This window comes from Inquilinus sp. CA228, from assembly GCF_052078665.1.
In the GTDB taxonomy this organism is placed as follows: Bacteria; Pseudomonadota; Alphaproteobacteria; order DSM-16000; family Inquilinaceae; genus Inquilinus.
Window position 1 is genome coordinate 1 of record NZ_JBQJIK010000063.1, and the last position, 50,219, is coordinate 50,219.

The window sequence follows — 50,219 nt, forward strand, 5'->3', positions numbered from 1 at the left end:
CCAGATGGCGCCGCCTCGTCCGCGACTACGAAAAGCGCATCGACGTCTCGCACGCGATGATCCTCGTCGCCATGGGCGGAATTCTCATCCGACGAAACACTCATCCCTGATTTTCAAAACAGACTCTCAGATCGCGCTCTTTCTCAGGCCCTTTCCAGTCGTCGTGGGAATGGATCGGTGATTATCTCGTTCAAAAGATAAGGTAGTTTAAATGAAAATCAGTAATGATTAAAGGTCTCATAAGAAATAGCTTTATATGGAGAAGAGTTAATATTCTGTATTCTTGAATATACCATCTATGGATCTCAAATTCGGCTTACTCGCAGGGATGATGGGGCGCAACAGCCTCTGGCCTCAGCATACCGACTGGTGGGTATGGCTTATTCTACCATTAGGAGAAAGATGATGTCCGAGCGTGATTTCGGAATCGTGTCCGTACGCCTTGCTTGCATCTGGACCTGGCTCCCGGGCCAGTCCAGGGGCTTCTGCACCTGGGTCGGGCGCCAGAACGAAAATGAGGCTCCGGGGTTCGTCGTGCGGTCCAAGGAAGAGGGCGAGACGCAAGTTCGTCACTGACGGGTATGGCGGTCAGCGTAGACAGGAAGATCCTATACGGAGTACGTCAGGTTTCATGCAGATACCGACAGCCTGGTGAGCTCGGCCTCTTGATATAGGCCGATCTCTCTTATTTTGTAAAATAAAGTCATAATGAGGTCGGATAGATCTTGGTTATAAGAGTTGATGATCGGAGTAATAAATCAAAATTTTTCTTGATACTACCCATATGCGCGTTGACATTGATATTGATGTTGCTCATTTAGATGCAAGAGCTGATGTTCAGTTCTAGTAAGAAGGAGTTTCGTAGTGACCTACAATAGCATTCCGGCGCCGGCCGCAGCACCGGCTCCGGCGTTGTGTGATCCTGTCGTCACGATTCCGGAGGCCGAGATCCCGGTGATCCAGGCGCCGGCGTCGGAGTTCGGCCTCGCCCCTGTGGCAGCGCCAGCCCCGGCGGCAGTGGCGGAGCCGATCATGGGTCTGCCGGAGTACGCGATGAGCGTCCAGGCCCCGGCGGCAGTGGCGGAGCCGATCATGGGTCTGCCGGAGTACGCGATGAGCATCCAGGCCCCGGCGGCAGTGGCGGAGCCGATCATGGGTCTGCCGGAGTACGCGATGAGCATCCAGGCCCCGGCGGCAGTGGCGGAGCCCATCCCCGTCGCCCCGGCTTCGGCAGCAGAGTTCGGCTGGGACGACTATGTGGCGTCGGAGTTCGGCTTCGCTTCGGTGGCGGCACCGGCGATCGACATCGAGATCGCTTTCGCCTCGGCGGTGCCGGAGGAAACCGATTTCGGTTCGATCGCGATCGGCGACTTCATGCTCTGACCTCGATCGTGGGGATTCCCGGTGTGAGGACGGCTGGTGCGGACGCCAAGTCTCTCTCTGATCGGGGCCGTTTTCAGCGGGTGAATTCATCGTCTCGCGAGATATGACGCCCCTCCCGCTTGCAGGAGGGGCGTCCCTTATCTCAGATGGAATGCACGCCATGCACGCCGATACGATCTCGTGGATCAATGGCCATTTTACCGATGAGCCGATCTTGATGCCGGTGAAAGGCCGTGTAATGCCCCACGGGGCGGGTGTCTTCGAAGGCATCCGTGTCTACGACGCCCGATCACCGTGCCGTCCAGCACGTTGAGCGCGGCGAACAGCGCGGTGGTGCCGTGCCTCTTGTAGTCGTGCGTCATGGTGCCGGCCCGGCCCTTCTTCAGGGGCAGGCCAGGCTGGGTGCGGTCGAGCGCCTGGATCCGGCTCTTCTCGTCGACCGACAGGACGTCGGCGGGAGGATCGGTCAGCGTCAAGGCGACGACCCGCTCCACCACAATCGCATCGAGCGGCGGGATGCCCGGAGGCCGGGTCTTGTCCCGTAGCAGCCCGTCGGCGCCCGCCTCGGCAAAGCGCTCCTGCCAGCGCCAGACGCGTGGCTCTGCTGTCGCCGGCTGTGCGGCCATCGCCCTCCTCGATCTTCTGGCCAATCTGACCAGCGTGGGGACGTTGGTGGCGTTCTCGGTCGTCTCGATCGGCGTCATGGTTCTGCGCCAGACGCAGCCAGAGCTGCCGCTGGGCTTCAAGGTCCCGTTCTATCCGGTTCTGCCCGTGCTCAGCTTGGCAATGTGCCTCTATCTGATGCTGTCTCTGCCGATCGACACCATTCTGCTCTTCGCGGTCTGGCTCGGGATCGCCGCCGTCATCCACTTCTCCCACGGCGTCAGACGCTCGCGGTTGGCGAGACGGGAGGAACTGCCAGCCGATCCGCCGTCATCCTCAGGCGCAGAAGCCGAGACTGTTCTGGCTGGTGAAGGAAACGGATGATGCGGCCGGCCTCGTTCTCGCTCGGAGCGTCCCTGGGCAACGAAACATCTTGGCCCCACGGCGGCGGCCGACGCTGGCATGAGAGACTGACGGCGGCCAAGGAATTCCCGTACCGGGCCCCGCTCCAAGCGGGAACAGGAGCCAGCGTGCGTCATTCAGCAACGCACGGGCTGGGACGCTGGATCCGGCCCGGCATCCCGAGGTGCATGTTCGTCCATCCCAGGAGGGGTGTCCTGAAGTAACAACTTGACGAGGTGGGAGATGATGGGGCGAGGTGTCATGGTATAATTCTGATAGATGAATATAGTTATACAGAATCGGGATCTCAATTATTTTGAATTCAGAGTAATATAACTGAAATTATCGGTATGTATAATCATTTTTCATTGAAATAATTCTTGAAACACTCCGATTGTGCCTCCATATTTCAGTCAACCGGGCGTTGCTTCATGCCTGTCTGCTTAACCTTATGGAGATTGGAATGGCGTCAAATCCGTTCGATACCGCGGCTGTCAAGGCCCCGTCCCTGGCGTCGCTGGGTGGGTTGGTGAGCTATCTGATGGATCATGTCCAGGAGCGGCTGGAGCGCAGGCGGCAACTGCGCCAGCTCGATGCCTTCGATGACCGCATGCTGGCCGACATCGGCCTAAGCCGCTGTGATGTCGAAAGCGCGAAGCACAGTTCCTTCGGGAGGTGAGGACGGCCTGAAATCGGTCCATTCATCTTCGTGCTGATAAGCCTGGCATGGCGAGTACTAGGCGGTCCTCGGGATTTGGGCTGATGATCAACTTTGAGGTGTTCGGCCTGAGTGCGGGAATTTTGGTTCCATCATCGGCTCCTGGCGCATGGCCGGATAGAGCCGTGGGCGATAGTCGCCAGTGGCCTTCCGAGATGGCGAAGTATGGCATCGAAGGTTGGCTGAGCTGATAGAGGTCGCGAGCCGCCACCGTGCAGTTTGCATTCCCCCTATGAAGATTGCCGGTGGTCTGTCAGCCTGCATGCTGCGCGGGTTGACTTGGGAGTGGGGCCGATCCGAGGCTGCGGAACGGCCCCATTCTTTTCAGAGGGTCACAAAGCCTCTGCCCGAGTTGAGTGCTGGGCTGGTTTCGACCCGAAATTACTTCTCAAGCGAGCTGATCGATGATAATGCCCGGGCGCGCTCCTTAGAAAACCAATCCGAAATTTCGCGATTTCCTTGAGGGGAGCCCGGAGCGACACCTCTCGGCATAGAGCTGGCCGAACACCGCCTCGAACCAGCTCGAGTTCGGCCGCCACATCACGAAGCGGGCAGCCGCTCCCCAAAAGCCTCTCACCGCCGCGGCCTTGTATTCTGCCGTAACCCGCCGATGGCTCATCCTCTCCGACATCTTCTCCTCCAGGAGCACATTCGACGATCAGGCCGCTCTAATCGCTCCTGTGCAATCCCAGAAGCGAAGGTCAGCATCCGCAGGAGGTTCGATCATGCACGCCAGATATACTTGCGTTTTGGCAGGACTATGCGTTCTGGCCCTGGCCACGCCGGCACAGGCCCGGCGGGTAATCGGCTACTTCACCCAATGGGGCATCTACGGCCGCAACTTTCAGGTCAAGGACATCGAGGCCGATGGCGCAGCCGGCCATCTGACTCACATCAACTACGCCTTCGGCAACGTGCGCAACAACCGTTGCGAGGTCGGGGTCACCCAATACGCGAACCCGGATACCGGTGAAGGCGGCGACGCGTACGCCGACTACACCAAGGCGTTCTCGGCCAAGGAAAGCGTGGACGGTCTCGCCGATCACTGGGACCAGCCGCTGCGCGGCAACTGGAACCAGTTGAAGAAGCTTAAGGCCAGGCATCCAGATCTGAAGGTGCTGATCTCGCTGGGCGGCTGGACTTGGTCGCGCGGCTTCTCCCAAGCGGCTCGCCCTGAGAACCGCAAGGCGTTCGTTGCCTCGTGCATCGACGCCTACATTCGCGGCAACCTGCCGGTCACCGACTACGCCGGCGGCGCCGGCGCGGCGCTCACCGTGTTTGATGGCATCGACATCGACTGGGAATACCCAGCGGCGTGCGGTTTGAGTTGCGGCACATCGGAGGACCGCGAGAACTTCACCGCCCTGCTTGCCGAGTTCCGCCGCCAGCTCGACGCGGTCCGGCCGGGACTGCTGCTGACCGCGGCAGTGGGCGCCGGCATCGACAAGATCCGCGTCACCGATCCGGGACAGTACGCGCCGTACCTGGATTACATCAATCTCATGACCTACGACTTCCACGGTGCCTGGGAGAGACAGACCAACCACCATTCGCCGTTGTTCGGTTCGCCCGGCGATCCCTCCGTCGGCGACCAGCGCCGGTACAACAGCCGCGACGCGGTGCAAGCCATCCTCGAGCGCGGCGTGCCGGCGTCCAAGCTGAACCTCGGAATCGGTTTCTACGGCCGCGGCTGGACCGGCGTGCACAACACTAACCGCGGCCTGTACCAAGTTGGCGGTCCTGCGCCCGGCACCTGGGAGAGCGGTATAGAGGACTACAAGGTCCTGCGTGGTCGTGTCGCCGGCAGCTACATCGACGCGCAGGCGCGCGCACACTGGAAATACGACGGTGTCACGTTCTGGAGCTACGATGACCCGGCGCTGGTCAGCGAAAAGATGCAGTACGTGAAGGCACAAGGCCTGGGTGGCGCGTTCTTCTGGGAGTTCAGCGGCGATTACCATGGCGAGCTGCTCCGCGCGATCGGGGATGGGCTCAGGTAGCGGCGCGGTAAGCCCAAGCCAAGGCAGGCAGCGATGAGACGTTGAGGGCACCGCAAGGAGGAAAGACATGACCATCAGCAAGATGCGGACGGCACTTCGCCGAGGCTGGATTGACGCCGAACTGGGCCGCGCTCTGGGTGTCCGGCCGGCTCGACGGTTTCAACCGGGGCTATGAGGCCGCCCTGGCAACCTGCCCTGGGCCTTCGGCCGAGGCGGCGAGCGCCGCGGCGAAGCGGGGCGGGCAAGGATGAGCGATCCGCCCCACAGCGCCGCAGGATCAGCGCACCCGATCAGCCTACATCTTCGACGCCTTCTGTACAAAGGAGGGCAAGGGCGCCGGCCTGGTCCTGCCCCGCTGCACCACCGGCGCGATGCAACTGCACTTGGCTGAGATCGCTCAGGCCGTGGCTCCCGGCGCCCACGCTGTCGTCCTGCTCGATCAGGCCGGCTGGCACATGACCGACAAGCTGGCCGTGCCGGCCAACATCACCCTGCTGCCGATCCCGGCCCGCTCGCCCGAGCTCAACGCCGCCGAGAACGTCTGGCAGTTCCTCCGGGACAACTGGTTGTCCGACCGGATCTTCAAATCCTACACCGACATCCTCGATCACAGCTCCTTCGCCTGGAACTCCCTTATGGCTCAGCCCTGGAAGATCATGTCCATCGGGCTCCGCCAATGGGCTCATCGGTCATGATTTCCGCAGATTGATATTAGCCGGTTCCTTCATTGGTGCTCTTGCTCAAAACAGGCTTGGCGCCTCGCTTTGCCCCCTTTTCCAGGAGGTTGCGCTCGAGCTGGCTGCGCAGATCGTCGTCGGCGAAATAGGACAGGTTCTGCTCGCGGATCTTGGCGCCCTCCTCGTCATACAGGAAGGGCAGGGTGCAGTAGCGCGTGCCCTTGGTCACCGGCAGCGCCTCGTGCAGCAGCGAGCAGGAGAACACCACCGCACCGCCGGTCGGCGCCTTGTAGCTGTGGCGGTCGTATTCCGGGAAGCGCAGCTCGCCGCCCTCGAACTCGTCGGCGTTCAGGTTGATGGTGACGGCGAAACGGCGATGCGCCGTGCCCTTGGTGGTGTTGTCGCGATGGGCGCGGAAATAGCCGCCCTCGCCGGAATCGTAGCAGGCGACGATGTAGCGCTCGATCCGGGTGGCGTTGAACTGGAAGACCTTCTTGATCTCTGGCACCAGGCGCTGCTCGATCCGGGCCTTCATGCCCTGGCGCAGTTCGTCGTCCTCGATGGTCGCGTCCTTGCGCCTCTTGTGCGCATGGTCGACCGCGGCGGCGGTGCGGCCGTCCGGCAGCGACTGCATGAAGCCGCTCTCTTTGCCGCCGACCTCCTTGTAGTAGTCGATCAGGGCGCGGCAGAAATGCGGCTCGAACAGATAGGGCACCACCAGCACCGGCGCGCCCGGCGTGGTCGTGCCCAGCCGGGTCAGGGGCGGCAGCCGGCTGACGAACTCGGCCAGCATCTTCGCATGCTCCGCCCCGTCCTCGATCGGGAAGCGGGCGAGCACGCGCAGGCCGGGCGACAGCACGTAGCTGACCTTGCGCTGGTCGGCGCCGTAGGAGGTGCTGATCTTGCTGTCGAAATCGTAGAAGTGGCGCAGCCCGGGGACGCGGGTCGGCAGCCGTCCCGGCTGGGCGTCGTTCTTGTCCTGGCTGACGCCGAAGAAGGCGGCGTGGCCGTCGTTGAACGGTCCGACCTCGGCCGCGATCGCCGACAACAGCCGCGCCGACTGCGCGTCTCCGGCCGAGCCGAAGAAGCTGAGGACGACGTAGCGCCCGGCCACCGTATCGAAGCGGAAATCCGGCCGCTGCGGCGTCGGGACCACGAAGAGCGGAGCGGGGTCGCCGGGCTCCAGCAGACGGGGCATGAGGTCTCCTTCAAGAACTGCATCTGGCAATTATAAATCAACCACAGCGCACCAGAGCCTAGCTGTCGACATTGTTTCGCCAGGCAGAGGAGCTCGATCCGACTGCAAAGCACAAAGATCAGATTCGAGATTCCGAGATTCAGGTGCATCAAAAGAGGGATGTAGTACAATTTTCGATAGAGATCAAATGCAAAAATTATTTGTTTGGCTTATGGATCCGATTGTTTTGTTTATAGAGGGGCGTGGATCATTGGCGAAGCGATCGAACTGCGGTTTTTCTCGGCTGCCGAGGTGATGGGAGTTGTGCGAGCCGAAGTACGGATCCAAGGCGTCGATACCTAGCCGGCCCTCCCCAATAGACCTCGCCTGGCGCAGGATCCACGAGATCCCGTTTAGCGGTTGAGGTGTGTCGAAACTGGTGGGCGTCGAACTGATCCGGACTGTGCGGCTGCAGGATGGAATGTCCCGCCAGCGAACGTCGATACCGGCTATGCACCCGCCGCGAAGGTCGGCGGCGATCCGGACAATGGGACAACTCCGCCCGCGAGCACGCTGGTGACGACGCAGCCTTCCACAAACTCCACGCCGCCGATCAACAACTCTGCGGGTACAAGCTCCTTGCGATACTCTCCCCGATCCATGGCGGGGCCCTTCGATCGGCGAGCCGTATCACACCCCGCACCGATCTGAGGCGGAGCCATTCTTGCGTGGCGATTGAAGTCGATTGGATAGCGATCCGTATTTCTTTGATTTCGGCCAGCCCGAGACCCACCGGTGGCGTCGGCATCCAGTACTGACGAAACGGAAGATCCATACCAATCTCGGCTTCTATCAGTGTGATCGCTGATGTATCTGTAACCCAATTGGGAAGGTGATAATATTCGCATTGCATAATATTATATTGATGCAAAAGTGCTATCGTTGGATAACGGAGAGACATGGTGATGTCCTCGCCTACCTCTTGTCTGCCTCAAGTGCACTTCATGTCGCCCAACAGAGGCGATGCAGCGGGCGATGACGCGAGATTGGTTGACGACCTCGGTCTTATCACCCAGGGCGGCGATACCGGTCCTTGCGAGGTGGTTGTTGATCGTATCGGTCCGCGGCAAGACGCTCTGCTTGCCCATGCTCAAACGATCGCCCGCGCCTACCGATCGAGGCACAGCATCTCCGCCTCCGAAAATCTCGCGCTCACCCTGTCAGTGCTGGAGGTTCTGGCCCGCTTGGAGACCGCATGGCCGCTGCTTCGGCTGGGAGCCCTCAAGCGCAAATCGGATACTCGTCGACCGGAATCCCGCCCGGTGCAGGCTGTCGCTCCCAGTTTCTCGGTCGGACCAAGCGATCCCATCTGCCTCGACGACGACCTTTCATGCCAAAGTCCTGCCCGGCCCATTCGTGCCTCCCACGACCAGTATCCGGAGAAATGTTGCCGATGCTGGGGGGTGGTGGACGTCTGCCAGGCAAGGCCGCTGCGATCGCCGCAGATCCGGCCGGACCCGCTTCGACAAACTACATTGCCGGTCGATCCGACAGTTGTCACTGGATTTGACCGTCGTGTCCGGCAGTTGATTGTGCGGGCCACCGCACTGGGAGTGCACGACTCTGACGTGGTCACGTTGTTGCTCGAAGGCATTGAGAAGGCTGAATTGGTAGTGGAGGAGGCCATGCAGCGTGAGAGTGGAATCGGCTGAATGCGGCTCGTTCAGGGATGACGCCAACGCGGTTGCGCGAGACATTCGATAGCCAAACGGAGTATGGACGCTGGCACGATGGTTCGGCGACCGATGGATTTTTTTTGCCGAGCGTCCGCAGCCGAGATCGAGCTGATCGGCGCAATCGGCATCTCGACAGGGGCATCCTGCGGCATGCGGCCACGCGTCCGGTCGCGGCAGTCCCAATCACTGGGATCCCGGATGGGCTGTCGCCGTCGCATCCGATCCGGGTCGGCGACCGTGGCGGACGGCGCGTTTGATGTCGCCGCGAATCAGGCCGATGTCGAGGAGAAGGCGGTCGCGCGCTTATCGAGATGTCGGATGGTTTGTACCAGGTCGAGATCCGCCATCGATGCCGGAATGAGATCGAGACGAATCGAGTTCGGTCAGGCCGAAGAGAAGTTACATGAATAACAAAGACAATATAATGTATAACTGTTGTTCATTGTTCGAATTCATATAACTCTCTATCTTCCGAAAAATAGAGAGTCTTGAAGACGATGCCGGAAGTCGCATATAAGTTCGATCTGCAAGTGAGCGCCGAGATGTGCGCTGGACCGGAGCGGCGATGCGGATTGTCAGCCAGAACTCGGATACAGACCTCGCCCGTCGTCATGCCGGGCAGAATGTCGAATTGGCGCTTCAAGAGTTGACTGCCAACTTGCTCCGTGTCATTCGGGGCGCGGGAGAGCCTCGGGAGATCGGATTACAGGCACTAGCCTTTGTCGAGGCCACGGAGACGTATCAGGATGTGGTGAGGCGGCCTCTATTTGTGAGCGAAGTCAAGCGTATGCTCAGCATCGAGCAAGACGAGCAGGCAATGCGACGAAAGAAGAGCGCCGATCGGATCGAGTTCCATGGAATGCAGGCGATCATCTGCGGCGCCCTGCAGATCGCCGCCTCCCGTATCCTTTGCCAGCCCCGGCAGGAAGCCAGCGGACGTCGTGAGATTGAGGACGGGTTGAGGCTGCTCGAAGACGCTCGTGCAGAAAGCCGACAGGAGACGGCGGCTGCCGGAAAGGCGGCCTTGCCACGCAGAACCGCCAGCCTGAGCCCACCCGTGGGGTTCCTGAAGCCCCGCAGGGCGAATAAGCAGGAATGAGCATGTTCTCCACCTCGGCCACCGCCACTCGACCTGCATCGCCTCTCCCTTGCGAGGACCGGCGGGCGGAAGACGTGCAAATCGTCCACCTCGATCCACAACGCATCGCATCTGCTGCTGGCGCAGCCGCCGTCCGACGGCCCGGAAGCAAGCAAGGTTCTGATCTCCGCCGGGGAGGACGAGTAGACCGAGGCCAAGGTTGCATCGGACCTATCGGGCTGAGGAGGTGCTTTTCCGAATTCACGCGAGCAAGACGTGATGCGCCGCCGACACGGGTATGGCGAACGACCTCTGCGGGACCGGCTCTTCGGCGCGAGAGCATATCGGACTCCTTGGCGCCGCTGGCAGAGGCCGCCTCCTCCAAGTGCAGTGGGCGACAGCATACCCGGCGATAAGGACGGCATCGTGGTTCGAGGTTGGAGGTGCATGATCTGATCCACCTGTCGATGATCGGCGTCGTTACCGGGAATGTCGCCATTGACAGGGTTTTCAACTGCATCGGCGCCGCGGCCCTTGCCGGCGTTTCCGTCGAGTTGCGCTATGAGACGGTGGCGACGGGCGCCATGCGGGTAAAGGGGCGCCGGTCGCGCCGAGGGCGATCTTGATGCTCTGATCGGCGCACGGTCCAATTGGCAACGGACGATCTCATCGTCCAAGGCTGACCCGGTGCGAGACGCTCGGCATATGCCTTCTCGAGGAGAGATTGCAGCAGAAGGTGTCCCAACACCTGCCGTCCTGGTGTAGCCCCGCTGCCAAGCAGCTGCTGCGGCGACGAATCTCATCATGTCAGCCATCAATCCGGATTGAGGCGATGGCACGATTGGAGAAAATAATCGCGCTCATGGTGTTGGCGCTTCTCCTGGTGATCTCGCCGACCATCTTTGCGAGAGAGCTTGGGCGGGATGTTGCACCGCGGCTGAGGTCGGGGGGTGGCGACGACATCATTGCGGGAAGGGGAGTGGGATGACCGCCATCAGGGATGGAGGGGGACCGCTCGACGACATCACCCGCCAAACCGCCTACACGTCCGCCTGCGTGTTTGGGCATCGGAAGATCTTGCCAACGGTGGTGGACCGGGATCGAGTCCATGCCTGGGATGACGATCTCTTTCGCAGCATGGGCAAGGCAGGTCTTCTTGGGCTGCCGCTGCCACGAGATGATGGCGGCCAGGCGACAACTGCCTTTGATACCGGCCTCGCCATGGAGGGCTTCGGGTACGGTGCCGGAGACGCCGGCCTCGCGCTCGCCTGGGCGGCGCACACTGTTTTGTGCGGCGTGCCCATCGCCCGTTTCGGACATCGCCTGCTCCGCCGGCGCTATCTTCCCGGCATGTGCGACGGGACGCGGATCGGTGCGTTCGCCGGCCCCGAACCCACATCCGGCACCGCTCCCACCCGGATCCGCACACGAGCGGCGCGACGAGGGAGAGGATGGTGCCTCGATGGCGAAAAGACCTGGGTCATCAATGGCCCTATCGCCCAGCATGTGCTGGTTCTGGCCGCCACCCAGCCGGACGCAGGTATCGAAGGGCTCTCCGCCTTTGTTGTCGAGTGCGATGCTCCAGGCGTTCGCAGGGAACCGGCCATTGTCACGGCCGGCATGCGCACGGCTCGCTTCGGCACCATCTCCTTCGACCACTGCATGCTCCAGAACTCGGCCTTGCTCGGGTCCGAGGGCGGCGGCATCGATGTCCTGCGACTGATCCAGCGCTGGGAGCGCGCCTTGCTGCTTGCTCCGTGGCTCGGTCTCATGCGGGCTGCGGCAGGGCATGCCATGAGGCATGTTCGTGACGGCAGCGAACTCGGTCGAGCACTCGGCTTGCTCCCCGCGACGCGATCTGCGATTGCCAATATCGCCATTTGCAACGAGGTCACAAGGCGCATGGTCTATCGCGCGACCATCGAGATCGACAAAGCAGAGGGAGATGGTCGCTCCGCTGCGCTCGCCCGCTTTGTCCTGCTCGACAATGTGCAGGATGTCTTGCGCATGGTCCGAGAGCTTCATGGTGCGCCGGGCCTCGTTCCGGACAGCGATGTCGAGCGTTGGTGCCGCGATGTCACGGTTCTGCCCGCACTCGGCGATCGCGGCGATCTACTTCGATCCGTCGTCGCCGACGCTTTGCTCGACCTCGACTAGGAGCCAGGCCCGGTGACGATCTCGTTGATGTTCGAGCGGCGGCTGTTCGCAATACCTCTGTTTCGAGCGCCAAGAGATGTCGGAAGGATCGTCAGTCATTCGCCGTGACCCCGCCCGAGCGATGAGGTGAGGTCTTTCGTGCTTCCTATCTGTGAGAATTGACTCGGCGTTCAATAAAAATATGGAATAAATTTCAAGTATTTGCGTAATTAAAGAATTTTATATCGACACTTTTATTTTATCGACATATCTTTGATATTCACCCGCGCTGCTGATCGGAGAGTCTTTTTCCCATTCGGCATCTGCAGGGGCGGCAGCTCTGTCTGAGTCCTCGGAGCCAACAGCGTGAGAAATCGGATCAAAACCTCTCTGGTCGTACTTGTGCTTGCGTTGAGCGTCGGAGCTGATGCTGCAGACAGGATCGCCGATCCGTCGACTGATCGTTTGGTTGTGCATTTTGGCAAGCCAACATATGTGCAATTGCATCGATACAAAAAAATGTTCGAAAAGCAGCCGTTTTCGGACGCGATATTGATGTACTATGATAACGGGATTTACAAAATCATATCGTCTGGTGAAGAGTATTACGGAGTTTTCGTCATCGACGGTCGTTTCGATGACGAGAGATACACGATCCACTACGCGTCTTTGCCGTCGACTGATTGGAGCAATGCAACTGCCTATCATGTTCTGACATTTGACAGCTCCAAGAAGCATTTCGAGCAGAGTGCCGTTGTGCCGATCGATGGCCGAGTTCCCCAGCAGTTTGGAGTATTCGAGACAAGCGAAAACATGATCGCAAATCCGATCTTCGTTCATTGGGAGAACAGTAAGCACTTCATGCCATGGTCTGTCGAATTAAAATAAAAGATGATGGTGAGCTGTTCTGGGTATCGGTGAAATTCGTGGATAAGATTGACCGCACTCTCGTGCCGGAAACTACAGTGGGCGCCCCAGGGCGTCGTCGACGGGATCCACGCCCCGCGCAGAGCAGGTCCGGCCGTGTCGACGCCGAGGCGAGAGGCCTAACGACTGCTTCCAGGCAATCGAGATCAGGATGGTACTGCTGCCCATCAGGACAAACACATCAGCAAACCCCAGGACGAGGAGACGGCGAGATGTACACAATCTTTGGCGACATCGGAACTAAACTCATCGCTAAACATGGTGGCGGCGATGGTCTCTCTGCAGAGTTCAAGCTTCTCGGGCGGCAATGGTATCTCCTGCCGGAGGTGTTTGCTCCGCCGCATACCGCCTCGACGGCGCTGTTCGCCGAGTGGCTGCCTTACCCGATAGGGGGACGCTTCCTTGAGGTCGGTTCAGGCGCGGGAGTTATCGCGGTCGTCGCGGCGCAACGCGGCTGCGCCTCGGTGACGGCGCTCGACATTGGGTTGTCCGCAGTCGCCAACACCGTGGCGAATGTTGTCCGGCACGGAGTCAGTGACCGGGTCCGCGTGCTGCACAGCGATTTGTTTGAAGCGCTTCACGAAAGCGAGCGCTTCGACATGATCTTCTGGAATTCCAACTTTGTCGAAGCGCCGGAGACGTTTGAGTACCGCCGCGACGTCGAGCGTGCGATTTGCGACCCCGGCTACGCAGCTCACGGCAGATATCTGCGCGAGGGAGGAAAATGGCTCACACCGAATGGCAGGCTTCTTCTCGGCTTCAGCAGCCTGGGCAATCAAGGACGCCTCCAAGAACTGGCCCGCCAGGCCGGGCTACAGGTCTCGGTGCTCAATCGGTTCGCAGGTCAGTCAGCGGGAATCTCCGTCGAATTCCAACTCCTTGAGCTGCGTCCGTCATAGGATCCGGGGTGAATTGATGCGGAATGCCCCGCATCCAGACTCGGGGAGAGCGTGGCGGTACCGATCGATTCAGCTTCGCCATCGAATGCGAGATCAACGGGCTGCCGACGGGAGTTCGTCTCCAGTCTCGGCCATAGGGGCGGCAGGGAACCCGCCTCATCGGCCACTACGACAGTGCGGTCGCCTATGGCCAGTGTCAGGTGCTGCTCATCTGGCAGCGCACGTTATGCCGAACGGCCGTTCGATCGTCCTTGAGTTCCCCCACGACCGGCACGGCGGGCTATACCGGGCTTGAGGGCGAGACCGATGTACACGGCTGGGAGTTGGTCAATGGCATGGTACTCTCGACGCTCCTCGGCGTCGGCACCGAGTTCACCTTCGGCGAGGAGGAGGGCGATCCCTCCATTCGCATATCGGGAGGCTATGGCTGGTGGTCGACATGGCTATATTTCCGGTTGTTTTCAATGAATCTCCGGAATGAATTGAAGTTTCTTTGGAATATTGGGTTTTGTTATTTGTGGTTTTATTGAAATTCTCCGGATCGTCGCCTACATGATCGTCCGCTCCGTGGCCATCCGAGCGCGGACCTGACTTGACCTCGGGCGTCCGCACGGCTCGTGCTCCGGCGCCACCTGTGTTGGAGAGACCCATGCGTGAGACGAAGATCCTGACCGCCGATCTGGCGGACCTGCTCTATGGCGGTGCCGACGGTGAGCGCCAGAGCGGCCTCCCCAATCCCCTCGATCCTTCCGCCGGCTTTGGCGGCTGCGCTCGCCCGGGTCATGTCGTCGGCACCCGCTGCAAGGCTGCATCCGATGGCAGTTCCTCCAATAATCGCATCGATCCCGACGAAAAGATGCGCGGCCTTGGGGAGCAGCATGGCACTGACGAGAATGATGATATCTTGGGGCGCTTCGGCGATGACGCCATCTGGGGCAATGGCGGCGAGGACAAACTGGACGGTGGCGTTGGTGACGACACATTGTATGGCGGCACTGGCAACGATCGTTTGAATGGAGGCAGTGGCCATGACGTGTTGTTTGGCGAAGCTGACGACGACAGGCTGTTGGGTGGCGAAGGCAGAGATGAGCTGTATGGCGGCGATGGCGACGACGTGCTCTACGCCGACTATGACGGCGGCGCTGTCAGTGATGACGCCGATCTCCTCTCCGGCGGCGACGGCAGTGATGAGCTGCACGGCAGTTACGGCGACAATGAACTCTATGGCGATGGCGGCGATGATGTGATCGAGGGCCTCGACGGGAACGATCACGGTGAGGGTGGCACGGGCAACGACAAGCTCTATGGCGGCAACGGCGATGACCAGCTCTTCGGCGACAATGGCCAGGACGAGTTGGATGGCGGCGACGGAGCCGATCGGTTGGAGGGCGGCAATGGCGACGACGTGCTCATCGGCGGCGCGGGGGCCGACCTGCTCGATGGCGGGTCGGATGTGGACACGGTGTCCTATGCGGGCAGCAACGCCGGCGTGACGGTTGATCTCCTGGGAGGGCAGTGCTCCGGCGGCTGGGCCGAGGGCGATGTGCTGATCGGGATCGAGAATGTGGTCGGCTCGAAGTATGACGACATCTTCTTCGCCAGCAGTGCGGCGAACCGGTTCGACGGTGGGGAAGGCTGGGATCAGGTTGACTACAGCTTGAGCAGCTCGGGCGTGACGGTTGATCTCCTGGGAGGGCAGTGCTCCGGCGGCTGGGCCGATTTCGATGTGCTGATCGGGATCGAGTGCGTGATCGGCTCGACCTATGATGACGTCTTCATCGCCAGCAGCGCGGTGACCCGGTTCGAGGGCGGGGAGGGCGCGGATACGGTGTCCTATGCCCATAGCACCGGCGGGGTGCAGGTGGATCTGGGGCGGTACAACCTCGGCTACGGCGGCTGGGCCGAGGGCGATGTGCTGATCGGGATCGAGAATGTGATCGGCTCGAAGTACGACGACGTCTTCATCGCCGGCAGCGCGGCGAACCGGTTCGAGGGCGGGGAGGGCGTGGACCGGGTCGACTACAGCTTGAGCGGCGCCGGGGTGACGGTCGATCTCGGGAGCGGCCGGTGCTCCGGCGGCTGGGCCGAGGGCGATGCGCTGGAGGGGATCGAGACGGTGTACGGCTCGGCCTATGCGGACCGGCTCACCGGTGACGGGGCGGCGAACATGCTGTGGGGCGACGAGGGGGCAGACCAGCTGGCGGGCGGCGGTGGCGATGACGCGCTCACGGGCGGAGCGGGTCAGGACGTGCTCTCCGGTGGCGCCGGGGCGGACTGCTTCACCTATGAGCTGGTGAGCGACAGCGCGGCCGGAAGCGGCGACCGGATCGTGGACTTCAGCCAGGAGGAGGGGGACAAGATCGACCTGCACTCGTTCGCGCTTGATCCCGGCAACGGCCAGAACGATGAGCTCAGCTTCATCGACAGGGGGGAGTTCAGCAACACCGCAGGGGAACTGCGCTACGAGCACCGGGGTGGCGACACCGTGATCCAGCTCGACGCCGATGGCAACGGCCAGGCCGATTTCGAGATCGTGCTCGCCGGCACATTCGAGCTTACGGCGGATGACTTCGTGCTCTGAGCCGAGAGTGGGGCCGGCCGCCGCCGGCCCCGGACCTTGTCAGCGTGCGGTGCTACCTGCCGACGTCGTTGAGGCCCACGCGATCACGCAGTCTCCGATGTCGAGATCCAGACAGATCCAGCGTCGGCCAGAGCGGCTCCTCGTCGGAAGTCGAGCCCCGCTCGTCCCCGGCCTCTCGGCTGCCCCTGTGCCCTTCAGATCTGACGGGCCTGGCGGCGGGCTTGGCTGTCGGAAAGCATAGATATAGAGTGGATCAGGTATATCGTTTGGTCATTAAGGTATAAAGGAAATGCATATGCATTTATGAATTACTATAGTCAAATATTTTTTTGGTGATTTTTGGGCGATAAGTGATATCAGCGGCACATCGACTTTGATGAATGGAGACGATGGGGCGATGGCCGGCAAGGGCTTGGACTACGACTACATCATTGTCGGCGCAGGGTCTGCAGGATGCGTCCTGGCCAACCGCCCGTCCGAGGACGGCAAGTCCTCCGTCTTGGTCCTCGAAGCAGGTCCGGCCGATAAGAGCCTGATGATCCATATGCCGGCGGCGGTCTATCGTGTCTGGAGTGATCCCAAGCTCAATTGGAATTATCAGAGCGAAGTCGAACGGGAGATGGCGAACCGCGCAATCCCGGTTCCTCAGGGCCGAGTGCTCGGAGGCAGTTCATCCATCAATTCTATGGTCTATCTCAGAGGGCATCCGACCGACTACGACCGCTGGGCGTTGGAACACGGTCTGCCGAGCTGGGATTACGCTCACTGTCTGCCGTACTTCCGGAAGTCCGAGCGGAGCGAGCGCGGCGAGAACGCCTGGCGCGGCGGATCTGGCCCGCTTGGGGTAAGCATCGGCAAGACGCCGAATGTTCTCTATGACGCATTCGTCGCGGCCGGCGCTGAGGCAGGAGTTGGCAGTTCGGACGACCTCAATGGATTTCGACCTGAAGGGCTGGCACGTTACGACAGTACGAAGTGGAACGGCCGCCGTTGCTCAGCCGCGGTCGCATATCTGCACCCCGTTGCGCACAGGGCCAATCTCCACATCATGACCGGCTCCCATGTCGAAAGGCTGATTCTAGAGGGGAACCGTGCCGTTGGCGTGGTCTTCCAAACGGACGGTGGCCCAACGACAATCCAGGCTTGCCAAGAAGTCATACTCTCGGGAGGCGCTATCAACTCGCCTCACCTCCTGATGGTATCGGGGATCGGGCCTGCAGACGTACTCAAGCGAGCGAATATTTCGGTGAAGCACGAGCTTCCGGGAATGGGTCAGAATCTGCAGGACCATATCGACTTCATGATGCAATGGCACTGCACCAAGCCCGTGTCGATCAACCATCTCGCCAATCCCCTGGTGAAGGCTGCGGTGGGAGCTCAGTGGTTGCTTACACAGGGTGGGCCGGTATCGTCCAACATTTGGGAAGCCGGAGGTGTCGTTCGGACCGAATCGGGATTGGTCGCCCCCAATATCCAATACCACTTCTGCCCTGTTTGTATTGACCACATCGGGTCGGAAATCAAACTCAAGCAAGGTTTCCAAATCAATGTAAGCCAGCTTCGTCAGGATTCCAGAGGACATCTGGAGCCGGTGGATGGGAATTCACGAACTCCACCTCGGATATTCTTCAACTTCCTTGCCAATGAACACGATCGCAAGGAGCTGGTTGAAGGCCTCAAGCTGACGCGTCACATCGTCAATCAGCCAGCGTTCAACGAATACCGAGGGGTGGAGCTTAAGCCCGGGCCGGATGTGAAGACGGAAATCCAGATGTTGGAGTATGTCCGGCGGAACGCCGCAACGGAGTTTCACCCAAGTTGCACGTGCCGGATGGGCTGTGACAAGATGGCCGTCGTTGACGAGACTCTCAAGGTCCGTGGAATAGAGAGTCTGCGCGTTGTAGACGCCTCGGTCATGCCGAATGTGATCAGCGCCAATCTGAATGCGACAGTCATGATGATCGCTGAGAAAGCTGCGGATGCCGTTCGCAACGTGGCGCCATTGCATCCGCAGCGGCCACGCTTCTTCTTCGATCAAGATTAAATCGAGCAAACATGAGATTTGTCGCGAACCGCCCACGCGACCTCTGGAGAATTCATGTTTCCAACACTACGGGGCGACAGACTCTACTACTGCGTCACAAGAGTGGAGGAATGTTCCTGGTCCAGCCTGGAGCGTTGCAGCAAGGACATCGGTGGAGGGTTCTGACGAGGGCGACGGTGAGGCGTCGGCGCAAGGTCGCGATCGAGTTGGGGATGTGCCGTTCGGGTCGGATCGGCGGCGCCTCTGGGTCGGTAACCATCGGGAACGGCAAGCGGCGGGAGTTTCGGGGCGGGACCTGGTCCTGAGGGGGGAATCGTCTCTCGCTCGGAGATCAGGAAGCCGTAGGCGGCGATGCAAAGCGTGGCGTGATGATGGAAGCCGCACCAACCTCGCCCTTCGTAATGTCCGAGCCCGAGTTCCTGCGATAGCCCCGCTCGATCCGCCAGCGCAGCTCGGTGAGATCGACCAGGTCGGCGAAGGGGATGTCTTGGGGCAGGGTCGAGAGCCAATACTTGGTCGGCTCCACCTCGTCTTCGGGCCATTCGACCAGCAGCCATTCCTCCGGGCGCGGCGCCTTGAGGCGCTCGTCGCGATGGGCGGCGCGCACCCGCACCCTGGCATAGCGTGACGTGAGCCAGTCGGCCGAGCCTTCGCGCCAGGTGATGGTCTCCCAGGCCGCGGCCGGCAGGCTGAGCGCCAGGGCCTTGACCTGGACCGGCTGATGCTCGGCGTCACGCCGCACCCGGCTGGTCGGGCGGCCCCGTCCGGTCCACGGCTTCGGCGGCAACGGCCCCTGACCCTGGGCCAGACCGTGGTGTTCGGCAGGATGCCTGCGGCGTAGCGAAGGCCAAGCGCCGTGATCTCGGTGCGCAGGCTCGTGTCGGCGCCGTAGCCTGCGTCCATCAGCACCACGCCGCGCGGAAGATCCGCCTCGCAGGCCGCCCGGATCTGCGCCAGCGCGATCGCGGGCTTGGTCGCAAACGCAAGGTTCCGCGGCACCCCAGCCTTGTCGCGCCGGACCGGGTCGGCCGCCCAGTCCTCCGGCAGATAGAGCCGCCAGGCCACAGGCAGGCTGGCGCTGTGGTTGGCCAGCGACACTGTCACCGCGACTTGGCAATTGTCCTGCTTGCCGAGTTGGCCGCAGTACTGGCGTGTCACCCCGACCGAATGCCGACCCTTCTTGGGAAACCCCGTGTCGTCGATGATCCAGGCCTCGATCGGCCCGTGCCGCTCGATCGAGGGCAAGACCAAGTCGCGGACCTTGGCCAGAAGCCTCTCGTCCGACCACGGTGCCTGACCCACGAAATGCAGCAGCGACTGGTGCTGCGCCGGCACCCGCGCCGGCGCCGTCACCGCCGCCAGCGGCTCCACACTCTTGCGCTCCGCCGGCATCAAGAGCCCCAGGCAGTAGTCCCGCAGCGGCCCCACACGATCCGCGTGACCGATCTCTCCCGACAACGCCGCGATATAGCCCGCAAACCGCGCTTCACTCCCCTTGCTCGCCGGCATCTCCATTACCCTTCAACTCGCTGCACACCTCCTCATAATCTACAGCCCCTGGTACTCTCACATCCTCTATCAACCATATCCTGTGACTTTCTGACTCAGTAAGATTAGGTATGCTTTCTATGCCCAGGGGCCGGAGGCTAGGCCGCCATTCGAGACGTGCGGCTCTCAACGAGCCGCAAGAATCGTTGGTTGCGTGTCCCCGCAACCAAATCAAAACATGTCCAAGCCGCCCCCAAAGGGCGGCTTTTCGCGTTCAAGGCTAGAGCCTTCCACGATGGCGCACCTGCGTCCCGGTCGCGCGATCAAACCAGCGTAGGCGCAAATCACGTCATTGAAGCGGTCAACGAACTTGACCTCTTGCGGTCTATCCGGGCTCGCCGTTGCGAACGAGATCCGAACCCTTCTCGGCGATCACAATGGTCGGCGCATTGATATTGTCACTGGTCTAGGCGGGCATGAACGCTGCAACGCGTTCCGCCGTCGCCTGCCACAGCGCCTTTTGTGCTTGCGGGTCTGCGCCCGGCGCTACGGGGATGAGCGGCCGCGTATCATTGACGGAAAAATAGCCGCCCGTCACGCCGGCGAAGTTGGGATCGCTGGCCAGGCGGACGATGATGCCCGCGCCGCGCTCTGGGTTGCCAATCTTGAACCAGGTCAGCAGCTTCTCGAGCGGCGTTGCGAACCACAGTTCGCGCCCGAGCCCCGTCACGTTGAATCCGGGACAGAGGCAGTTGACCGCCACGCCGGTCCCCACCAGCCCGCGCGCCAGTTCCATCGAGAACATGATATTCATCAATTTGGTCCGACCGTAGATCGCCGAGGAGCCTCGCGCGGAGAACGGGCGTTTGTCGGTGAGCGCGGCGAGCGGATCAAATCCGGCACCTTGCCGCGAGGCTTCCGATGCAACCGTGATGATGCGCGACGGCGCCGAGCTGATCACGGTCTCCCGCAGAATGTTCGTCAGTAGCCACGGCGCCAGGTAATTGACCGCAACCATCTCGGAATAGCTGTCCCCAGTGACGCGTGGTTTAAAGGCATGAAGTCCAGCGTTGTTGATCAGCACGTCGATCCGCGGATGGTGCGCGACGATCTCGCATCCGAGGGCCGCGACGGACGCCAGATCGGTAAAGTCACCATAGTGTACGTCAACTCGTGTGCCCGGCGAGGCAGCCTCGATCATGGCCACCGTTGCATCGGCCCTGGCTTGGCTGCGCGCGGTGAGCACCAGATGTGCTCCCTGCCGGGCGAGCGCGATCGCAGCGTATCGGCCAATGCCGCTGGTTGCTCCGGTTATGACGATTGTCGGAACTGTCGACGACATGGCTGCTCCTTCCAATAATGGATATATATATCCATTATATGGATAGTGGATTTTTATCAACTAATGCGGCATTGAGTCGGAGAGGCGGAGCGTCAGGCGATGGGATGATGGCTTTGAACACCAGCGAAATTCCACAGAATGATGGACGGCGAGCACAGTGCATCCGCGCGCTCGGCGCTGCGTTGAACGCGCTGGTGAGCCAGTCCCGGGCCTTGACGGCGGAGGCTGCGGCCACGTTTCATACGGAACTACAGCCGGCCGCTTTCCATATCGCCCTTTGGCTAAATGCCTTCGGCCCGGCCAAACCCAGCGCCGTGGCCCAGGCCGTCGGCATGGACCGCAGCGCGACGAGCCGCCTCATCCGCGAGCTTGTGCGCTTAGGGCTGATCGCGACGTCAACCGATCCCTTGGATCGGCGGAGTATCGTCCTGTCGTTGACCGCCGACGGTCGTCAGCGGCTGCAGGCCGCGATGCAGACCAAGGGCGCCGCGTTCCAGCAGCGGCTCGCATCCTGGAGCGAGGAAGATCTGGAACTGTGTACAGATCTGCTGCGAAGGCTGCTCGACATGCCGGTAAACAAGGACGTCGAGCCGTCCTGATCCCATGAACCAATAGCCCGGCAAGGAAGGAATTGGCGATATGGATGACGCAACGCTCAGCGCGTATGACCGGGATGCAAAAGACTTTGCTGATGATTGGGAATCACAGCCGCCCCCTATCGACTTGCATGCCGTGGTCCGGCAATTCTTTGTCCCCGGTCCAACGGCAGATGTCGGTTGCGGCAGTGGGCGTGACGCCGGCTGGCTCAATGCCAACGGTTATCCGACGGAAGGTTTTGATGCGTCGAAAGGACTTTTGGCCGAAGCACGAAGGCGGCATCCGCAAGTCCATTTCAGCACGGCCATCCTTCCGGGCCTCGACGGCATTGCGGAAGGCCGCTTTACGAACGTCCTCTGCGAGACCGTCATCATGCACCTCGAGCCTGAAGCGGTCAGGCCAGCGGTCGAGCGGCTTCTGGCTATCCTTGTGCCCGGCGGCATCCTCTATCTGAGCTGGCGGGTGACCGAAGGCGCCGACAGGCGGGACGAGCACGGACGTCTCTATGCGGCCTTCGATCCGGGACGAGTTCTAAATGCCCTGACGGCAACGGAGGTGTTGCTGGACGAGCAAGTTGGCAGCGTGTCATCTGGCAAGCTGATCAGGCGCATTGTGGTAAGAAAGCGAAGTACCGGAAACTGAAGCGCACTCCCAAAATTCGCTCACCGTTGCCCCATAGTAGCCGCTCTCATGCTTGCGCCCGGCAGCAGAACAGCTCGGTCGCCAGTTCTGGAACGGATCTTTCGACCAATCGCAAGAATCGGGTGTTGCGAGCCCCCGCAACCAACGATTCTTGCGATACAAGCGAAGGCGCTCCGGAAGGGGCGCCTTTCGCATTTTGGTCTCCATTTCGCCGGGATCGGGTGTTGCGTGTCCCCGATTTAAACCTGCGAGAGCGGCCCGCTGAAAGCGCGAGCATGGTTTGGAGAGCAACCACCGGCAGCGCGGAATAGCAGTGTTTCGCACCGATGAGAATCGCCGGCGGTGATCCCCGTCGCCAGCGGGCGCGATCATAGGGCTATGGCGAAGACGTAGTTCTCATCTTCATCCACCATGGCACGCCAAGCGATTTCAACGACAAAGCCTCGCCTCGTGCGGGGCTTTGTCGTTTTCGGCGTCAGGTCGGCCTGCCCGGTCTACCCCGGATGGCAACGCGGATCATAGCTCCGCTCCTCCTTGATCCGGCCGTCGCGGCCCTGGACGACGACCTGGGCGTCCTGCCCACCGGCCGAAGCCTCCCGCGTGAATTCATGAGCGCCCCTCATAGGCTCATGCCGGTTCGGACACCTAATCGCCGCCGCCGAACTCCCCAGATCGGGGATGGGTCGACGAAGGTCGGGCCGGCGGGAGCGGAACTCTTGCCGGCAACAGGGCATTGGCCCCGATGCAGGGTCGCGGCGATCCGCAGCGCGGGGGCGTGTCGCGCCCTGACAGGCCAACGCGCCTCGGCCGCAACACGCGGCCCGACGGCTGAATCGCCCAATGTGCCAGCAACCGCCAGCGAAGATTGGGACACCATGCAAACTCTCGGCGAACTCGCGATAACCCGGCGCGGCCTGATGATCGGTACCGCCGCCTCCGTGGCGATGACGACGGCGCCGTCGATCGCCGATGCCGAAGCCGTCGCCGCCGGAGCACCCGTCATGTCCAAGCTGTCCTGCACCGTGAACGGCGAAGCCCGCGACCTCGATCTCGACACGCGGACGACGCTGCTCGACGCGCTGCGCGAGCACCTGCATCTCACCGGCACCAAGAAGGGCTGCGACCACGGCCAGTGCGGCGCCTGCACCGTCATCGTCGAAGGGCGGCGGGTCAATTCCTGCCTGACGCTGGCCGTCATGCATGACGGCGACAGCATCACCACGATCGAGGGGCTGGGCCGGCCGGACAGCCTGCACCGGATGCAGGCCGCCTTCGTCAAGCATGACGGCTATCAGTGCGGCTACTGTACGCCCGGGCAGATCTGCTCGGCCGTGGCGGTGCTGGACGAGATCGCGGCCGGCATCCCGAGCCATGTCACCGCCGATCTCACCGCCCGGCCGCGCCTGACCGAGGCTGAGCTGCGCGAGCGGATGAGCGGCAACATCTGCCGCTGCGGCGCCTATTCCAACATCGTCGAGGCGATCACCGAGGTCGCGGGGAGGGAGGCATGAGATCCTTCACCTATGAGCGGGCGCGCTCGCCCGCCGATGCCGCCGAGGCCGCGTCCCGCACCGCTGGCGCCAGGTTCATCGCCGGCGGCACCAACCTGCTCGACCTGATGAAGCTGGAGATCGAGACGCCGGCGCATCTGGTCGACGTCAACGGCCTGGCGCTCGACAAGATCGAGCCGACCCCGGAGGGCGGCCTGCGCATCGGCGCGCTGGTGCGCAACACCGATCTTGCCGCGGACGAACGCGTGCGGCGCGACTACAGTCTGCTGTCGCGCGCGCTGCTCGCCGGCGCCTCCGGCCAGCTGCGCAACAAGGCGACGACCGCGGGCAACCTGCTGCAGCGCACGCGCTGCCCCTATTTCTACGACACCAGCCAGCCCTGCAACAAACGCCAGCCCGGCAGTGGCTGCGCCGCGATCGGCGGGTTCAGCCGTCCGCTTGCGGTGGTGGGCGTGAGCGACGCCTGCATCGCGACCCACCCCAGCGACATGGCGGTGGCGATGCGGGCGCTCGACGCGACGGTCGAGACCGTCAAGGCCGACGGCGCGACGCGCAGCATCCCGATCGCCGAGTTCCATCGCCTGCCTGGCGACACGCCGCATGTCGAGACGGCGCTCGAGCCCGGGGAGCTGATCACGACGGTCACGCTGCCCAGGCCGGTCGGCGGAGCGCAGATCTATCACAAGGTGCGCGACCGGGCGTCCTATGCTTTCGCGCTGGTCTCGGTCGGCGCGATCGTGCAGCGCGACGGCAGCGGGCGCGTCGCCCTCGGCGGGGTGGCGCACAAGCCGTGGCGGGTCGAGGCTGCCGAGGCCGAGTTGCCGCGCGGCGCCAAGGCGGTCGCGGAACAACTGCTGGCCGGCGCCAAGCCGACCCCCGAGAACGCGTTCAAGCTGCCGCTGGTCGAGCGCACGCTCGCCGCGGTGCTGGCCGAAGCGAGGGCCTGAGCCATGAAGTTCGACACCCCCGCCACCACCAACCCGATCGACCGGCTCACGATCATCGGCCGGCCGACCGACCGCATCGACGGCCCGATGAAGACCACGGGCACCGCGCCCTATGCCTATGAGCGGCACGACGCCGTGCCGAACCCGGCCTATGGCACCGTGGTCGGCGCGGCCATCGCCAAGGGCCGGATCGCCGCGATCGATCTGGGCGAGGCCAAGGCTGCGCCCGGCGTGCTTGCCATCGTCACCGCGGAGAACGCCGGCGCGCTCGACAAGGGCAGCTTCAACACCGCCAGGCTGCTCGGCGGCCCCGAGATCGAGCACTATCACCAGGCGATCGCGGTGGTCGTTGCCGAGACCTTCGAGCAGGCGCGCGCCGCGGCGCAGCTGGTCCGCGTCGACTATGTCCGGGCCGAGGGCGCGTTCGACCTCGCGGCGGTGAAGGATTCGGCGAAGCCCGCCCCCGGCTTCGGCGGCCCGGCCGACACCGCCGTCGGCGACTTTGCCGGCGCCTTCGCCACGGCTCCGGTCCAGCTCGACGCCACCTACACCACGCCCGACCAGGGCCATGCGATGATGGAGCCGCACGCCTCGATCGCCGCATGGGACGGGGACAAGCTCACGCTCTGGACCTCGAACCAGATGATCGATTGGGGGACGGGGGATGTGGCGAAGACGCTCGGCATCCCCAAGCAGAATGTCCGCCTGATCTCACCCTTCATCGGCGGCGGCTTCGGCGGCAAGCTGTTCGTGCGGTCCGATGCGCTGCTGGCCGCCCTCGGCTCGCGCGCCGCCGGGCGGCCGGTGAAGGTGACGCTGACGCGGCCCCTGATGTTCAACAACACCACGCATCGTCCGGCGACGATCCAGCGCATCCGCATCGGTGCCGCCCCGGACGGCAGGATCACCGCGATCGGTCACGAGAGCTGGTCCGGCGACCTTCCGGGCGGCGGCCCGGAGGCCGCGGTCTACCAGACGCGGCTGCTCTATGCCGGCGCCAACCGGATGACCGCGACAAGGCTCGCGGTGCTCGACCTGCCCGAGGGCAATGCGATGCGCGCGCCAGGTGAGGCGCCGGGCCTGATGGCGCTGGAGATTGCAGTCGACGAGATGGCGGAGAAGCTCGGCCTCGATCCGGTCGAGTTCCGCATCCGCAACGACACCCAGGTCGATCCCGAGAACCCGGAGCGGCCGTTCTCGCAGCGTCGCCTCGTCGAATGTCTGCGCATCGGCGCCGATCGCTTCGGCTGGAGCAAGCGCAACGCGCGGCCCGGCCAGCTTCGGGACGGCCGCTGGCTGGTCGGCATGGGCGTCGCCGCCGCGCTCCGCAACAACCTGCTGACGACATCGGCGGCACGGGTCCGGCTCGACCGTCGCGGCGACGTGACGGTCGAGACCGACATGACCGACATCGGCACCGGCAGCTACACCATCATCGCCCAGACCGCGGCCGAGATGATGGGCGTGCCGCTCGACAAGGTGGTGGTGCGCCTGGGCGATTCCACCTTCCCGGTCTCCTGCGGCTCGGGCGGGCAATGGGGGGCCAACAACTCGACCTCCGGCGTCTATGCCGCCTGCATGAAGCTGCGCGAGGCGGTGGCGCAAAAGCTGGGCTTCAACGCCGCCGACGCGGTCTTCGCCGATGGCGCGGTCCGCGCCGGCAACCGCAGCGTGCCGCTGGCCCAGGCGGCGGGCGAGGGGGGCCTCGTCGCCGAGGACGCCATCGAATATGGCGACCTCGGCAAGACGCACCAGCAATCGACCTTCGGCGCGCATTTCGTCGAGGCAGCGGTGGACGCCGCCACCGGCGAGATCCGGGTGCGGCGCATGCTCGCGGTCTGCGCCGCCGGCCGCATCCTCAATCCGAAGTCGGCGCGCAGCCAGGTGATCGGCGCGATGACGATGGGCGTCGGCGCGGCGCTGATGGAGGAACTCGCGGTCGACAAGCGCCGCGGCTTCTTCGTCAACCACGACCTGGCGGGATATGAGGTGCCGGTCCATGCCGACATCCCGCACCAGGAGGTGATCTTCCTCGACGAGACCGATCCGATGTCGTCGCCGATGAAGGCCAAGGGCGTCGGCGAGCTCGGCATCTGCGGCGTGGCCGCGGCGGTGGCCAACGCCATCCACAACGCCACCGGCGTGCGGGTGCGGGACTATCCGATCACGCTCGACAAGCTGCTGGACCGGCTGCCCGAAGTGGGATGATCGCTGGCATCGTGGAATAAAGCACCGTCCGGATTCGTCTCAGGATCGGCGCTCTACTTCCCTGAGCGGCCAGCCCGACCCGGGGCCTATCCCCCACCACGCCCCGGGTCGGGCCTTTTCCGCCAAGAGGAGAACCCTAGGGTTGACCACCCAGGCAGGGTCCGATTATTATCTCAGATAATACGTATTATCAAGAGACGAACGATGCCGACAGGGGGCGCAAGGCTGACGCAGCGGGACATCGCGCGGCTGGCGGGGGTCAGCCAGGCGACCGTGTCGCTGGTGCTCAACCGGCGCGGCGACAGTTCGGCCCGGATTCCGCAGGAGACCCGGGAGCGGGTGCTGGAGGTGATCCGCGCCACCGGCTATGTCGCCGATCCGGCGGCGCAGAAGCTGGTCGGGCGGCGCAACCAGCTGCTCGGCGTCTTCACCTACGAGCCGGTGTTCCCGACCGGACAGGCCGATTTCTACACGCCCTTCCTGCTGGGCATCGAAGGGGCGGCGGAGCGGTTCGGCTACGATCTGCTGCTGTTCACCAGCGCGCCGGTGACCGACGGGCGCCGCCGCATCTTCCATGAGAACAACCGGCTGCGCCTGGCCGATGGCTGCATCCTGCTGGGCCGGACGCTGGATCGGGACGAGCTGGCCCGGCTGGTGGCCGGCCGCTACCCCTTCGTCGCCATCGGCCGCCGCGACGATGCCGGCGGGCCGGTGCCCTATGTCGGCGCCGACTACGCCGCCGCCACCGCGGCGCTGGTGCGGCGCGCCGTGGCGCTCGGTCATCGCCGCCTGGCCTTCCTCGGCCCGGGCGGCGGCGCCGAATCCTCCGACGACCGCTGGGCCGGATTCCGTGCCGCGGTCGACGCCGCGGGGGTGGAGGGACTCCACGAGCCCGCCCAGGACCGCGACCCCGGCGAGCTCGTCGACGGGCTGCTGCGCGCCGGCGCGACCGTGGCGCTGGTCGAGGACCAGGCCGACGCCGTGGCGCTGGAGCGCGCGGCGCGCGACCGCGGCGTGGCGGTGCCGGACGACCTGTCGCTGATCGCGCTGGGCAACCCGACCCGGCCGGTCGCCACCGACATCGCCTTCACCTGCTTCCGCATCCCGCGCGAGGAGATGGGGCGGCAGGCGGTCGAGATCCTGACCCTGGTGATGGGCGGGGACGAGGCGGGGCGGCAGCGGCTGCTGCCCTGCGAGCTGGCCGAGGGGCAGACCCTCGGCCCGGTGCCGGACAAGCGGAAGGGACGACGGAATTGACCCGGGAATTCGATGCGGATGTGCTGGTGGTGGGGGGTGGCCTGGGCGGCGTCGCGGCGTCGCTGGCGGCGCTCAAATCCGGCCGGTCGGTGATCCTGACCGAGGAGTACGACTGGCTCGGCGGCCAGCTGACCAGCCAGGCGGTGCCGCCGGACGAGCATTCCTGGGTCGAGCGCTTCGGCGTCACCGCCAGCTACCGGGCCCTGCGCGACGGCATCCGCGAGCATTACCGCCGGCACTATCCGCTGACCGAGGGCGCCCGGGCCTGGCGCGACCTCAATCCCGGCGCCGGCTGGGTCAGCCGGCTGTGCCATGAGCCGCGGGTTGGCCTGGCGGTGATCGAGGCGATGCTGGCGCCCTGGCGCGGCTCCGGCCGCCTGCGCGTGCTGCAGCCCTACCGGCCGGTGGCCGCCGATGTCGACGGCGACCGGGTGTGCGCCATCCGCCTGGCCCATCGCGACGGCGGGCCGGACATCGTCGCCACCGGCCGCTACGTGCTGGACGCGACCGAGACCGGCGCCCTCCTGCCGCTGACCGGCACCGAATACGTCACCGGCTTCGAATCCCGGGCCGAGACCGGGGAGCCGAGCGCGCCGGGGATCGCCCAACCGCTGAACATGCAGGCGGTGTCGATCTGCTTCGCCCTCGACCATGTCGACGGCAACCACGTCATCGACCGGCCGGCGAACTATGCCTTCTGGCGCGACTACCGGCCGGAGTTCTGGGGCGGGCCGCTGCTCGGCTGGCGGTCGCCGCATCCGCGCACGCTGGAGATCGTCGAGCGCAGCTTCACCCCGAACCCGGACGACGACCCGCTGGCGGTGAACGCCGACCAGCGGCTGAACCCGGGCGACGGCAACCTCTGGACCTTCCGGCGCATCGCCGCCCGCCGCAACTTCACCGACGGCACCTATGCCAGCGACATCACCCTCGTGAACTGGCCGATGATCGACTATTTCGAGGGGCCGGTGTTCGAGGTGCCGGAGGGAGAGGCACAGCGCCACCTGGCCGGGGCCGAGGAGCTGTCGCGCTGCGTGCTGTACTGGCTGCAGACCGAGGCGCCGCGGCCGGACGGCGGCGCCGGCTTCCCGGGCCTCAGGCTGCGCAGCGACGTCACCGGCACCATCGACGGCCTGGCCCAGGCGCCCTATATCCGCGAATCCCGCCGCATCCGGGCCGAGACCACGGTGGTCGAGCAGCATCTGTCGCTGGCGGTGCGCGGCAGCTTCGGCGCGATGCGCTATCCCGACAGCGTCGGCGTCGGCATGTACCGGATCGACCTGCACCCGTCGACCGGCGGCGACAACTACATCGATGTCGGCTGCTGCCCGTTCGAGATCCCGCTCGGCGCCCTGCTGCCGCGGCGGATTGAGAACCTGCTGCCGGCCGGCAAGGCGATCGGCACAACCCACATCACCAATGGCTGCTACCGGCTGCACCCGGTGGAATGGAACATCGGCGAGGTGGCGGGCCATCTCGCCGCCTGGTGCCTGCAGCACGACCTGTCGCCGCGCGCGGTGCGGGCCCGGCCGGACCGGCTGGCCGCCTTCCAGGCCAGGCTGGAAGGGCAGGGGGTCGAGCTGCGCTGGCCGGAGGTCGCGGGCTACTGACCGGCAGTGCCGGAATCAACGGATAAAACAAGGGGAGGACGCCATGACGCTCGGACGCCGCATCTTCGCCACTGCCGCGGCCGGCCTGCTGGCCGCGGCAGCCCTTGGGGGCCCGGCCCACGCGGAGGGCATCGCCCTCAGGATGACGGTCTGGACTGGCAACAAGGCCCATCTGCAGCTGCTGGATGACATCGCCACGGCGTACAGGAAGGACCATCCGGAGGTGGCGTCGATCACCTTCGAGACGCTGCCCTTCGACGGCTACACCACGGCGCTGACCACGCAGATCGCCGGCGGCAACGCGCCGGACCTGGCCTGGATCTTCGAGAATTCGGCGCCGGACTTCGTCTCCTCCGGCGTGCTGCTGCCGCTGCAGGACATCCTGCGGGCGACGCCGGGCTACGGCTATGACGACCTGCTGCCCAGCGCCACCGCGCTGTGGCGCCGCGACGAGGTGCTCTACGCCTATCCGTTCTCGACCTCGCCCTTCGGCGTCTTCGTCAATCTCGACCTCATGAAGCAGGCCGGGGTGACGGCGCCGGCGGAGCGGATCGCGGCGGGGAATTGGAGCTGGGACAACGCCGTCGCCGACGCCGCCGCGGTCCATGCCAAGACCGGCAAGGCCGGGCTGGTGGTGCGCGACTTCGACTACAAGCTGTGGGACAACCTCGCCACCATCTGGAACGGCTGGGGCGCCGCGCCCTGGAGCGCCGACGGCAAGGCCTGCGGCTTCGACCAGCCGCAGATGGCCGAGGCGATGCGCTTCCTGCACAAGGCGGTGTTCACCGACCAGGCGATGCCGGGGCCCGGCGCGCCGGCCGATTTCTTCGCCGGCGACGCGGCCATGACCATCACCCAGATCAGCCGGGCGGCCCTCCTGAAGGACGGCACCTTCGCCTGGGATTTGGTGCCGCTGCCGAAAGGGCCGGCCGGCGAATACGCAGTGATCGGCCAGGCCGGCATCGGCGTGTTCAAGGCCAGGCCGAACGCGCAGGCGGCCGCGTCCTTCCTGGCCTTCCTGAGCAATCCGGAGAACTCGGCCAAGCTGGCCCAGTTCTTCCCGCCGCCGCGCAAGAGCCAGCTCGTCGTCGACCTCCTGGCCAAGGCCAACCCGATGCTGAAGCCGGGACAGATCGAGGCGGTGGTGGTGCGCGGCATCGAGATCGGGGCGGTGAAGCCCAGCCACACCGGCAACGCCCAGATCGCCCAGGTGGTGCGGGCCGGGCTGGACGCGCTGTGGCAGCCCGACGCCGATGTCGACGCGGCGCTGCAGGCGGTGTGCGGCCGGATCCGGTCGCTGCTGGCGCGCTGACGGTGCCGGCGCAGACCACCACGATGGCGGCCCATGCCGCGGCCGCCCCCCGGGCGCCGTTCTGGACGATGCGGCGCCGCGACGCCCTGGCCGGCTATCTCTTCGTCGCGCCGCAGCTGGCCGGGGTCGCCCTGTTCGTGCTGATGCCGCTGGCGCTGGTGGCCTGGTACAGCCTGCATGAATGGAACGTGCTGGCCGGCAGCTTCGACTATGTCGGCGACGGCAACTACCGGCTGCTGCTGCAGGATCCGGAGCTGCCGGGCGTGCTCGGCGCCACCGCCCTGTTCTCGATCGGCCTGGTGGTGCTGAACCTCAGCCTGGCGCTGCTGCTGGCGGTGCTGCTGAACCAGCGGCTGCGGGGGATGACGGTGTTCCGGGCGCTGTTCTTCTCGCCGGTCGTGGTGTCGCTGGTGGCCTGGACCATCGTCTGGGGCTTCCTGCTGCAGAAGGACGGCGGCATCAACGGCATCCTGGCGGTGCTCGGCGTCACCGGCCCGAACTGGCTGCGCGGCGAGACCAGCGCGATGCTGTCGGTGATCGTGGTCCAGGTGTTCAAGAATGTCGGGCTGAACATGGTGCTGTTCCTGGCCGCGCTGCAGACCGTGCCGCGCGACCTGTACGAGGCGGCGCGGATCGAGGGCGCCGGCCGCTTCGCCCAGTTCCGCCGCATCACCCTGCCGCTGATCAGCCCGACCATCCTGCTGACCTCGATCATCACCATCGTCGGCTCGCTGCAGGTCTTCGCCCAGATCGCGGTGCTGACCCAGGGCGGGCCGGGGATCTCGACCACGGTGCTGGTCTATTACCTGTACCAGCAGGCCTTCCAGTTCCACGCCTTCGGCTACGGCTCGGCCCTGGCGGTGCTGCTGTTCGCCATCGTCGCGGTGCTGACCTTCGCGCAGTGGCAGCTGCGCAAGCGCTGGGTGTTCCATGAGGGCTGACCTCACCCCCCGCGCGCGCCTGGCGATCTATGGGCTGATGTGCGTGCTGGCCATCCCCTTCGTCTTCCCGACCTGGTGGATGGTGACCTCGTCCTTCAAGCCGGTGCAGGAGATCTTCGCCTTCCCGCCGGCGCTGCTGCCGCGCCGTCTCGACCTCGACGCCTACGCCCAGGTGTTCGCGCTGCAGCCCTTCGCCCTGCAGTACTGGAACAGCCTGTACATCGCCGCGGTGGTGACGCTCGGCACCATGGCGGTGGCCTCGCTCGGCGGCTACGCCTTCGCCCGCATCCGCTTCCCCGGCCAGAACCTGGTGTTCATGGTGGTGCTGCTGGCCCTGCTGGTGCCGAGCGAGGTGACGATCGTGCCGCTGTTCCGCTTCTTCCTCGGGCTCGGCCTGGTCAACACCCACTGGCCGCTGATCCTGGTGCCGATCCTGGGCGCGCCCTGCGTGCTGGCGACCTTCATCATGCGCCAGTTCTTCATCACCTTGCCGCCGGAGCTGGAGGAGGCCGGGCGGATCGACGGGCTCGGCCGCTTCGGGCTGTTCTGGCGCATCGCCCTGCCGCTGGCCCGCCCGGCGCTGGGCGCCGTCGCCATCTTCACCTTCCTGCACAGCTGGAACCTGTATCTCGAGCCGATCGTCTTCCTGTCCTCGACCGAGAAGTTCACCCTGCCGCAGGCGCTGACCCAGTATGTCGACGCCTATGGCGGCCCGATGTGGAACGTCCAGCTGGCGGCGGTGACGCTGACGGCGCTGCCGGTGCTGATCGTCTTCGTCATCGCCCAGCGCCAGTTCATCGAGGGGCTGGCGCATACCGGGCTGAAGGGGTGAAGCGGGCGGCTACAGGACGAAATCGGCGGCGACCAGCGCGATGGCGCCGGTGAGCTGGATGTGGAAGTCCGAGGCGCCGTCGCCGTCGACGTCGCCGGCGACGGTGGTGACGGCGCCGACGACGGCATAGCGCAACTGGCCGGCGACGCCGGAGTAGAGGTTGGCGCCGATGAAGCTGAAGACCTGGTCGCCGCCCATGCCGGTGTTGGCGTCGATCCCCGTCAAGTCGATGCGGTCGGCCTGGGCGTGGCTGAAGTCGGTGACGACGTCGGCATTGGCACCGACCACGCTGTCGCCGAGGGCGATGAAGTAGTAGCGGTCGGTCCCGGCGCCGCCGGTGAGCGTGTCCTTGCCCGCCCTGCCGAAGAGGCCATCGCTGCCGTTCCAGCCCTGCAGGACATTGGCGCCGCTGTTTCCGATCAGGTTGTCATTGCCCTGGCTGCCGGACACGTTCTCGATTCCGGACAGCGTGTCGCCCTCCGCCTCGCCGCCGAAGCCGTTGCCGTCCGTCAGGCTGACCAGGACCCCGGTGGGGCCGGTGTAGTAGCTGGCGGTGTCGATGCCGGCGCCGCCGTCGAGCGCGTCCGCCCCCGCCCCGCCATAGAGAACGTCGTCGCCGACACCACCGAGGAGACTGTCGCCGCCGTCGCCGCCGAAGAGCCTGTCATTGCCCTCATAGCCGTTCAGGACATTGGTGGCGTCGTTGCCCCGGATCGTGTCCCCGGCCGTGCCGCCGTTGACGTTCTCGAGGCCGTCATAGGTGTCGCCCTGGGCGTCGCCGCCGCTGCCGGTGCCGGTGCCGAGATCGACCGTCACCGCGGCGGCCGCGCCGTAGAAGCTGACGAGGTCGATGCCGGCGCTGCCGAAGAGATCGTCCGCCCCGGCGCCGCCACGGAGCACGTCGCTGCCGTCGGCGCCAACGAGGGTGTCGGCGCCATCGAGGCCGTTGAGGATATCGTTTCCGCTGAGGCCGAAGAGCCGATTGGCCACGGCTGAGCCGGTGAGGGTGTCGCCGAAGGAAGTGCCCCCGACCTCCTCGATGCCGGAGAGCACGTCGCCCTCGGCGTCGCCGCCATGGCCGCTGCCGTCGGTGAGGTCGATCTGGACCGCTGCCGCGCCGCCGTAGCGGACCAGGTCGGTGCCGGTGCCGCCGTGGATCGTGTCCTGGCCGGTCCCCCCGGCCAGGGTATCGTCGCCGTCGCCGCCGTCGATCAGGTCGTCGCCGCCGCCGCCGTGGATGATGTCGGTGCCGCCGAGGCCGTTCAGTGTGTCGGCGCCGTTCGTCGCGTGGGGGAGGTCGGTGTAGCTGACCGGGACGTACGCCCCGTCGCCGGCGACATGGATCCCGTCGTTGCCTGCGGTTCCGTTGACGATGGCCATGGTCGGTCTCCCGGTCTGAAGGGCGATGGCGCCTCCTTCAATGTGCCCGGCACCGACCATGCCGGCATCAGCCGAACGGACTATGTCCCGGTGGGGATGCGAATCATTTTACCGTTTTTCTCGGCGAAAGCGGTCGACTGCGCCGTGGTCACAGCACGAAGTCGGCGACGACGAGGGTGATGGCGCCGGTGAGCTGGATATGGAAGTCCGAGGCGCCGTCGCCGTTGACGTCGCCGGCGATGGTGGTGACGCCCGGGCTGGTGACGGCGGCGCGCAGCTCGCCGGCATGGTGGGTGAACAGGCCGGAGCCGAGGAAGGTGAAGGCCTGGTCGCCGGCAACCCAATCTGCCCGAAGCCGGCCGCCGGCGGCGTCATCCGAACGGGGGATGCGCGACCGCCAGGATGTGACCAGGCTGCCCGGTTTCGCCAGAGCTGGCCCACACCGGGCTGAAGGGCTGAGGAGGGCCTACCGACGCGGTCGGATCGGCCTGCCCTCGAGCAGCCTGAACGGCGAGGCCGTGGCCACGACGCGGTGCAGCCGGAAGCCCGCGCGGTCATAGAGGGCGGCGAATTCGGCGGCCGAGCGCTCGCGCCCGCCGGTGATGGCCAGCATGGCGATGTCCATCATCGCGACCTCCGGCGCCAACTCGCCATCTTCCGGCAGCAGGGGCTCGATCACCAGGATGCGAGCCCACGGCGCCGCCTGCCGAATGGTGCCGAGGATCGCCACGACCTCGTCGTCGCCCCAATCGTGCAGGACATATTTCAGGATAAAGGCATCGCCGTCGGCCGGGGCCGTGGCGAAGAAATCGCCGTCGGCGAAGTAGCAGCGATCCTGCAGGCCGGCCTCGGCGATCCGCCGTTCGGCCGCGTCCCGGACGCGGGGCAGGTCGAAGACGACGCCCTGCGACTGCGGCGCGGCGGCGAGGATCGCGGTCAGCAGCGCGCCGTCGGCCCCGCCGAGATCGACGATCGTCCCGAAGCGCCGCCAGTCGTACCCGGCGACGATGGCCGCGACGGGCTCCGCCGTCCGCGCGGCCATGCCGGCGGTGAACAGCGCGGCGTCGGCGGGATGGTCGGCGAGGTGATCGAACAGGCTCCTGCCGAACACGGCCTCGAAGGCGGTCTCGCCGGTGCGGATGGTGTGCAGCAGGCCGGACCAGGGCCGCTGGATGATCGCATGCGCCTGATAGCGGGCGAAGGCGTTGAGACCCGCCGGGTGATCCGAGCGCAGGCCTTCGCCCAGCGCCGTGAGGCCGAACCGGCCGTCCCGGTCGCGCGTCAGCAGGCCGAGCTGAACGAGCGCCGACAGCACGCGGCGCAGGGGACCGGGCTGGGTGTCGGTGGCGGCCGCCAACTCGTCGGCCCGGCGCGGGCCGGCGGCGAGCCGGTCGGCGAGGTCGAGCTCGGCCGCGACCTGCACCAGGAACGTGGTCTGGTAGCCGGCGATCAGGCGGCGAAGCGCCTGAGCTGGGGCGTCAGACCCGCCCGGGGCATTCATGCCGGTCTTTTTGCCTGGCGATCGCATGTCAGTCCAGGGCGGCGATGCCGCTGACCGCGATCACCTCGCGCCAGCGGGCGATCTCGTCGCGGACGAACCGGTCCATCGAGGCCGGGTCGCTCACCGCGAGGGTCGCGCCGAGCCCGGCGAAGCGCTGCCGGATGTCGGCGCGCCCGCCGATGGCGATCAACTCGCGCGACAGCCGGGCGATGACGTCCGCGGGCGTGCCCGCCGGCGCCGCCACCCCGCCCCAGCTCCGCACGTCGTCGCCGGCGAAGGTTTCGACCTCGGCCAGCGACGGGACGTCCGGCAGCGCGGGCGACCGGTCGCGGCTGGTCACCGCCAGCGCCTTGAGGCGGCCGGCCCGGATGGGGCCGAGCGCGGCGTTGATGCCGTCGAAGACGAGATGCACCCGTCCGGCGATCGTGTCCGTCACGGCCGGGGCGTTGCCGCGATACGGCACATGCACCAGGCTCATCCCTGCCCGGAGGGCGAACATCTCCGCGGCCAGATGGGGTGTCGTGCCGATGCCGCCGGAGCCGAAGCGGATCGCTCCGGGCTCGGCCTTCGCCGCCGCGATCAGATCCTGCACGTCGACCCAGCGCGAGTCGGCGGCGGTCACGAGGACGAGCGGCTCCGAGACGACCAGCGCGACCGGCGCGAAATCCGCGACCGCGTCGTAGCCGAGCCGGCGGTAGAGCGACGGGTTGATGCCGTGCGTCGCCGCCTGCGCCCAGAACAGGGTATAGCCGTCCGGCGGCGCATGGGCCGTGGCCTCGGCGCCGATATTGCCGCCGGCGCCGGGACGGTTGTCGACGATGACGGGCTGGTGCAGCGATGCCGACAGCGCCTCGGCAATGATGCGGGCCGAGATGTCGTTGGGGCCGCCCGCCGCGAAGGGGACGATCAGCTGGACCGGCCTGGCGGGATAGTCCTGGGCCGAGGCCGACGGAAGGAGGCCGCCGGCCAGGGCCAGGACGAGGGCCGCCGCCCGGATGTAACGCATGAGAGGCTGGCAGTTGGCGGTCATCATGGCTGTGTCCTCCGCAAGCGGTTTCCCCGGGGAACGCGACCCGGCGTGCCTGTCGGACGCACTATCCTGATCAGTGGCGACCTGGCTGTTCCCGGCGGCACAGCCGTCCGGGATTGTCCAGACGGACCGGCCTCACCCGCGCTCCTCGAACGGCGCGCGGAAGCTCGGCAGCCGGTCCGCGGCGGCGGGCAGGGGCGGGAAGGGCTTGTGCGGCTCGGCCTGGTACCAGAAGGCGGTGCTCGACACCTCGTCGTCGCGCCGGTTGGCGTGGCCGCGTTCGATCGTCACCCGGATCGAGCGCCGGAACACCACCGGGTCCTCGATGTGGAAGCGGTACAGCGTCACCGGCTCCTGCCAGTTCGGGCCGCCGCCGGCGATGATGCCGTGATAGGGGGCGGAATACTCCTGGTTCGGGCACCAGGCGGTGTTGAAATAGTCCTCGGTGCCGGTGCCGTGCAGGGTCGGCGGCCAGGCGTCGTTGGCGCCGGCTGAGCTCTCCGGTCGGTCGGCGGCCACCGGCTGCGGCGCCTCGGCCGCGATCTGCCGCCTGCGGCCGGCGTCGGGCACCGAGATCCCGGGCTCGCCGTCGACGAAGATCATGTCGTCGCCCTCGCCATACCAGTCCCAGCTGCGCGACCGGCGCAGCGAATAGACGCTCAGCAGGCAGCCGACATAGTGGCCGTGGCCGGCGGCGTCGAGGATGGTGTGGTTCCTCGCCCCGTCGGTGGTGACCCCGCCGAACAGCACCTCCTCGTTGGACAGGCCGGCCTCGTCGAAGGGCTGCGGCGCGGCCCGGCGCCACTGGGCGTGGAAGCGGCCCAGCCCGTCCTCCAGCGCGTCGTGCAGCTCGAGGTCGATATAGTAGTAGAACTGCAGCTCGTGCTCGGCCTCGTTGGTCACAGCGAAGCGCATCTGGCTGGCGAACGGCATCGGAAAATAGCAGTTGAAGCCGCGGCCGTCCTGCGGGCTCATCTGCAGCGGCAGGCTGGCGAAGTTGCGGGTCTGGCCGTGGCCCATGCCGAAGAAGTCGCCAAGCGGGCATTCGATGCTGGGCTCGGCCTCGCCGTCCCACCAGGCGCGCAGCACGATCTTGCGCAGCGCGTGCCGGCTGGCGCAGTTGACCGTCACCCAGATGTGCGTGACCACGCCGGCGCCCGACGTCTCGGCGATCGTCACCGTCTCGCCCGGGGCGATGTGCAGCCGGTCGTCGTTGCCGCCGGTGCGGTCCCAGCTGGAGAAGCGCCGGGTGCGGGCCTGGCGCAGCTTGGCGAGGCCGCGCAGCGGCGACAATCCGGCATTGCTCTGCATCCTATGATCTCCCGTGGCGGCGGCTATTTCAGCCCGCCGGTCTTGATCGATTCGATGATCTGCCGCTGGAACAGCACGAACAGCAGCAGGGTCGGCAGCGCCACCACGGTGGAGGCGGCCATGATGTAGTTCCAGGAGGCGGAGTACTGGGCCTGGAAGCTGGCGACCGCGACCTGCACCACCCACAGGTCCGGATCGGTGGTGATGGTCAGCGGCCACAGGAAGGCGTTCCAGTTGGCCAGGAAGAAGAAGATCGCCAGGGCGGCCAGGATCGGCCGGGACAGCGGCAGCACGATGCTCCAATAGACCCGCCAGTAGCCGGCGCCGTCGATGAACGCCGCCTCCTCCAGCTCGCGCGGCACGTTCAGGTAGAACTGGCGCAGCAGGAAAATGCCGAAGGCGTTGAAGATCGCCGGGATGATGAGGCCGCCATAGGAGTTCACCAGGCCGAGCTGCCGCACCAGGATGAACAGCGGCACGATGATCACCGGCAGCGAGATCAGGAAGGTCGCGAACATGCCGAGGAAGATCGCCTCCCGACCCGGGAAGCGCAGCCGGGCCAGGGCGTAGCCGGCCATGGAGTGGAACAGGAGGGCGATCAGCGTCACCGATCCTGCGACCACCAGCGTGTTCAGCAGGAAGCGCAGGAAGTCGACCTCGGTGAAGACGTAGAGGAAGTTGTCCAGCGTCGGCCGCGCCGGGATCAGCCCGGGGTTGAAGATCTCGTCCGGCCCCTTGAAGGCGATCGACAGCATCCACAGCAGCGGCGCCACGGTCATCAGCGCCGCCAGGGCCGAGGCGAGGAACCAGACCGTGCCGGCCGGGCGGAAGGCGCGAGCAGGGAGAGCGGCGGCGTCAGTCATAGTCGAAGCGCCCGCCGCGCGTGGCCCAGAACAGCAGGGCGGTGAAGGCCAGCAGGATGACCACCAGCACCGAGGCCATCGCCGCCGCGTAGCCGTATTCGCCGAACTGGAAGGCCTGCTCGTAGATGTAGTAGATCGCCAGCGCGGTCGAATTGGCCGGCCCGCCCTTGGTCATGACATAGACCAGGTCGAAGGTCTGGGCCCCGGCGACGGCGGTGACGGTCGACACCAGCAGCACGAAAAAGCTGGTCGGGCGCAGCAGCGGCAGGATGATGTAACGAAAGGACGCCACCGGCCCGGCGCCGTCGATCCGCGCCGCGTCGAGGTACTCCCGCGGGATGTCCTGCAGCCCGGACAGGAAGATCAGCATGTAGTAGCCCATCAGGAACCAGACGCTGACGCCGACGATGGCGTACAGCGCCAGGCTGGGGTCGCCGAGCCAGGACAGGCCGCCGAGCCCGATCGCGGCGGAGACCCGGCTGATCACGCCGATCTTGTCGATCAGCAGCACCTGCCAGATCAGCGCGACCACCACCAGGCTGACCATGTGCGGCAGGAAGAACATCATCCGGAACAGGCCGGAGAAGCGGCTGCGCCGGTGCACCAGCAAAGCCAGGCCGAGGCCAGTGACATAGAGGCTGGGCACCAGCAGCACGACATAGAGCAGGGTGACCTTCAGGCTCTCCAGGAACAGCGGGTCGGCCAGCATGCGGCGGTAGTTGGCCAGGCCGACGAAGCGGTAGCCGCCGAAGCCGGTGACGCCGAAGAAGCCGAGGCTGAGCGACAGCAGCATCGGCCCGCCGACGAAGACCAGCAGGCCGAGCGCGTCGGGCAGCACGAAGAGATAGCCGGCGATCCACTCGCGGTGCCGGGCCGACAGGCGGCGGCGCTTCGGCACGCCCGCTGCCCGGCCGTTGCGGGCCGCCGTTCCGGACGCCAGGCTCATAGGATCGGCGCGCCGTCGTAGCCGGCCAGGAAGCTGTCGATCTGCTGCGCCGCCATCTCGGCCCGCTTGCCCGGGTCCTCGCCGTTCAACTGGCAGGCCTGGATCGCGTCGGAGATCGCCTTGTAGACCTGGGGCGGCACGCGCGGCTCGCCGCGGGCGGTCGGGAACACCTGCTCGGCGAAGATCTTCATCGCGCCGCTGCCATAGGCCTGGGCGGCGGTGGCCTCGGCGAAGGCCGATTTGCGCGGCGGCATGTCGCTCTTGGCCTTGGTGCACCAGTCGGCGACGCGCTGCACCGAGCCGGGCTCCATCGACCCCAGCGCCCAGGCGCAGAACTTGCCGGCCGTCTCGGTATCGCGTCCATTGGCGTTGGCGACGAAGGCCCAGCCGCCGGCCACGGTGCGGTCCTGGCCGCCCGGCGGCAGCGGCAGCTTGAACACGCCGTATTCGAAGGTCGGATCGGCGTTGCGCAGAGCGCTGATACCCCAGATGCCGACATTCTGCATGGCGCAGAAGCCGGAGCCGAGATTGGCGGCGATGTCGTTGGCGCCGTAGCCCAGCGGCTTGCGCGGGGCGGCGCCCTGGGCGACCGCGTCCTGCCAGAACTTCAGCGCGGCCCTGGCGGCGTCGGAGTTGAAGCCGCTCTTGCCGTCCTTCCCGACGATCTCGCCGCCGCCCTGCCACAGGAACGGGTACCAGGTGAAGTTCTGGTAGTAGCCGGGATTGGTCTCGAACAGGATGCCGAAGCGCCGGTCGTTGGTCAGTTTCTTGGCCACCTCCAGCAGCTGGTCCCAGCTCTTCGGGATGTCGGCCTCGCCGAGGCCGGCGTCCTTGAAGGCCTTGACGCTGTAGTAGATCGCCATCGGCTCGACCTCCATCGGCAGGCCGAACAGGCCCTGGTCGACCAGCCGGGTGGCGATGGCGGTGTCGTAATAGTCGGCGCGGGCCTCGGCCGCGACATAGGGGGCGAGGTCCAGCAGGGCGCCGCCATTGTGATAGCGCAGGAAGTCGCCCGGGCTGATCAGGAACAGGTCCGGCCCCTCGCCGGCGGCGAAGGCGGTCTGCAGCTTGGTGCCGTTGATGTATTGCGCGCCCGGGATGTACTCCAGCTCGATCTTGGTCTCCTGGCTGTCATTCCAGGCCTTCACGGTGTCCTGGAACCACTGCACCTGGCTAGGCACCGGGCCGCCCGGCGCGTAGAACTGCCAGAACTTCAGCGGCCCCTCCTGGGCCCGCGCCGGGGACAGGTAGGGCATCGGCAGCAGGCTGCCGCCGACCAGGGCTGTGCCGGCGGCCAGGACGGTGCGGCGGCCGAGCGGGTGTCCGGACGTGGTGGTGCCGTTGCGGCGGGTCATGGCGGTCCTCCCCTTTGTCGCGACGCGATGCGTCAGCCTGGGCTATGCAGCGAGCCCGGCGGATCAGGCGATGTCGCAGCCCGCCGTCCGATCGCTCGGAATTCGGCCGCCGTCGACTTGTCTGAAACGTTTCAGAAAGGCTATCATCCGATCCGGAACTTGGCAACGGCTTCGGGATTTCATGGCGACATTGCGGGACGTGGCGAACCGGGCGGGGGTGTCGATCGGCTCGGTCTCCGCGGTGATCAACCGGACCGCGCCGGTCAGCGCCACGCTGCGCCAGCGGGTGCTGGCCGCGATCGAGGAGCTGGGCTATGCCCCGGACGGGGTGGCGCGCAGCCTGAAGACCGGCCGCACCCGCACCATCGGCCTGGTGATCCCGGACATCACCAACCCGCTCTTCGCCGCGCTGGCCGCCGCGATCGAGCGGGCCTGCGACGCCGTCGGCTACGCGCTGGTGCTGTGCGCCACCGCCGACGACCCGGAGAAGGAGCTGCGCGACCTGCGGCTGATGCGCACCCAGCGCGCCGACGGGCTGATCCTGGTGCTGAGCGGGGTCGAGCCCGGCAATGCCGAGGCGATCCGCCGCCTCGTCACCATGCCGGCGGTGCTGGTCGACCGCACGCTGCAGGGCCTGCCCGATTTCGACTCCGTCACGGTCGACAACCGCGCCGCGGCCCGGCTGGCGGTCGAGCATATGATCGGTTGCGGCCATCGCCGCATCGGCATCGTCACCGGCCGGCCGGGGATCTCGATCTCGACCGAGCGCTTCGAGGGCTATCGCGAGGCGCTGGCCGCGGCCGGCGTCCCGTTCGTCGAGGACCTCGCCGCCTGCGGCGACTTCCACATCGAGACGGCGATGCAGGCCACGGCGGTGCTGCTGCGGCGCCGGCCGCGGCCGACCGCGATCTTCTCGACCAGCAACCTGACCACGATCGGGGTGATGCGGGCGATCGCCGAGCGGGGCCTGCGCTGCCCGAAGGACGTCTCGGTGGCCGGCATCGACGATTTCGAATGGAGCACCGCCTTCTCGCCGCGGCTGACCGCGGTGGTGCAGCCGGTGCAGGCGATCGGCGAGCGGGCGGTGGAATGCCTGCTGGCGCGCCTCGCCGGCCCGCCGCCGGCCGAGCCGGTCCGCGACGTGTTCGCGCCGCAGCTCGTGATCCGGGATTCCTGCCGGGTGATCGGCTGACCGGCATTAATACAGAATTATACTGATATTTATTGTTTGTATGGCAGATCGGATGTGAATTCGATTGTGATCTGCCGTGTCCATCTGTATGACGCCGGCGAGGTGTTTCGCCGGACGTTTCGGTCGGAGCGCCCTCCCGCAGTCCCGTTCCGCCGAAAGTGCCATGGGCGACCCATCGATCACCGCCGATCTCGTCAGCCTGATCCGCTCCTCGGCCCCGAGCCCGGAGGCGATCGCCGCCGCGCGGGACGGCATGCTCGACTTCCTGGCCTCGGCCTTCGGGGGCGTCGGCGACCGCGCCATCGCGCCGCTCGCGGCCGCGCTGGGCGGCGAGGGCGGGGAAGCGACCGCCTCGGTGATCGGCCGGCGCGACCGCGCGGCGCCGCTGACCGCGGCCCTGCTCAACGGCACCATCGGCCACGCCCTCGACTATGACGACGTCCAGCGCAGCGTCGGCGGCCATCCCAGCACGGTGATCCTGCCGGCCCTGTTCGCGCTGGCGGAGGAACGCGGCAGCACCGCCGAGGCGCTGCTCGACGCCTATGTCGTCGGGGTCGAGGCGATGGCCCGGATCGGCCTGGCCCTTGGCCGGCAGCATTACGAGGCCGGGTTCCACCCGACCGCGACGCTCGGGCCCACCGGCGCCGCCGCGGCCACCGCTTTCCTCGCGGGGCTGGACGAGGCCGGCACCGCCCGGGCGCTCGGCCTGGCCGCGACCCAGTCGGCCGGGCTGCGGCTGCAGTTCGGCAGCGACGCCAAGCCGCTGCATGCCGGGCTCGCGGCCCGCGCGGGCCTGTTCGCCACCCGGCTGGCCGTGGCCGGCTTTGGCGCGGCCGAGAATGCCTTCGACGGGCCGATCGGCTTCCTCGCCGTCTATGGCGGGGCGGGGACGGAGCCCCGGCGCGCCGTGGCGGGCTGGGGCGAGCCGTGGCAGATCGTCTCCCCCGGCCTGATCTTCAAGCGCTACGCCTGCTGCTCCGCCTCGCATTTCGCGGCCGACGCCGCCCTGGCGCTGAAGGTCGAGCACGCGATCGACCCGGCCGCGGTGGTCGATGCGACCGTGACCTTCGCCCGCGGCGGCGATTCCGCGCTGACCGTGCGCCAGCCGCGCACCGGCCTGGATGGCCGGTTCAGCGTCGAATATGTCGTGGCGGCGGCGCTGACCGATGGCCGGCTCGGGCTCGACCTGTTCGCCGATTTGCCGGTGCGGCCGGAGCTCGCGGCCCTGTCCGCCAAGGTCGAGCGCCGGATCGACCCCGACGCCCCGCCGGTCTCGAACGACCCGGCCACCCGCTTCTCGACCGTCGAGATCCGCCTGGCCGACGGCCGCGTGCTGTCGCGCCGGGTCGACCGGCCGCTGCCGGCCGACGACCTCGCCGCCAAGTTCCGCGACGCCGCCGGACCTGCCGCGGCGCTCGCCGATGTGCCGGGGATCGTCCGCACCATGCGCAGCCGCGACGACCTCGCCACCCTGTTTGCCGCCTTCCGTGCCGCCTGACCCGGAGACCGCCCCGATGATCCGATCCCTCACCCTCCTTGCCGCCGCGGCGCTGCTGGCGCTGACCGCCACCGCGGCCCAGGCCGACGCCACGCTCGACCGGGTCAAGGACCGCGGCGTGGTGACCGCCGGCATCCTGGTCAACGGCACCGCCTTCGGCTTCCTCGACCCCGCCAGCAACACGGTGAAGGGCTTCAATGTCGACATCGCCCAGGCGGTGGCCGACAAGCTCGGGGTCAAGCTCGACATCGTCACCGTCGACCCGCCGAACCGGGTGCAGTTCCTGCAGCAGGGCAAGGTCGATTTTCTCGTCGCCTCCTTCACCGACACGCCGGAACGGCGCGAGCAGACCAGCGTCATCCCGACCGCCTATTACGAGGTCGGCGGCGCCGCCATGACCCGCAAGGACAGCGGCATCGCCGGCTGGGCGGACCTGCGCGGCAAGACCGCCTGCGCCTCGCAGGGCAGCCACTACGCCCGGCTGCTGGCCACCGAATACGGCGCCGAGGTGCGGGCGCTGAAGACCTCGGCCGAGGCGCTGTCGACCCTGCGCGCGGGCGGCTGCGTCGTCTCGGTGCACGACAACACCCTGATCTATTCGCTGCTGAAGCAGCCGGAATGGCAGGACTACAAGGCCGACCTGCCGCTGATCGGCCTCGGCACCTGGGTCGCCGCGGTGCGCAAGGGCCAGGACGACACCGCGGCGCTGGTCGATGGCGTGATCCGCGACCTGCACAAGAGCGGCGCCCTGATCGAGATCGAGAAGCGGTGGCAGATCAGCCCGCCGTCGCCCTTCCTGGCGCAGATGCATGAGAAGCTCCTGAACGGCGGGTCATGATCGATTCCCTGATCGATCGCCTGGCAGGGCTGGGCCTCGATTTCAGCTTCCTTCAGACGGCCTATGACCGCGGCCTGTTCCTCGACGGCGCGGTGACGACGGTCGAGATCGGGGTGCTGTCGATCCTCGGCAGCCTCGTGCTCGGCCTGGTCCTCACCGCGCTGCAGCTGACCCGGCGGCCCTGGCTGGCCGCGCTGATCCGGGCCCAGATCGAGCTGACCCGGAACACGCCGCCGCTGGTCCAGCTCTACTTCGCCTTCTTCGCGCTCAACGCCCTGATCGGCGCGGTCAGCGGCAACGCCGGCGCGGTGGTCACGCCCTTCGCCTGGGTCGTGATCGTGCTCTCGGTGTACAAGGCCGCCTTCAACGCCGAGGCGCTGCGCGCCGGCCTCGAGGCGGTGCCGAAGGTGACGCTGGAGGCTGCGGCGGCGCTGGGCCTGACGCCGCGCCTGGCCTTCCGGCTGGTGCGGCTGCCGATCGGCCTGCGCTTCGCTTTGCCGTCGCTGGTCAACAACGCCATCGACCTGGTCAAGACCTCGGCCATCGCCTCCGCCATCGCGGTCGGCGACATCACCTATGCCTCGATCATGATCTGGTCGGACCGGGACAACGTCACCGAGCTGATGATCCTGCTGCTGGTGTTCTTCAACATCCTGACCTTCGGCGTCGACCGCATCGGGCGGTGGCTGGAGCTGCGGCTGCGGATGCCCGGCTATGGTCAGTGACGCCGTCGCCCCGTCGCGTCGCGGCGGTGCCGCCCTGCCGCTGCTGGTCGCGGCCGTCCTCCTCGCCGGGGCGGCCTGGGCGTTCTGGCCGCAGGTCGCGGACAACGCCGCCCTGCTGGCGCTGTGGATGCCGGTGCTGCTGCTGGGCTTCCTGCAGAACATCCTGATCGGCGCGGTGGCGATCGCGGCGGGGACGGCGGGCGGCCTGCTGGTCGGGGCGCTGCAGATCTCGCCGGTCAAGCCGCTGCGCTGGCCGGCCCGGGCCTTCGTGCTGTTCTTCCGCAACTCGCCCTGGCTGGTCTTCATCTATTTCATGACCTATATCCTGCCATTCGAGATCGTGATCGGGCGCAGCTACCTGCCGTTCCCGGACTGGCTGAAGGCGACGGTCGGCCTGGCCCTGCCGGCCTCGGCCAATGTCGCGGAGATCTTCCGCGGCGCCATCATGTCGATCCCCAGCGCGCAGTGGGACGCGGCCAGCTGCCTGTCCTTCAGCCGGGCCCAGATCTTCCGGCTGATCATCCTGCCGCAATGCCTGCGGCGGATGCTGCCGCCCTGGATGAACCTCTACGCCATCATCACCAAGGGCACGGTGCTGGCCTCGCTGGTCGGGGTGACCGAGGTGCTGACCACGGCCCAGCGCGCCGCCAATTCGGTGCACCGCACCGACTTCACCCTGCTGGTCTACCTGACCGTCTTCCTGCTGTTCTTCCTGTACTGCTACCCGATCGCCCGGCTGACCCGCCGGCTGGAGCGGCGCCATGCCGGACGCTGAAATCCTGGCCGAGCTCGCCGGCGTCGAGGTCACGCTCGGCGGCACCCGGGTGCTGCGCGGCATCGATCTGGTGGTGCGGCGGGGGCAGGCGGTGTCGCTGATTGGGCCGTCCGGATCGGGCAAGTCGACCATCCTGCGCTGCATCGCCGGGCTGCAGCCGGTCGGGCGCGGCACCGTCACCGTCTGCGGCCTGCCGGTCCACGCGTTGCGCAAGCACGAGGCCAAGCGGCCGCTGTGGCGCCGGGTCGGCGTCGTGTTCCAGCAGTTCAACCTGTTCCCGCACCTGACCGCGCTGCAGAACCTGACCATCGCCCCGACCCGCGCCCTCGGCCGGGATGCCGGCGAGGTGGAGCGCGAGGCGCGGGCGCTGCTGGACCGGGTCGGCCTGGCGGACAAGGCGAATGCCTATCCGTCGGAGCTGTCCGGCGGCCAGCAGCAGCGGGTGGCGATCGCCCGGTCGCTGGCGATGAAGCCGGAGCTGATCCTGTTCGACGAGGTCACCTCGGCCCTCGACCCCGAGACGGTGGGCGAGGTGCTGGCGATCATCCGCGACCTGGTGCGCGACGGCATGACCTGCCTCCTGGTGACGCATGAGCTGCGCTTCGCCGAGGAGATCAGCGACGAGATCCATTTCACCGAGGGCGGCGTGGTGGTCGAGCACGGCCCGCCCGCCGCCCTGTTCCATGCGCCGCGCCACGACCGCACCCGGGCCTTCGTGACCCGGGCCCGGCCGGGCGCTATCCCTTCCGTCCGACCGGATCTGAGCGAGAACCGAGAATGAGCGAGACCAAGCGCGAGATGAAGCTGGGCCTGTTCCTGCAGCCGCTGGGCCACCACGTGGCCGGCTGGCGCCACCCGGAGGCGCAGGCGGTGGAGCAGGATCTGGGCCTGATCCAGCGCATCGCCCGGATCGCGGAGGACGCCAAGTTCGACATGGTCTTCCTGGCCGACGGCCTGACCACCGGCCGCGACGCCCACCCCTCCTGGGTGGTGCGGTTCGAACCGCTGACCCTGCTGGCCGCGCTGGCGATGACGACGACGAAGATCGGCCTCGCCGCCACCGCCTCGACCACCTATGGCGACCCGTTCACCACCGCCCGCGCCTTCGCCTCGCTCGATCATCTCAGCCGCGGCCGCGCCGGCTGGAACATCGTCACCACCTCCTATGACCGCTCGGCCAGCAATTTCAGCCGCGAGCAGCATCTCGAGCACGATCTGCGCTACGAGGTGGCGGAGGAGTTCGTCGCGGTCGCCAAGGGGCTGTGGGACAGCTGGGACGCGGACGCCTTCCCGAAGGACAAGGCGGCGGGCGTGTTCTTCGATCCCTCGAAGTTCCACGAGCTGAACCACAAGGGCCGGTTCTTCTCGGTCAAGGGGCCGCTCAACGTCGCCCGGGCGCCGCAGGGCCACCCGGTGCTGATCCAGGCCGGCTCCTCCGGCGTCGGCATGGATTTCGCGGCGAAGATCGCCGAGGTCGTGTTCACCGCCCAGTTCGGCACCGACGAGGCGCGCGAATTCTACCGCGGCCTGAAGCAGCGGGTGGCGGCGCAGGGGCGGCGGCCGGACCAGGTCCACATCATGCCCGGGGTGATGCCGGTGATCGGCCGCACCACCCAGGAGGCGAAGGACAAATACGCCGAGCTGCAGCGCTGGTCGGATGACAGCAACGCCCTGTTCCTGCTGTCGGAGCGGCTGGGCCACGACATCTCCGGCTATCCTCTGGACGGGCCGCTGCCGGAGCTGCCGCCCTCGAACCAGAATCGCAGCCGGGCCGAGCTGCTGACCCGCCTGGCGCGCGAGCAGAACCTGACCATCCGTGAGCTGTACCACCTGGTCGCCAGCGCCCGCGGCCACCGCATCGTCTGGGGCACGGCGGAGGAGGTGGCGGACGCGCTGACCGACTGGTTCACCGGCGGCGCGGCGGACGGCTTCAACATCATGCCGGCCCATTTCCCCGGCGCCTTCGAGGAGTTCACCGGCCAGGTGGTGCCGATCCTGCAGGAGCGCGGCCTGTTCCGCCGCGACTATGAGGGCACGACCCTGCGCGACCATCTGGGGCTGCCGGTGCCGCAGAGCCGGTGGGCCTGACCGGCCATCGTCGCCCTCCCGTCAGGCCGCGGCGGCGAAGCGGCTCCGCGCCAGGCGCTGCACCAACAAGGCCAGCTGCTCGGTCTCGGCCTCGGTCAGGTCGTGCAGCGGCGCCCGCACCGGGCCGGAGTCCCGGCCGATCACCCGCATCCCGGCCTTGATGATCGAGACCGCATAGCCCTTGCGGCGGTTGCGGATCGTCAGCAGCGGCAGGATGAAGTCGCGCAGACCCACCTGCACCGTCTCGCGGTCGCGGCGGCGGACCGCGGCGTAGAACCTGGTCGCGAATTCCGGCACGAAGTTGAATACGGCGGAGGAATAGGTGGTCACGCCCATCTCCAGATAGGGCAGGGCGTAGGTCTCGGCCGTCGGCAGCCCGCCGATATAGGTCAGCCGGTCGCCCATGCGCAATTGGACCCGCGTCATCAGCTCGATGTCGCCGATGCCATCCTTGTACCCGACCAGGTTCGGGCAGCGCTCGCACAGCCGGGCCAGGGTGTCCTCGGTGACGATCGCGTTGTCGCGGTTGTAGACGATGACGCCGAGCCTGGTGGCGGCGCAGACCGCCTCGATATGGGCCGCCAGCCCGTCCTGCTCGGACTGCACCAGATAGGGCGGCAGCAGCAGGATGCCGTCGGCGCCGGCGCGCTCCGCCGCCGCCGCCATCTGCTTGGCGATCGCGGTGCCATAGCCGGCCCCGGCGATCACCGGCACCCGGCCGCGGGTCTCCTCCACCGCCGTCCGGACCACGGTCTCGACCTCGGACGGCGCCAGCGAGAAGAACTCCCCGGTGCCGCCGGCGGCGAACAGCCCGGCGACGTCATAGCCGCACAGCCAGTCGAGGTTGGAGCGGTAGCGCTCCGCATCGAAGCCGTTGTCGCGATCAAAGGGGGTGACGGGGAAGGACAGCAGGCCGGAGCCGAGCCGCTGCGCCATCTCGTTCGGGGTCATCATCCATCGTCCTCCGGCATCGAAATCAAGGTCGATCCCGTTCTAGCGTCCGGATCAATTCCGTTCTAACCCGATTGCTGGATCGATCGATGCGGCTTCGGCATCGGTCTGGCGATGCTGCTCGGCCAGGCCGCGAGCGATGTCGAGGATCGCCGGCAGCAGCGGATTGTCGTTGTCCTGCCGCCAGGCGATGTAGAGCTCGGCCGAGCGCGGCGCGGCGAGGTCGAGCGGCCGCAGCACCACGCCGCGGCTGTACAGGTACTGCGCCGCCTCCGGCACGATCGAGACGCCGAGGCCGGCCCGCACCAGGGCCAGGATCGAATGGATCTGGCTGAGATGCTGGACATAATCGGGCAGCAGGCCCGAGCGGGCGAACAGCTCGATCACCAGGTCGTGGAAGTATCGCGCCTCATGGGGCGCATACATGATGAAGGGCTCGCCCGCGAAGTCGCGCAGCGACAGGCTGGGCGCCCGGGCGAGGGGGTGCTCCGCCGGCAGGGCGGCCATCAGCCGCTCCTCGGCGACGCGGAAGCTGGCGGTGCCGGCCTGCACCACCGGCGGCCGCAGCAGCCCGGCGTCGATCTGGCCGTTGCCGAGCGCCTCGAACTGGTCGCCGGAGACCATCTCGCGCAGCACCAGGGTGACATCGGGCAGCTGGCGGCGGCAGGCGGCCACCAGGTCGGGCAGGCAGCTATGGGCCGAGGTGGCGGTGAAGCCG

The 50,219-nt window shown here is 66.3% G+C and carries 40 protein-coding genes and 5 pseudogenes; 32 read left to right on the forward strand and 13 right to left on the reverse strand.

Features of this window, described 5'->3' with window-relative positions:
• Positions 1 to 110 (forward strand): annotated as a pseudogene (locus ACTOWL_RS26940) (IS5/IS1182 family transposase); the annotation flags it as partial.
• A gap of 844 nt (positions 111 to 954) precedes the next feature.
• Positions 955 to 1,383 (forward strand): hypothetical protein, encoded by a 429-nt coding sequence (locus ACTOWL_RS26945; protein ID WP_441324371.1) that lies wholly within the window; start codon positions 955 to 957, stop codon positions 1,381 to 1,383.
• A gap of 254 nt (positions 1,384 to 1,637) precedes the next feature.
• Here the strand turns inward: ACTOWL_RS26945 and ACTOWL_RS26950 are convergent.
• Positions 1,638 to 2,009, reverse strand: a pseudogene (locus ACTOWL_RS26950) (IS630 family transposase); the annotation flags it as partial.
• Between the two features lie 76 nt (positions 2,010 to 2,085).
• Here ACTOWL_RS26950 and ACTOWL_RS26955 point away from each other — a divergent pair.
• The 4 genes and pseudogenes from ACTOWL_RS26955 to ACTOWL_RS26970 all read left to right on the forward strand — a co-directional run.
• Positions 2,086 to 2,370, forward strand: coding sequence for an amino acid permease C-terminal domain-containing protein (locus ACTOWL_RS26955; RefSeq protein ID WP_441324372.1), 285 nt, complete (start codon positions 2,086 to 2,088; stop codon positions 2,368 to 2,370).
• A 481-nt stretch (positions 2,371 to 2,851) separates the two neighbouring features.
• Positions 2,852 to 3,067, forward strand: coding sequence for a DUF1127 domain-containing protein (locus ACTOWL_RS26960; RefSeq protein ID WP_441324373.1), 216 nt, complete (start codon positions 2,852 to 2,854; stop codon positions 3,065 to 3,067).
• Positions 3,068 to 3,831: 764 nt separating this feature from the next.
• The gene (locus ACTOWL_RS26965) at positions 3,832 to 5,106 is read left to right on the forward strand and encodes a glycoside hydrolase family 18 protein (protein WP_441324374.1); all 1,275 of its coding nucleotides are present in this window, start codon (positions 3,832 to 3,834) and stop codon (positions 5,104 to 5,106) included.
• 257 nt (positions 5,107 to 5,363) lie between these two features.
• Positions 5,364 to 5,801: pseudogene (locus ACTOWL_RS26970) on the forward strand (transposase); the annotation flags it as partial.
• Positions 5,802 to 5,817: 16 nt separating this feature from the next.
• Here ACTOWL_RS26970 and ACTOWL_RS26975 read toward each other — a convergent pair.
• Positions 5,818 to 6,981 carry a 2OG-Fe(II) oxygenase gene (locus ACTOWL_RS26975; RefSeq protein WP_441324375.1) on the reverse strand — a complete coding sequence of 388 codons (1,164 nt, stop codon included), beginning with the start codon at positions 6,979 to 6,981 and terminating at the stop codon, positions 5,818 to 5,820.
• A gap of 944 nt (positions 6,982 to 7,925) precedes the next feature.
• On the opposite strand from ACTOWL_RS26975, the gene ACTOWL_RS26980 reads away from it, so the two are divergent.
• The 9 genes and pseudogenes from ACTOWL_RS26980 (at position 7,926) to ACTOWL_RS27020 (ending at position 18,361) form a co-directional block, all read left to right on the forward strand.
• Positions 7,926 to 8,672: a hypothetical protein gene (locus ACTOWL_RS26980; protein WP_441324376.1), complete on the forward strand. Its 747-nt coding sequence runs from the start codon at positions 7,926 to 7,928 to the stop codon at positions 8,670 to 8,672.
• Positions 8,673 to 9,261: 589 nt separating this feature from the next.
• The gene (locus tag ACTOWL_RS26985; RefSeq protein ID WP_441324377.1) at positions 9,262 to 9,795 is read left to right on the forward strand and encodes a hypothetical protein; all 534 of its coding nucleotides are present in this window, start codon (positions 9,262 to 9,264) and stop codon (positions 9,793 to 9,795) included.
• Between the two features lie 422 nt (positions 9,796 to 10,217).
• Entirely contained in the window at positions 10,218 to 10,400 is a 183-nt protein-coding gene (locus tag ACTOWL_RS26990) for a hypothetical protein (protein ID WP_441324378.1), read from the forward strand.
• Between the two features lie 358 nt (positions 10,401 to 10,758).
• Positions 10,759 to 11,931, forward strand: coding sequence for an acyl-CoA dehydrogenase family protein (locus ACTOWL_RS26995; RefSeq protein ID WP_441324379.1), 1,173 nt, complete (start codon positions 10,759 to 10,761; stop codon positions 11,929 to 11,931).
• A gap of 345 nt (positions 11,932 to 12,276) precedes the next feature.
• Complete coding sequence (locus ACTOWL_RS27000; protein ID WP_441324380.1) at positions 12,277 to 12,798, forward strand: hypothetical protein; 522 nt, start codon at positions 12,277 to 12,279, stop codon at positions 12,796 to 12,798.
• Between the two features lie 251 nt (positions 12,799 to 13,049).
• Entirely contained in the window at positions 13,050 to 13,736 is a 687-nt protein-coding gene (locus ACTOWL_RS27005) for a methyltransferase (protein WP_441324381.1), read from the forward strand.
• A 155-nt stretch (positions 13,737 to 13,891) separates the two neighbouring features.
• Positions 13,892 to 14,266 (forward strand): annotated as a pseudogene (locus tag ACTOWL_RS27010) (TrbI/VirB10 family protein); the annotation flags it as partial.
• Between the two features lie 119 nt (positions 14,267 to 14,385).
• Positions 14,386 to 16,317 carry a calcium-binding protein gene (locus ACTOWL_RS27015; protein ID WP_441324382.1) on the forward strand — a complete coding sequence of 644 codons (1,932 nt, stop codon included), beginning with the start codon at positions 14,386 to 14,388 and terminating at the stop codon, positions 16,315 to 16,317.
• A gap of 397 nt (positions 16,318 to 16,714) precedes the next feature.
• Positions 16,715 to 18,361 carry a choline dehydrogenase gene (locus ACTOWL_RS27020; protein WP_441324383.1) on the forward strand — a complete coding sequence of 549 codons (1,647 nt, stop codon included), beginning with the start codon at positions 16,715 to 16,717 and terminating at the stop codon, positions 18,359 to 18,361.
• A gap of 86 nt (positions 18,362 to 18,447) precedes the next feature.
• On the opposite strand, the pseudogene ACTOWL_RS27025 reads toward ACTOWL_RS27020, so the two are convergent.
• Together ACTOWL_RS27025 and ACTOWL_RS27030 are read right to left on the reverse strand one after the other, a co-directional pair.
• Positions 18,448 to 19,876 (reverse strand): annotated as a pseudogene (locus ACTOWL_RS27025) (IS701 family transposase).
• A 439-nt stretch (positions 19,877 to 20,315) separates the two neighbouring features.
• The gene (locus tag ACTOWL_RS27030) at positions 20,316 to 21,191 is read right to left on the reverse strand and encodes an SDR family NAD(P)-dependent oxidoreductase (RefSeq protein ID WP_441324384.1); all 876 of its coding nucleotides are present in this window, start codon (positions 21,189 to 21,191) and stop codon (positions 20,316 to 20,318) included.
• A gap of 107 nt (positions 21,192 to 21,298) precedes the next feature.
• Here ACTOWL_RS27030 and ACTOWL_RS27035 point away from each other — a divergent pair, with 107 nt between their 5' ends.
• From ACTOWL_RS27035 to ACTOWL_RS27080, 10 genes are all read left to right on the forward strand, one after another.
• On the forward strand, positions 21,299 to 21,790 hold the full coding sequence (locus ACTOWL_RS27035; RefSeq protein WP_441324385.1) for a MarR family winged helix-turn-helix transcriptional regulator: 492 nt from the start codon (positions 21,299 to 21,301) through the stop codon (positions 21,788 to 21,790).
• A 40-nt stretch (positions 21,791 to 21,830) separates the two neighbouring features.
• On the forward strand, positions 21,831 to 22,430 hold the full coding sequence (locus tag ACTOWL_RS27040) for a class I SAM-dependent methyltransferase (RefSeq protein ID WP_441324386.1): 600 nt from the start codon (positions 21,831 to 21,833) through the stop codon (positions 22,428 to 22,430).
• Between the two features lie 917 nt (positions 22,431 to 23,347).
• Entirely contained in the window at positions 23,348 to 23,941 is a 594-nt protein-coding gene (gene paoA, locus ACTOWL_RS27045; RefSeq protein ID WP_441324387.1) for an aldehyde dehydrogenase iron-sulfur subunit PaoA, read from the forward strand.
• Positions 23,938 to 24,888: an FAD binding domain-containing protein gene (locus ACTOWL_RS27050; protein ID WP_441324388.1), complete on the forward strand. Its 951-nt coding sequence runs from the start codon at positions 23,938 to 23,940 to the stop codon at positions 24,886 to 24,888. Before paoA ends, ACTOWL_RS27050 begins: the two co-directional genes overlap by 4 nt.
• A 3-nt stretch (positions 24,889 to 24,891) precedes the next feature.
• Entirely contained in the window at positions 24,892 to 27,096 is a 2,205-nt protein-coding gene (paoC, locus tag ACTOWL_RS27055) for an aldehyde oxidoreductase molybdenum-binding subunit PaoC (RefSeq protein WP_441324389.1), read from the forward strand.
• Positions 27,097 to 27,300: 204 nt separating this feature from the next.
• The gene (locus tag ACTOWL_RS27060; protein WP_441324390.1) at positions 27,301 to 28,353 is read left to right on the forward strand and encodes a LacI family DNA-binding transcriptional regulator; all 1,053 of its coding nucleotides are present in this window, start codon (positions 27,301 to 27,303) and stop codon (positions 28,351 to 28,353) included.
• The gene (locus ACTOWL_RS27065) at positions 28,350 to 29,963 is read left to right on the forward strand and encodes an FAD-dependent oxidoreductase (protein ID WP_441324391.1); all 1,614 of its coding nucleotides are present in this window, start codon (positions 28,350 to 28,352) and stop codon (positions 29,961 to 29,963) included. The genes ACTOWL_RS27060 and ACTOWL_RS27065 overlap by 4 nt, the downstream gene beginning before the upstream one ends.
• 43 nt (positions 29,964 to 30,006) lie before the next feature.
• Positions 30,007 to 31,275 carry an ABC transporter substrate-binding protein gene (locus tag ACTOWL_RS27070; protein WP_441324392.1) on the forward strand — a complete coding sequence of 423 codons (1,269 nt, stop codon included), beginning with the start codon at positions 30,007 to 30,009 and terminating at the stop codon, positions 31,273 to 31,275.
• Positions 31,242 to 32,216: a carbohydrate ABC transporter permease gene (locus ACTOWL_RS27075; protein ID WP_441324393.1), complete on the forward strand. Its 975-nt coding sequence runs from the start codon at positions 31,242 to 31,244 to the stop codon at positions 32,214 to 32,216. The genes ACTOWL_RS27070 and ACTOWL_RS27075 overlap by 34 nt, the downstream gene beginning before the upstream one ends.
• Positions 32,206 to 33,048, forward strand: a complete 843-nt coding sequence (locus ACTOWL_RS27080; RefSeq protein ID WP_441324394.1) for a carbohydrate ABC transporter permease — start codon at positions 32,206 to 32,208, stop codon at positions 33,046 to 33,048. Before ACTOWL_RS27075 ends, ACTOWL_RS27080 begins: the two co-directional genes overlap by 11 nt.
• Positions 33,049 to 33,057: 9 nt before the next feature.
• On the opposite strand, the gene ACTOWL_RS27085 is transcribed toward ACTOWL_RS27080, so the two are convergent.
• The 7 genes from ACTOWL_RS27085 to ACTOWL_RS27115 all read right to left on the reverse strand — a co-directional run bounded on the left by ACTOWL_RS27085 (position 33,058) and on the right by ACTOWL_RS27115 (position 41,434).
• Entirely contained in the window at positions 33,058 to 34,428 is a 1,371-nt protein-coding gene (locus ACTOWL_RS27085; RefSeq protein WP_441324395.1) for a calcium-binding protein, read from the reverse strand.
• A 466-nt stretch (positions 34,429 to 34,894) separates the two neighbouring features.
• A complete protein-coding gene (locus tag ACTOWL_RS27090; RefSeq protein ID WP_441324396.1) occupies positions 34,895 to 35,929 on the reverse strand; it encodes a methyltransferase in 1,035 nt (344 codons plus the stop codon).
• A 28-nt stretch (positions 35,930 to 35,957) separates the two neighbouring features.
• Positions 35,958 to 36,962, reverse strand: coding sequence for a Bug family tripartite tricarboxylate transporter substrate binding protein (locus tag ACTOWL_RS27095; protein ID WP_441324397.1), 1,005 nt, complete (start codon positions 36,960 to 36,962; stop codon positions 35,958 to 35,960).
• A 132-nt stretch (positions 36,963 to 37,094) separates the two neighbouring features.
• Positions 37,095 to 38,270, reverse strand: a complete 1,176-nt coding sequence (locus tag ACTOWL_RS27100) for a DUF2961 domain-containing protein (protein WP_441324398.1) — start codon at positions 38,268 to 38,270, stop codon at positions 37,095 to 37,097.
• Positions 38,271 to 38,293: 23 nt separating this feature from the next.
• Positions 38,294 to 39,133, reverse strand: coding sequence for a carbohydrate ABC transporter permease (locus ACTOWL_RS27105; protein WP_441324399.1), 840 nt, complete (start codon positions 39,131 to 39,133; stop codon positions 38,294 to 38,296).
• A complete protein-coding gene (locus ACTOWL_RS27110) occupies positions 39,126 to 40,079 on the reverse strand; it encodes a carbohydrate ABC transporter permease (protein WP_441324400.1) in 954 nt (317 codons plus the stop codon). The genes ACTOWL_RS27105 and ACTOWL_RS27110 overlap by 8 nt, the downstream gene beginning before the upstream one ends.
• The gene (locus ACTOWL_RS27115) at positions 40,076 to 41,434 is read right to left on the reverse strand and encodes an ABC transporter substrate-binding protein (RefSeq protein WP_441324401.1); all 1,359 of its coding nucleotides are present in this window, start codon (positions 41,432 to 41,434) and stop codon (positions 40,076 to 40,078) included. The genes ACTOWL_RS27110 and ACTOWL_RS27115 overlap by 4 nt, the downstream gene beginning before the upstream one ends.
• A 181-nt stretch (positions 41,435 to 41,615) precedes the next feature.
• Between ACTOWL_RS27115 and ACTOWL_RS27120 the strand changes: the two genes are divergently transcribed.
• The 7 genes from ACTOWL_RS27120 (at position 41,616) to ACTOWL_RS27150 (ending at position 48,550) form a co-directional block, all read left to right on the forward strand.
• Entirely contained in the window at positions 41,616 to 42,626 is a 1,011-nt protein-coding gene (locus ACTOWL_RS27120) for a LacI family DNA-binding transcriptional regulator (protein WP_441324402.1), read from the forward strand.
• Positions 42,627 to 42,789: 163 nt separating this feature from the next.
• On the forward strand, positions 42,790 to 44,124 hold the full coding sequence (locus tag ACTOWL_RS27125; protein WP_441324403.1) for an MmgE/PrpD family protein: 1,335 nt from the start codon (positions 42,790 to 42,792) through the stop codon (positions 44,122 to 44,124).
• Positions 44,125 to 44,140: 16 nt separating this feature from the next.
• Positions 44,141 to 44,962 carry a transporter substrate-binding domain-containing protein gene (locus ACTOWL_RS27130; protein ID WP_441324404.1) on the forward strand — a complete coding sequence of 274 codons (822 nt, stop codon included), beginning with the start codon at positions 44,141 to 44,143 and terminating at the stop codon, positions 44,960 to 44,962.
• Positions 44,959 to 45,687 carry an amino acid ABC transporter permease gene (locus tag ACTOWL_RS27135; RefSeq protein ID WP_441324405.1) on the forward strand — a complete coding sequence of 243 codons (729 nt, stop codon included), beginning with the start codon at positions 44,959 to 44,961 and terminating at the stop codon, positions 45,685 to 45,687. Before ACTOWL_RS27130 ends, ACTOWL_RS27135 begins: the two co-directional genes overlap by 4 nt.
• Positions 45,677 to 46,462: an amino acid ABC transporter permease gene (locus tag ACTOWL_RS27140; RefSeq protein WP_441324406.1), complete on the forward strand. Its 786-nt coding sequence runs from the start codon at positions 45,677 to 45,679 to the stop codon at positions 46,460 to 46,462. Before ACTOWL_RS27135 ends, ACTOWL_RS27140 begins: the two co-directional genes overlap by 11 nt.
• Positions 46,449 to 47,243 carry an amino acid ABC transporter ATP-binding protein gene (locus tag ACTOWL_RS27145; RefSeq protein ID WP_441324407.1) on the forward strand — a complete coding sequence of 265 codons (795 nt, stop codon included), beginning with the start codon at positions 46,449 to 46,451 and terminating at the stop codon, positions 47,241 to 47,243. The genes ACTOWL_RS27140 and ACTOWL_RS27145 overlap by 14 nt, the downstream gene beginning before the upstream one ends.
• Complete coding sequence (locus ACTOWL_RS27150; protein WP_441324408.1) at positions 47,240 to 48,550, forward strand: LLM class flavin-dependent oxidoreductase; 1,311 nt, start codon at positions 47,240 to 47,242, stop codon at positions 48,548 to 48,550. The genes ACTOWL_RS27145 and ACTOWL_RS27150 overlap by 4 nt, the downstream gene beginning before the upstream one ends.
• 21 nt (positions 48,551 to 48,571) lie before the next feature.
• Here the strand turns inward: ACTOWL_RS27150 and kdgD are convergent, their stop codons facing one another.
• Together kdgD and ACTOWL_RS27160 are read right to left on the reverse strand one after the other, a co-directional pair.
• A complete protein-coding gene (kdgD, locus tag ACTOWL_RS27155) occupies positions 48,572 to 49,504 on the reverse strand; it encodes a 5-dehydro-4-deoxyglucarate dehydratase (RefSeq protein WP_441324409.1) in 933 nt (310 codons plus the stop codon).
• 51 nt (positions 49,505 to 49,555) lie between these two features.
• Positions 49,556 to 50,219, reverse strand: a 664-nt coding sequence (locus ACTOWL_RS27160) for a LysR substrate-binding domain-containing protein (protein ID WP_441324410.1), incomplete at its 5' end; no start/stop codon positions are given.

Coding starts and splice junctions, on each gene's coding strand:
- ACTOWL_RS26980 (WP_441324376.1), top strand. CDS start 7,926: ATGTCCTCGCCTACCTCTTGTCTGCCTCAAGTGCACTTCATGTCGCCC.
- ACTOWL_RS27005 (WP_441324381.1), top strand. CDS start 13,050: ATGTACACAATCTTTGGCGACATCGGAACTAAACTCATCGCTAAACAT.
- kdgD (WP_441324409.1), bottom strand. CDS start 49,504: ATGATGACCCCGAACGAGATGGCGCAGCGGCTCGGCTCCGGCCTGCTG.
- ACTOWL_RS27145 (WP_441324407.1), top strand. CDS start 46,449: ATGCCGGACGCTGAAATCCTGGCCGAGCTCGCCGGCGTCGAGGTCACG.
- ACTOWL_RS27035 (WP_441324385.1), top strand. CDS start 21,299: ATGGCTTTGAACACCAGCGAAATTCCACAGAATGATGGACGGCGAGCA.
- ACTOWL_RS27050 (WP_441324388.1), top strand. CDS start 23,938: ATGAGATCCTTCACCTATGAGCGGGCGCGCTCGCCCGCCGATGCCGCC.
- ACTOWL_RS27125 (WP_441324403.1), top strand. CDS start 42,790: ATGGGCGACCCATCGATCACCGCCGATCTCGTCAGCCTGATCCGCTCC.
- ACTOWL_RS27060 (WP_441324390.1), top strand. CDS start 27,301: ATGCCGACAGGGGGCGCAAGGCTGACGCAGCGGGACATCGCGCGGCTG.
- ACTOWL_RS26995 (WP_441324379.1), top strand. CDS start 10,759: ATGACCGCCATCAGGGATGGAGGGGGACCGCTCGACGACATCACCCGC.
- ACTOWL_RS27015 (WP_441324382.1), top strand. CDS start 14,386: ATGCGTGAGACGAAGATCCTGACCGCCGATCTGGCGGACCTGCTCTAT.
- ACTOWL_RS27115 (WP_441324401.1), bottom strand. CDS start 41,434: ATGACCCGCCGCAACGGCACCACCACGTCCGGACACCCGCTCGGCCGC.
- paoC (WP_441324389.1), top strand. CDS start 24,892: ATGAAGTTCGACACCCCCGCCACCACCAACCCGATCGACCGGCTCACG.
- ACTOWL_RS27080 (WP_441324394.1), top strand. CDS start 32,206: ATGAGGGCTGACCTCACCCCCCGCGCGCGCCTGGCGATCTATGGGCTG.
- paoA (WP_441324387.1), top strand. CDS start 23,348: ATGATCGGTACCGCCGCCTCCGTGGCGATGACGACGGCGCCGTCGATC.
- ACTOWL_RS27110 (WP_441324400.1), bottom strand. CDS start 40,079: ATGAGCCTGGCGTCCGGAACGGCGGCCCGCAACGGCCGGGCAGCGGGC.
- ACTOWL_RS27070 (WP_441324392.1), top strand. CDS start 30,007: ATGACGCTCGGACGCCGCATCTTCGCCACTGCCGCGGCCGGCCTGCTG.
- ACTOWL_RS27020 (WP_441324383.1), top strand. CDS start 16,715: ATGGCCGGCAAGGGCTTGGACTACGACTACATCATTGTCGGCGCAGGG.
- ACTOWL_RS26975 (WP_441324375.1), bottom strand. CDS start 6,981: ATGCCCCGTCTGCTGGAGCCCGGCGACCCCGCTCCGCTCTTCGTGGTC.
- ACTOWL_RS27030 (WP_441324384.1), bottom strand. CDS start 21,191: ATGTCGTCGACAGTTCCGACAATCGTCATAACCGGAGCAACCAGCGGC.
- ACTOWL_RS27105 (WP_441324399.1), bottom strand. CDS start 39,133: ATGACTGACGCCGCCGCTCTCCCTGCTCGCGCCTTCCGCCCGGCCGGC.
- ACTOWL_RS27085 (WP_441324395.1), bottom strand. CDS start 34,428: ATGGCCATCGTCAACGGAACCGCAGGCAACGACGGGATCCATGTCGCC.
- ACTOWL_RS26955 (WP_441324372.1), top strand. CDS start 2,086: ATGGTTCTGCGCCAGACGCAGCCAGAGCTGCCGCTGGGCTTCAAGGTC.
- ACTOWL_RS27090 (WP_441324396.1), bottom strand. CDS start 35,929: ATGAATGCCCCGGGCGGGTCTGACGCCCCAGCTCAGGCGCTTCGCCGC.
- ACTOWL_RS27100 (WP_441324398.1), bottom strand. CDS start 38,270: ATGCAGAGCAATGCCGGATTGTCGCCGCTGCGCGGCCTCGCCAAGCTG.
- ACTOWL_RS27120 (WP_441324402.1), top strand. CDS start 41,616: ATGGCGACATTGCGGGACGTGGCGAACCGGGCGGGGGTGTCGATCGGC.
- ACTOWL_RS26965 (WP_441324374.1), top strand. CDS start 3,832: ATGCACGCCAGATATACTTGCGTTTTGGCAGGACTATGCGTTCTGGCC.
- ACTOWL_RS27150 (WP_441324408.1), top strand. CDS start 47,240: ATGAGCGAGACCAAGCGCGAGATGAAGCTGGGCCTGTTCCTGCAGCCG.
- ACTOWL_RS27040 (WP_441324386.1), top strand. CDS start 21,831: ATGGATGACGCAACGCTCAGCGCGTATGACCGGGATGCAAAAGACTTT.
- ACTOWL_RS27135 (WP_441324405.1), top strand. CDS start 44,959: ATGATCGATTCCCTGATCGATCGCCTGGCAGGGCTGGGCCTCGATTTC.
- ACTOWL_RS27140 (WP_441324406.1), top strand. CDS start 45,677: ATGGTCAGTGACGCCGTCGCCCCGTCGCGTCGCGGCGGTGCCGCCCTG.
- ACTOWL_RS26960 (WP_441324373.1), top strand. CDS start 2,852: ATGGCGTCAAATCCGTTCGATACCGCGGCTGTCAAGGCCCCGTCCCTG.
- ACTOWL_RS27130 (WP_441324404.1), top strand. CDS start 44,141: ATGATCCGATCCCTCACCCTCCTTGCCGCCGCGGCGCTGCTGGCGCTG.
- ACTOWL_RS26985 (WP_441324377.1), top strand. CDS start 9,262: ATGCGGATTGTCAGCCAGAACTCGGATACAGACCTCGCCCGTCGTCAT.
- ACTOWL_RS27095 (WP_441324397.1), bottom strand. CDS start 36,962: ATGATGACCGCCAACTGCCAGCCTCTCATGCGTTACATCCGGGCGGCG.